We start from the raw sequence: 56,580 nt of genomic DNA, 5'->3' as shown, positions 1-56,580 counted from the left end.
CGCGAGGCCGGGCCAGGGCGAGAAGTAGTCCAGGTGGAGCGGGTAGTAGACGGCGGTGCCGTCCTGCCAGCGCGAGCCCTGGATCTTGTACCAGCCCGCGGTGGCGTAGATCAGGCACGCCTCGGCCATGATCACGACCAGGGCGCCGTTGTGCAGGATGTTGGCGACGACGTCCAGCAGGATCCGCGGCTCGTCCCAGGCCGTCCGGCGTCCGACGGCCCACCACAGGCCGAGCGCCGTCCAGGCCGTCCACAGCAGCGCCGGGATCAGCCAGCCGTTGTCGAACCGCCCGGCCAGCGTCGCCGCGCCGAGCGCCAGGCCGAGCACCGCCCACAGCAGCGGACCGACCCGGTCGGCGGGCGCCCGCTCGCCACGCGCGCGTGCCGCGGCGTCGCGGGCCGCGCGGCGGGCGTCCAGGGACCACACCTGTCCGCAGCGCGTGAACACCAGGTATATGGCCATCAGGTGCAGCACGTTGTCGCCGCCGTCGCCGACGAAGACGCTGCGGTTCTGCAGCGACAGCACGCCCAGCATGAACAGCAGGGAGGCGGTCCGGGTGCGCCAGCCGAGCAGCAGGGCCGCGGCGGCGAGGATGGCCAGCGTGTAGCAGCACTCGAACCAGAGCTGCCCGTCGGACCACAGCAGCGCGGTGAAGGCGTGATTGTCGGCGGTCAGCTCTTTGGCGAGGTTCCAGCCCCACGGTCCGGCGGGGCCGTACAGCTCCTGGCGGTGCGGGAACTCGCGCAGCAGGAACAGCAGCCAGGTCCCGGCGAAGCCGATGCGGATCACGGCGGTCTGGTACGGCCCGAGGGCCGCCTCGGTGACCCGGGCGATACCCCGTGACAGTGTCAGGGAGAGACGGTTCACCGCACACCTCCCGCGGCCTCGTCGGACGTCAGGGACCACCAGGGCAGCACGCGGTAGACGGGCTTGTCGGACACCCGCTCACGGCTCCAGGGCGGCGGCTGCACATTGGAGGTGCTGGAACGGACCTGCACGCGCTGGATCACGCCTTCCCGGCTCGTCGGATCGTCCCGGTACAGGCGCATGACCACGATGCGGCGCAGGTACTGCTCGGACAGCGAGCCGCGCATGCCCACGGGACGGTTGTCGGTGGCGTGCGTGGCGGCGAAGAAGTCCCAGGCCCGTCGCAGCTCGTTCTGCTGGGTGTGGCTGGGCACCAGGTTGCCGTCGATGGCGGCGCCGTCCTGGGCGGACAGGTCGGTCCACCCGGTGGTCCGCAGTCCGCCGTCCTTCGTCCGCACCTCGGCGCGGACCTGTACGGCGATGTTCTGCTGCAACGGGTTCGGGGCGAACAGTTTCCAGTTCTGCTCGAACTCCGGGTACACCCAGTCCTGGACCGCCTGGCCGTGCTGCTTCGTCACCGTGTTCGCGGGCGCGAGGCTGAGGAACACCATCACCAGGTGCACGCAGGCACCCACGGCGACCACCCCGAGTGCCAGCGCCGCGCCGATCTGGTAGCGCAGGGAGAGCGCGGCGACGCCGGTGCGGGGCGAGGGTGCGGTCCCGGGCGGCGGAAGCGGCTCCGGGAAGTCTTCCGGGAGACGCGTCCCGGCCGACCCGCCGGGAGCCTGCGGCCCCCGCGAGTCCTCGTCGTACGCGTCCATTCCGTCCCGTCCCCCGTTTCGGCTCCGTCGTGCGGCTGGATCGTCCAGCCCGGTCGTTCGATTCTGTCGTGCGGTTCTGTCGTACGGCTGGGCCGTACGGCCCGGTCGCCCGGCCCGGCGGTCCGGCCCGGCGGTCGGCCGAGCGGGTCAGCTCAGCGGCGCGTTGTCGGCACAGGCGCCGCACGCTGCACGAGCGCCACGTCCGGACACTCGCACGGAACGGTACTCAGCCCGAGGCACCCGGCGCAGCCCCGGGTACGGGCCGACCGCGGTGGTCCTCGCCACGCGGCCCGTCCCTCCGAGCCACGCGGGCCGTCCCTCCGAGCCACGCGGCCTCCCCCGGGAGCCCCGGCCGTCCGTTCCCGCACGCCGCGCCCGTCCACGAGACGGGCTCCAGGCACGCGGTACCGGCCGCACGAGGAGTTTTCCACAGCGGTTGACACCCCGCGGCGGCCCGGCACACCATGGATACGCACGGACCGAACGATCGGTCGGGGCCGATCGATCGAACAGCGTTCACCGCAGAGCCCGAGGTCAGGGGGACCGCATGGCCACAGCAGCCGCGCAGCGCACGGCCGGCACGGAATCGGACGGCGCACCGGACACCGTCGACACGACGGCCTACCAGCACGCCTTCGACGCGGCCGTGGCCGCCGACGAACGCATCGAACCGCGCGACTGGATGCCCGACGCCTACCGCTCGACCCTGATCCGGCAGATCGCCCAGCACGCGCACTCCGAGATCATCGGCATGCAGCCCGAGGCCAACTGGATCACCCGCGCGCCGTCCCTGCGCCGCAAGGCGATCCTCATGGCCAAGGTCCAGGACGAGGCCGGCCACGGCCTGTACCTGTACAGCGCGGCCGAGACCCTCGGCACCGGCCGCGACGAGCTGCTCGACAAGCTGCACACCGGCCGCCAGAAGTACTCCTCGATCTTCAACTACCCCACGCTCACCTGGGCCGACGTGGGCGCGATCGGCTGGCTGGTGGACGGCGCCGCGATCACCAACCAGGTCCCCCTGTGCCGCTGCTCCTACGGTCCGTACGCCCGCGCGATGGTCCGCATCTGCAAGGAGGAGTCCTTCCACCAGCGCCAGGGGTACGAGCTGCTGCTGGCCCTCGGCAAGGGCACGCCGGAGCAGCACGCCATGGCCCAGGACGCGGTGAACCGCTGGTGGTGGCCGTCGCTGATGATGTTCGGCCCGCCCGACGACGAGTCCCAGCACTCCGCGCAGTCGATGGAGTGGAAGATCAAGCGCCACTCCAACGACGAGCTGCGCCAGCGCTTCGTGGACATCTGCGTCCCCCAGGCCGAGTCCCTGGGCCTCACCCTCCCCGACCCGGACCTGCGGTGGAACGAGGAGCGGGGGCACCACGACTTCGGTCCCATCGACTGGACGGAGTTCTGGGAGGTCCTCAAGGGCAACGGCCCCTGCAACGAGCAGCGGATCACCCAGCGCAAGCGCGCCCACGACGAGGGCGCGTGGGTACGGGAAGCGGCCGCGGCCTACGCGGCCAAGCACACCGGCGGCACCGGTGAGACGGGAGCGACGCGAGCATGAGCACCACCGACTGGCCCCTGTGGGAGGTCTTCGTGCGTTCCCGGCGCGGCCTGTCCCACACCCACGCCGGCAGCCTGCACGCGCCCGACGCCGAGCTGGCCCTGCGCAACGCCCGCGACCTGTACACCCGGCGCGGCGAGGGCGTCTCCATCTGGGTCGTCCCGGCCGCCGCGATCACCGCCTCCTCGCCGGACGAGAAGGACCCCTTCTTCGAACCGGCCGCCGACAAGCCCTACCGGCACCCCACCTTCTACGAGATCCCGGAAGGGGTGAAGCACCTGTGACCGCCACCGGCCCCGCCACCGTTCCGGTGACCGCCGCGCTCGCCCTCGGCGACGACGCCCTGGTGCTCTCCCACCGCCTGGGCGAATGGGCCGGGCACGCCCCCGTCCTGGAGGAGGAGGTCGCCCTCGCCAACATCGCCCTGGACCTGCTCGGCCAGGCCCGGGTGCTGCTCTCGCTCGCCGGCGACGAGGACGAGCTGGCCTATCTGCGCGAGGAACGCGCCTTCCGCAACCTCCAGCTGGTCGAGCAGCCGAACGGCGACTTCGCGCACACCATCGCCCGCCAGCTGTACTTCTCCACCTACCAGCAGCTGCTCTACACCGAACTGGCCACCGGTGACGGCCCGTTCGCGCCGCTGGCCGCCAAAGCCGTGAAGGAGGTCGCCTACCACCGCGACCACGCCGAGCAGTGGACGCTGCGGCTCGGCGACGGCACGCGGACCAGCCACGAGCGGATGCAGCGGGCCTGCGACGCGCTGTGGCGGTTCACCGGGGAGATGTTCCAGCCGGTGGAGGGACTGGCCGGCGACCGGGCCGCGCTGGAGGCCCGTTGGCTGGAGTCCGTCACCGACGTGCTCGGCCGGGCCGCGCTGACCGTTCCGGAGGGGCCGCGCACCGGCGCCTGGGCCGCGGGAGCGGGCCGGCAGGGCCTGCACACCGAGTCGTTCGGCCGGATGCTCGCCGAGATGCAGCACCTGCACCGCAGCCACCCGGGAGCGTCATGGTGACCGCCACCGCCCTGGAGACGGAGCTGCTGGAGCTGGCCGGCGCGGTGCCCGACCCCGAGCTGCCCGTGCTCACCCTGCGGGAGCTGGGCGTGCTCCGCGCGGTGCACCTCCACGGCCCCGACGCGGTGGAGGTCGACCTGACCCCGACCTACACCGGCTGCCCGGCCATCGAGGCGATGAGTCTCGACATCGAGCGGGTGCTGCGCGCCCACGGCATGCGCGAGGTCACCGTCCGCACGGTGCTCAGTCCCGCCTGGTCCACCGACGACATCACCCCCGAAGGCCGGGACAAGCTCCGGGAGTTCGGTATAGCTCCCCCGCGCGTGCGCCACGACGCCGGCCCCGTGCCGCTGACCCTGGGCCCGACCCGCACGCACGCGACGGCCGCCGAGGTCGAACCGGTCCGCTGCCCGCACTGCGACTCGGCCGACACCGAGCTGCTGAGCCGGTTCTCCTCCACCGCGTGCAAGGCACTGCGCCGCTGCCTGGCCTGCCGTGAACCGTTCGACCACTTCAAGGAGTTGTGATGGCGCGCTTCCACCCGCTCCCGGTGGCCGCGGTCGACCGGATCACGGACGACTCCGTCGCCCTCACCCTCACCGTCCCGCCCGAGCTGCGCGAGGAGTACCGGCACGCGCCCGGCCAGCACCTCGCGGTGCGCCGCCGGGTCGACGGCACGGAGATCCGGCGCACCTACTCGATCTGCTCCACCGCTCCCGACCCGGTCGGGCCGGGCCCCGACACCCTGCGGGTCGGCGTACGGCTGGTGGAAGGCGGCGCCTTCTCCTCCTACGCGTTGAAGGAGGTCGCCGTCGGGGACGAGCTGGAGGTGATGACCCCGGCGGGCCGCTTCACACTGGAGCCGGCGCCGGGCCTGTACGCGGCGGTCGTCGGCGGCAGCGGCATCACCCCGGTGCTGTCGATCGCCGCCACGCTGCTCGCCCGGGAGCCGGCGGCCCGCTTCTGCCTGGTCCGCAGCGATCGCACGGCGGCGTCGACGATGTTCCTGGAGGAGGTCGCCGATCTGAAGGACCGCTATCCGGAGCGGCTTCAGCTGGTGACCGTGCTCTCCCGGGAGGAGCAGCAGGCGGGTCTGCCGTCGGGCCGGCTCGACCGTGAGCGGCTCACCGGGCTCCTGCCCGCGCTGCTGCCGGTGGAGCAGGTGGCGGGCTGGTTCCTGTGCGGGCCGTACGGACTGGTGGAGGGGGCGGAACGGGCGCTGCGCGAGCTGGGTGTGGGGCGGGACCGGATCCACCAGGAGATCTTCCACGTGGACGCGGGGTCGGCCCGGCCGTCCACGACCGCGGCACTCACGCACAGCACGGTCACCGCCCGGCTCGACGGCCGCGGCGGCACCTGGCCGGTGCGGGACGGCGAATCGCTGCTGGACACGGTGCTGCGCAACCGCCCCGACGCGCCCTACGCCTGCAAGGGCGGCGTGTGCGGCACCTGCCGCGCCTTCCTGGTCGCGGGCGAGGTACGCATGGACCGCAACTTCGCCCTGGAGACGGAGGAGACGGACGCCGGTTACGTCCTGGCGTGCCAGTCGCATCCGCTGACGGAGAAGGTGGAGCTGGACTTCGACCGCTGAGGACCGCGCGGAAGGAGTGTGGGCGGAAGGAGAGCGGGCGGAAGGAGTGCGGGCGGAAGGAGTGCGGGAGGGACGCGTGACGCCGGCGGCGCGCGGGCGGGGGCGACCGTTCTCGCGGGCAGCCGGAGCAGTCCGCGGCCGTTCCCTTCTCCTAGAACTTGTTCTATCTTGACGGACCGTCAGATCTGCAGAGGGCTGACCGGACCCGCCAGGAGGACAGTGCCGTGGACTTCACCTTCAGCGAGGAGCAGCGGGCGGCGGCCGAGGCGGCGCGGGGGGTGTTCGCCGGTGTCGCGCCGGACGCGGTGCCCAGTCCGGCGCTCACCCCGGGTGCCGTGGCCGAGGGCCTCGACCGGGCGTTGTGGTCCCGGCTCGCCGGCGCGGACCTGCTCGGTCTGCTGCTGGCCGAGGCGCACGACGGGGCGGGCCTGGACGCGATCGCGTTGTGCCTGGTGCTGCGCGAGGCCGGCCAGGTGCTCGCCCGGGTGCCGCTGCTGGAGCACAGCGCCGCCGCGGCTGCCGTGCAGACCTATGGCGGCCCGGAGCAGGCCGACCGGCTGCTGGCCCGGGCGGGCCGCGGTGAGCTGGTGCTGACCGTCGCGGCGCACGGGCGTACCGGTCACGACCCCGCCGAACCGGCCGTCACCGCACGGCGCGAGGGGCGGACCTGGCTGCTGGACGGGGTGCAGACGGCGGTGCCGTGGGCGTACGACGCGGACCTGATCCTCGTGCCGGCCCATGTCGAGGGCACGGCCGCCGACCGGACCGTGCTGGCGCTGCTGCCGCGCGGGGCGGACGGGCTGGTGCTCGCCGAGCAGATCTCCACCAGCGGGGAGCGACTGGCCGAGCTGCGACTGCGGTCCGTGCGGGTCGAGCCGGACGGGGTGATCGAGGCCGAGGGCGCCTGGGAGTGGCTGCACGCGCTGCTGGTGACCGGTACGTGCGCGCTGGCGCTCGGGCTGGGCGAGCGGGTGCTGCGGATGACCGCCGAGTACACCGGCACGCGGGAGCAGTTCGGGCATCCGCTCGCGACGTTCCAGGCGGTGGCCGTACAGGCCGCGGACCGCTACATCGACCTGCGCGCCATGGAGGCCACCCTCTGGCAGGCCGCCTGGCGGATCGCCTCGGGGGCATCGGGGACACTGCCCGCCTCCGGCGACGTCGCCGTGGCGAAGATCTGGGCGGCGGAGGGCGTACGACGAGTGGTGCAGACGGCGCAGCATCTGCACGGCGGGTTCGGCGCGGACACCGACTACCCGCTGCACCGCTATCACGCCTGGGCCAAGCACCTGGAACTGGCGCTCGGCCCGGCGGCGGCGTACGAGGAGAGCCTCGGCGACCTGCTGGCCGCCCATCCCCTGGGCTGACGAGGGCGGTCCCGGGGGCCGCCGCTAGAGGACGAAGCCCGGCTGGCCCCCGTCGGTGACGACCGGACGGCCGGCCGCCTGCCAGTGCTGCATGCCGCCGTCGACGTTCACCGCGTCGATGCCCTGCTGGACCAGGTACATGGTGACCTGGGCCGAGCGGCCGCCCGAGCGGCAGATGACGTGGACACGGCCGTCCTGCGGGGCGGCCTCGGTCAGCTCGCCGTAGCGGGCCACGAACTCGCTGATGGGAATGTGCAGGGCCCCGGCGGCGTGACCCGCCTGCCACTCGTCGTCCTCGCGGACGTCCAGCAGGAAGTCGCCGTCCTTGAGGTCCGCGACCTGGACCGTGGGCACACCAGCTCCGAAATTCATGGCTCCGACGCTACCCGAAGCCCGGGCGGCTCAGTCCTGCCCCAGCAGGGCGGCCAGATCCGTCTCCCGCTGGACGATGTCGGCGCGCAGCCGGGCGGCGATCTCGTCGAGCAGCCCGTCGGGGTCGTCCGGGGCGAGGCGGAGCAGGCCGGCGATCGCGCCCTCCTCCAGTTCGCGGGCGACGAGGGCGAGCAGCTCCTTGCGCTGGGAAAGCCATTCGAGGCGGGCGTACAGCTCCTCGGCGGGGCTCGGGCGGCGCTCGGGCGGGACCGGACCGGCCGCCCATTCCACGGCCAGCTCCCCGAGCAGGGCCTCGTCACCCCGGGCGTAGGCGGCGTTGACCCTGCTGAGGAACTCCTCGCGCCGCTTGCGCTCCTCTTCCTCCTGGGCCAGGTCGGGGTGGGCCTTGCGCGCCAGGTCGCGGTAGAGCCTGCGGGCCTCCTCGCTGGGCCGCACCCGCTGCGGGGGGCGTACCGCCTGGTCGGTGAGCATGGCGGCGGCCTCCGGGAACAGGCCGTCGCCGTCCATCCAGCCGCTGAGCAGTTCCTCCACGCCCGGGATCGGCAGCACGCGGGCACGGGCCTCCGTGGCCCGGCGGAGATCCTCGGGGTCGCCGGTGCGGGCGGCCTTCGCCTCGGCGATCTCCGCGTCCAGCTCCTCGATCCGGGCGTAGAGCGGGCCCAGGCGCTGTTCGTGCAGGCGGGCGAAGTTCTCGACCTCGACGCGGAACGTCTCCACGGCGATCTCGTACTCGATCAGTGCCTGCTCGGCGGCCCGTACGGCCTTTTCCAGCCGTTCCTCGGGGCGCGGCGCCTGCGACTGGTCGGCTTCCGGGGTCGTCATCCGCCCAGCGTAGCCGCTGTGCCCGGGTGGAGCCGGAGCCTGCGCTTCCGGTACCCCCCGGCAGCCGTCGTCTTCCTCACACGTCCAGCTCGGCCGCTATGCGGCCGGTGCGGACGGCCGTGAGCAGCTCGGCGTGGTCGGACTCGGTGCGGTCGGCGTAGGCGACGGCGAACTCGGCGACGGCCTCGTCCAGCTCCTCGTTCTTGCCGCAGTACCCGGCGATCAGCCGCGGGTCCGCGCCGTGGGAGTGGGCGCGGGCCAGCAGGGCGCCGGTCATACGGCCGTAGTCGTCCACCTGGTCCGTGGCGAGGGCGGCCGGGTCGACGCTGCCCTTGCGGTTGCGGAACTGACGCACCTGGTACGGGCGGCCGTCCACGGTGGTCCAGCCGAGCAGGATGTCGCTGACGACCTGCATCCGCTGCTGTCCGAGGACCACCCGGCGGCCCTCGTGCGGCACCGGCGGCGTCGCGAAGCCGACCGCGGCCAGGTGCGGGACGAGCGCGGAGGGACGCGCCTCCTTCACCTGCAGGACCAGCGGCTCCCCACGGTGGTCGAGGAGCAGGACGACGTACGACCGGGTGCCGACGCTGCCGGTGCCGACCACCCGGAACGCCACGTCGTGCACGGCGTGCCGGGCGAGCAGGGGGTGGCGGTCCTCGCCCAGCGTGTCGACGTAGGGCTCCAGGGCCGCCGCGACCGCCGCGGCCTCGGCGTCCGGGATGCGGCGCAGCACCGGCGGGGCGGCCACGAACCGGCGTCCGCCGTCCGCCACCGCCTCGGTCGACTTGGCCGCGAACCGGCCGCTGGTGTTGGACCGGGCCTTCTCGGAGACCCGCTGGAGCGTGCCGAGCAGGTCGTGGGCGTCGGTGTGGGAGACCAGTTCCTCGTCCGCGATGGCGTTCCAGGCGTCGAGGACGGGCAGCTTCGCCAGCAGCCGCATCGTGCGGCGGTAGGCACCGGCCGCGTCGCGGGCCGCCGCCCGGCAGGTGTCCTCGTCGGCGCCCGCCTCCCGGCCGGCGAGCACCAGAGAGGTCGCGAGCCGCTTCAGGTCCCACTCCCAGGGGCCGTGCACGGTCTCGTCGAAGTCGTTGAGGTCGATGACGAGATCACCGCGCGCGTCGCCGTACAGACCGAAGTTGGCCGCGTGGGCGTCCCCGCATATCTGGGTGCCGATCCCGGTCAGAGGGGTGCGCGCGAGGTCGTGCGCCATGAGTCCGGCCGAGCCGCGCAGGAAGGCGAACGGTCCGGCCGCCATCCGGCCCACCCGGATCGGGGTCAGCTCGGGGATGCGGCCGGCGTTGGACTCCACGACCGCGCTCACCGCGTCCGGGCGGCCGGCGTCCAGGTCGAGCGTGCGATGGGAGGAGCGCGGCACGCTCGTCCGCAGCGCCTTGCCCTCCTCCTTCGGCGAGCCCTGCGCGGGCCACCGGGCGAACCCGCGCACCCGGGGCAGCCGGCTCGTGCCCCGGTCCGCCGCGTCCGTCTCTCCCCCACCGGTTCCGGTCACGCGACCGCCTCCCCCGTACTGGCCGCACGCCCGTCGAACGGGCGTCGGTGCGAACATCAACTCGGAGAGACCGTACAACCGGTGGCCGAAACGCGTCAGACCCTGTGGACAACTCAGCCGCTGTGGACGACTCCGACCCCCACAAGGTCCTTTTCGGGCCGATCACGCCGCGGACGCGCCGCGCTCAAGGATCATGTCCCTGACGGCTTCCCGCGTTCAGGAGACCCCTTGAACAAAGAACTTCTGATGTGCGATGCGGAGAACTTCCGCATCGACTACGTCATCAACCCGTACATGCACACGGGCCGACAGCCGGACCGGCCTGCGGCCCTCGCCGAGCACGAGGTCATCGCCAAGACGCATGCCGCAGCCGGCCGCACCGTCAGGTTCATGAAGTCGGCACCCGAATGCCCGGACATGGTCTACACGGCCAACGGCGCCCTCGTCGCGGGCGGCCGTGCCGTCCTCGGCGCCCCGCCCGCTCCCCGCCGCCCCGAAATACCCTATTTCCGGGCCTGGTTGACCGAGCAGGGCTACGAGGTGCACGACGCGCCGTACGCCTTCAGCGGCCAGGGCGACGCCCTGGCCTGCGGACCGTTCCTGCTGGCCGGCCACGGGCAGCGCACGGACCGCCGCATGCACGCCGTCCTGTCCGACCTGCTCGGCTACGAGGTCGTGCCGCTGCGCACCGCGGACGAGCGGTGGTACGACCTGGACCTGGCGGTCGGCGTGATCGACGCGCGGACCGTGGCGTACTGCCCGCAGGCGCTGGAGCCGGAGAGCGCGGCCCGGCTGCGCGGCCTCGGTCTGGACCTGATCGAGGTGTCGCCGGAGGAGGCCGCCCTGTTCGCGCTCAACCTGGTGAGCGACGGCACCACGGTCACCATGACCACCGGCACGCCCCGCTTCGCCGCCGAGCTGCGCGCCCGTGGCCTGGAGGTCTGCGAGCTGGACACGACGGAACTGCGCAAGGGCGGCGGGGGAGTGCGCTGCACGGCCCTCACGCTCGACAACGCGGTTCCGGACGACCGGACTTGATCGACACGCCGAAGCGCGCCCGGCGGCACCGGACGACGTCGTCGGGCCGGATCGGGAGCGGGCGGTGAGAGCGTGTGGGCCGGATCACCCCGGGCCGGCCCGCGCGCGCACCACCCGCGCACCGCAGGCGGACCGCGCGCGGGCGACTCGCGGACCACGCGCGGACCGACGGACGAGTCACGCCCCCGTGTGATCCCGGTCATGCGATCCCGACAGCGGCACCACGGACCGCCGAACGGACCGTCAGCGAACCCCCCACCGAAGCCTGAGAGCTTCCTCACACCCCGTCGGAGTGAAATCACCATGGCGCGACAAACGACCAAGGGCCCATCGTTTTCACGATGGGCCCTTGGCCACTGTGTGCGCGAGGGGGGAGTTGAACCCCCACGCCCTTGCGGGCACTGGAACCTGAATCCAGCGCGTCTGCCTATTCCGCCACCCGCGCATTGGGTGTGTCTTCCGTTTCCGGCCCTTTCGGGCTGGCCCCTTCCGACATCCAGAACATTAGCACGTCGCACGGGGTGGATTCACATCGCTTCCCGTCCGCCCGCCCCGGCCCACCTCCCCCGCCCCGCCCGGGCCCCGGCCCGTCCGCCACGCGGGGCGGCGCCGGTGTCCGCACGCACCAAGCCGGTGTCCGCACGTACCAAGGAGACGCGCTTCACGTATCAACCTCGTACCGGTCCGGGCCGTCTGCCCAGGAGACGGACCGGGTCCACAGCCGGGTGCGGGACACTGGTCTTGGCCCGCCTCTACGATCCATGGCAACAGGACACGCGCCGGCCATGGCAGCAGGACACGCGCCAGGAGTTCGAAGGGGAGCCGCTGGGGGAACCGGCTGATTGGCGGGCGCGTAGATACGATCAGTGAGCAGTACCGGCAGTACCCGGCACGGCAGCGGCACACAGCAGGCAAGACGACGGCAGGGACGGAGGAGGTGCCCCATGGGAGTCCTGAAGAAGTTCGAGCAGCGTCTCGAAGGTCTGGTGAACGGCACCTTCGCCAAGGTCTTCAAGTCCGAGGTCCAGCCCGTGGAGATCGCCGGAGCGCTCCAGCGGGAGTGCGACAACAACGCCACCATCTGGAACCGCGAGCGGACTGTCGTACCCAACGACTTCATCGTGGAACTGAGCGCGCCGGACTACGAGCGCCTGAGCCCCTACTCCGGGCAGCTCGGCGACGAGCTGGCCGGCATGGTGCGCGACTACGCCAAGCAGCAGCGCTACACCTTCATGGGACCGATCAAGGTCAACCTGGAGAAGGCCGAGGACCTGGACACCGGCCTGTACCGGGTGCGCTCGCGCACCCTGGCCTCCTCCAGCAGCCAGCAGGCCCCCCAGGCCCCCGCCGGCCGCCCCGGACAGAGCACGCCCGGCGGCTACCCGCCGGCCCCCGCGGGCGCGCCCCCGATGCCGTCCGCGCCGCCGCCCGGCACCCGCCCCGGCGGGTACGGTTACCCGCAGCCGGCCACCCAGCGGCCCGCCGCGGCTCCGATGAGCGGCGCGCGCACCCGCTACTGGATCGAGATCAACGGCACCCGCCACCAGATCTCCCGCGCGACGCTCGTGCTGGGCCGCAGCACCGACGCCGACGTGCGGATCGACGACCCCGGCGTCTCCCGCCGGCACTGCGAGATCCGGACCGGAACGCCCTCGACGATCCAGGATCTCGGCTCCACCAACGGCATCGTGGTGGACGGGCAGCACACCACCCGCGCTACGCTCCGCGACGGCTCGCGGATCGTCGTGGGCAGCACCACCGTTATCTATAGGCAAGCCGAAGGGTGAAGCGGGGGCAATGTCAGAGCTGACCCTCACGGTCATGCGGCTGGGTTTCCTGGCCGTACTGTGGCTGTTCGTGATCGTGGCCGTGCAGGTCATCCGGAGCGACCTGTTCGGTACGCGTGTCACCCAGCGCGGATCGCGTAGGGAGGCCGCCCGGCCGCAGCAGCAGCCGGGCCGCCAGCAGGCGCGGCAGCAGGCCGCGCCCCCGCAGCAGCGCGGCCAGCAGGGCGGCGGCGGCCGACGGGGCCGCAACGCCCCCAGCAAGCTGGTCGTGACCGAAGGCACACTCACCGGCACCACCGTCGCGCTCCAGGGCCAGACCATCACCCTGGGCCGGGCGCACGACTCCACGATCGTGCTGGACGACGACTACGCCTCCAGCCGCCATGCCAGGATCTATCCGGACCGCGACGGCCAGTGGATCGTCGAGGACCTCGGCTCCACCAACGGCACCTACCTGGACCGGTCCCGGCTGACGACCCCCACACCGATCCCGCTGGGCGCGCCGATCCGCATCGGCAAGACCGCAATCGAGCTGCGGAAGTAGTACGACAATGAGCGAGCGGAGCGAGCACGCAGCGGCAGGCCGCCACCCGGTCTCCGGCGCGCTCCCAACCGGAGGGTGGGCAGTGTGGCTCGACACGACCGGCTGTACCCGGAGCCGACGGGCGAGGTGCGCATGAGTCTGTCACTGCGCTTTGCCGCCGGATCGCACAAAGGCATGATCCGGGAGGGCAACGAGGACTCCGGTTACGCCGGTCCGCGCCTGCTCGCCATCGCCGACGGCATGGGCGGCCAGGCGGCCGGCGAGGTCGCCTCCTCCGAAGTGATCTCCACCCTGGTCACGCTCGACGACGACGTGCCCGGCTCCGACATCCTCACCTCGCTCGGCACCGCCGTGCAGCGCGCCAACGACCAGCTGCGCGCCATGGTCGAGGAGGACCCCCAGCTCGAAGGCATGGGCACCACCCTCACCGCCCTGCTGTGGACCGGCCAGCGCCTCGGCCTCGTGCACGTCGGCGACTCCCGCGCCTATCTGCTCCGTGACGGGGTCCTCACCCAGATCACCCAGGACCACACCTGGGTGCAGCGGCTGGTGGACGAGGGCCGGATCACCGAGGAAGAGGCCACCACCCACCCGCAGCGCTCCCTGCTGATGCGCGCCCTCGGCAGCGGCGACCACGTCGAACCCGACCTGTCGATCCGCGAGGTCCGGGCCGGCGACCGCTATCTGATCTGCTCCGACGGCCTGTCCGGCGTCGTCTCCCACCAGACGATGGAGGAGACCCTCGCCAGCTACCAGGGCCCGCAGGAGACCGTGCAGGAGCTGATCCAGCTCGCGCTGCGCGGCGGCGGCCCCGACAACATCACCGTGATCGTCGCCGACGTGCTCGACCTGGACACCGGGGACACCCTCGCCGGGCAGCTCTCCGACCAGCCGGTCGTGGTCGGCGCCGTCGCCGAGAACCAGAACCACCTGAACGACAACGGCATCATGCAGACGCCGGCCGGCCGCGCCTCCCACCTGGGCCGCCAGGGACACGGCGGCGGCGAGTTCGGCCCGCCCGGTTCCGGCGACACCGCCGGCTACGCCCCGGCCGGCGGCTTCGGCGACTACGCCGACGAGGACTTCACCAAGCCGCGCAAGCAGCGCAGATGGCTGAAGACCTCGCTCTACGGCGCCCTCGCCCTCGCCGTGGTCGGCGGCGGACTGTACGGCGGCTACCGCTGGACGCAGACGCAGTACTACGTCGGCACCCAGGGCGAGCACGTCGCGCTGTACCGCGGCATCAGCCAGGACCTGGCCTGGGTGTCGCTGTCGAAGGTGGAGAAGGACCACCCGGAGATCGAACTCAAGTACCTGCCGCCGTACCAGCAGAAGCAGGTGAAGGCCACGATCGCGGAGGGCGGACTGGGCGCCGCCCAGGCGAAGGTCCAGGAGCTGTCGGTGCAGGCCTCCGCCTGCCGCAAGCAGGTCGAGCGCGAGGCCGCCGCCGAGGCCGCGCGGAAGAACGCCAAGAACGGCAAGGGCAAGACCGGCGGTACCGACAGCACCACCAACGGCACCGGCGGCGCCGACAGCACGAACGGCACCGGTGGCACCGGCGGCACCACGGGTACCGTCACGCACACGGCCTTCACCACCACTTCCGCCGTCACGCAGGCCTCCCTCGTCACGAAGGCCTCCCCGACCCCGAACCCGTCGGCCTCGAAGACGTCCCCCTCGACGTCCCCTTCGAAGTCGCCGTCCACGACCCCGTCCGCGACCCCCAGCCCCGGCCCCACTCTCTCGGAGGATGAGCAGAAGGTCGTCTCGCTGTGCGGTAAGCAGTAGGCAAGCCGTGAGAGGCCCCGTCACACGATGAGCAGTACTACGAATTCGCCGACGCATCACACGTCCACGATCGGCGCCATCGGAGCACCGAGCCGCCGCAACACCGAGCTGGCCCTGCTGGTCTTCGCCGTGGCCATCCCGGTGTTCGCCTACGCGAACGTGGGCCTGGCCATCAGCGACCAGGTACCCACCGGGCTGCTGAGCTACGGCCTCGGTCTCGCCCTGCTGGCCGGCGTGGCCCACCTCGCCGTGCGGAAGTTCGCGCCCTACGCCGACCCGCTGCTGCTGCCGCTGGCCACCCTGCTCAACGGGCTCGGCCTGGTCGTGATCTGGCGGCTGGACCAGTCCAAGCTGCTGCAGTCGCTGAGAGGCTTCTCCCCGGCCGCCCCCCGGCAGCTGCTGTACACCGCGCTGGCCATCGCCGTGTTCGCCGTCGTGCTGATCTTCCTGAAGGACCACCGGGTCCTCCAGCGCTACACCTACATCTCGATGTTCGGCGCGCTGGTCCTGCTGATCCTGCCGCTGGTGCCGGGCCTCGGGGCCAATATCTACGGCGCCAAGATCTGGATCCGGATCCCCGGACTGGGCTCCCTCCAGCCCGGTGAGTTCGCGAAGATCGTCCTCGCGGTCTTCTTCGCCGGCTACCTGATGGTAAAGCGCGACGCCCTGGCCCTCGCCAGCCGCCGCTTCATGGGCCTCTACCTGCCGCGTGGCCGCGACCTCGGCCCCATCCTGGTCGTCTGGGCGATCTCGATCCTCATCCTGGTCTTCGAGACCGACCTCGGCACCTCCCTGCTGTTCTTCGGCATGTTCGTGATCATGCTGTACGTCGCCACCGAGCGGACCAGCTGGATCGTCTTCGGTCTGCTGATGTCCGCGGTCGGCGCCGTCGGCGTGGCGAGCTTCGAGCCGCACATCCAGACCCGTGTCCAGGCCTGGCTCAACCCGATGCGCGAGTACGAGCTGAGCCGCCAGGTCACCCACGACGGCATCCTCCACTCCGACCAGCTGCAGCAGTCGCTGTGGGCGTTCGGCTCCGGCGGCACCCTCGGCACCGGCTGGGGCCAGGGCCACTCGGACCTGATCAAGTTCGCCGCCAACTCCGACTTCGTCCTCGCCACCTTCGGCGAGGAACTGGGCCTCGCCGGCGTCATGGCGATCCTGCTGATCTACGGCCTGATCGTGGAGCGCGGCGTGCGCACCGCCCTCGCCGCCCGGGACCCGTTCGGCAAGCTGCTCGCCGTCGGCCTCTCCGGCGCCTTCGCCCTCCAGGTCTTCGTGGTGGCCGGCGGTGTCATGGGGCTCATTCCGCTGACCGGTATGACCATGCCGTTCCTGGCCTCCGGTGGTTCCTCCGTGCTGGCCAACTGGGCGCTGATCGCCATCCTCATCCGCATCAGCGACACCGCCCGCCGCCCGGCGCCCACCCCCGCCGCCAACCCCGACGCCGAGATGACCCAGGTGGTCCGCCCGTCATGAACAAGCCCCTGCGCCGGATCGCGCTCTTCTGCGGCCTTCTCATGCTGACCCTGCTGATCCGCGACAACTGGCTCCAGTACGTCAGGGCCGACGGACTCAAGGACGATCCGAAGAACCGCCGCGTCACCATCGCCCGCTACGCCACCCCGCGCGGCGACATCATCGTGGACGGCAACCCCATCACCGGGTCCGCCGAGAACGGCAAGACCGGTCTGAACGACCTGAAGTACAAGCGGACGTACAAGAACGGCCCCATGTGGGCGCCGGTGACCGGATATGCCTCGCAGGCCTTCGGCGCCACCCAGCTGGAGTCCCTCGAGGACGGCATCCTCACCGGCAACGACGACAAGCTGTTCTTCCGCAAGACCCTGGACATGATCACCGGCAAGGAGCAGCAGGGCGGCAACGTCGTCACCACGCTCAACGCCGCCGCGCAGAAGGCCGCCTACGACGGTCTGAAGGGGCAGGGCGGCAAGGGCGCGGTCGTCGCCCTCGAACCCTCCACCGGCAAGATCCTGGCGCTCGCCTCCTACCCGTCGTACGACCCCTCGTCCTTCGCGGGGAATTCGAACGACGACGCCGCGGCCTGGAAGAAGCTCCAGAAGAAGTACAACCCCAACGACCCGATGCTGAACCGGGCGCTGCGCGAGACCTACCCGCCGGGCTCCACGTTCAAGGTGGTCACGGCCGCCGCGGCGCTGGAGAACGGCAAGTACACCTCGGCCGACGAGAAGACCGACTCGCCGCTGCCGTGGACCATGCCGGGCACCACGACCCAGCTGAAGAACGAGGGCAACATCCCGTGCAAGGACGCGCCCATGCGCGTCGCCCTGCAGTACTCCTGCAACACGGTCTTCGGCAAGATCGGCTCCGACCTCGGCAACGACAAGATGCTGGCCGAGGCCAAGAAGTTCGGCTTCGACTCCGAGCAGTTCACCCCGGTCCGCGCCACCGCCTCGGTGTTCTCCGACGACATGAACCAGTCGCAGACCGCGCTGTCCTCCATCGGCCAGTACAACACCGCCGCCACCCCGCTGCAGATGGCCATGGTGGCGTCGGCGGTCGCCAACGACGGCAAGCTGATGAAGCCGTACATGGTCGACGAACTGGAGTCCTCCAACCTGGACCCGGTCGCCAAGACGCAGCCGGAGGAGCTGAGCCGGCCGCTGTCGCCGAAGAACGCGCAGATCCTGCAGGACATGATGAAGACGGTGGTCGAAGAGGGCACCGGTAAGAACGCGCGGATCAGCGGCGTCACCGTCGGCGGCAAGACCGGTACCGCCCAGCACGGTGTCGAGAACAGCGAGAACCCCTACGCCTGGTTCATCTCCTACGCCAAGCAGAGCGACGGCAGCTCGCCGGTCGCCGTGGCCGTGGTGATCGAGGACGAGGGCGCCAACCGCGACGACATCTCCGGTGGCGGTCTGGCCGCGCCGATCGCGAGGAGCGTCATGAAGGCGGTCATCGACTCCAAGAAGTGACCGCCGCCGGGCCACCGGAAGTGACGCCGCTCACAGCTCCTTCACATCGTTGCACGTTGCGGTACCGGTCCTGTATCGGGTTGCGGGCTTGGCCAGGTCACACAGAGCGAGCCGGGTACGGTAGGCCCGGACGGCAGCCTCCGGCCGTGCACGCAGATGCGCGGCCGGGACCGACGGAGAGGGCTGGTAGGTAGCTATGGAAGAGCCGCGTCGCCTCGGCGGCCGGTACGAGCTGGGCCAGGTGCTCGGCCGCGGTGGCATGGCGGAGGTCTACCTCGCCCATGACACCCGGCTCGGCCGCACCGTGGCGGTGAAGACGCTGCGCGCGGATCTCGCGCGTGACCCGTCCTTCCAGGCCCGGTTCCGCCGGGAGGCCCAGTCGGCCGCCTCGCTCAACCATCCCGCGATCGTCGCGGTCTACGACACGGGCGAGGACTACATCGACGGGGTCTCCATCCCGTACATCGTGATGGAGTACGTCGACGGATCCACGCTCCGCGAACTGCTGCACTCCGGCCGCAAGCTGCTGCCCGAGCGCGCGATGGAAATGACCATCGGCATCCTCCAGGGCCTGGAGTACGCGCACCGCAACGGCATCGTCCACCGCGACATCAAGCCGGCCAACGTCATGCTGACCCGCAACGGCCAGGTCAAGGTGATGGACTTCGGCATCGCCCGCGCCATGGGCGACGCCGGCATGACCATGACGCAGACGGCCGCGGTCATCGGCACGGCCCAGTACCTCTCGCCGGAACAGGCGAAGGGCGAGCAGGTCGACGCCCGGTCGGACCTCTATTCGACGGGTTGCCTGCTGTACGAGCTGCTGACGGTACGGCCGCCCTTCGTGGGCGACTCCCCGGTGGCCGTGGCCTACCAGCACGTCCGTGAGGAGCCCCAGGCCCCCTCGGTCTTCGACCCCGAGATCACGCCCGAGATGGACGCCATCGTCCTCAAGGCGCTGGTCAAGGACCCCGACTACCGCTACCAGTCGGCCGACGAGATGCGCGCCGACATCGAGGCGTGCCTGGACGGCCAGCCGGTCGCGGCCACGGCCGCACTGGGCGCGGTGGGCTACGGCGGCTACCCCGACGACCAGCCGACGACCGCGATGCGCTCGGACGCGGGCGCGGGAGCGACCACCATGCTCCCGCCGATGAACCCCGACGAGGGCGGCTACGGCTACGACGACCGCCCCGACCGCCGGCGCCAGCAGAAGAAGTCCAACACCTCCACGATCCTTCTGGTGGTCGCGGGTCTGCTGGTCCTGGTCGGCGCGATCCTGATCGGCATGTACGCGTTCGGCCCGAAGGACAAGGACCAGTCCTTCAAGGTGCCGAACTTCGTCGGTCACACCTACGCCGAGGCCCAGAAGATGGCGGAGAACCGCGATCTGACGCTGGCCGACCCGACCCGCAAGGAGTGCGCGAACCAGCCGAAGGGCAACGTCTGCTCCCAGGACCCCCCGCAGGGCACGGACGTCAACAAGGGCGACACGGTCACCCTGGTGGTCTCCAAGGGCGCACCGAAGGTCGCGGTGCCCAGTGTGCTCGGCCAGAGCTTCACCGACGCCAAGGCGACGCTGGAGGGCGACAAGTACCAGTTCAACGTCGAGAAGCAGGAAAAGGTCTCGACGGAGGAGCCGGGCACGGTCCTGGAACAGGACCCGAGCCTCGGCAAGGAAGTCGAGAAGGGCACCACGATCACCCTCACGGTCGCCAAGGCCGAGGAGAAGATCACCGTCCCCGACGTCACCGGCAAGTCCTGTGACGAGGCGAAGGCCGAACTGCAGGCCAAGGGCCTGGTGCCGTCCTGCAGCGACACCCCGGTCACCGACCCCGCCCAGGACGGCAAGGTGCAGAGCACCAACCCGCCGGCGGGCCAGCAGGTCGTCAAGAACACGACCGTGGCGATCAACGTCGGCAAGGCGCAGCAGCAGCAGAAGACGCAGGTACCGGACGTCCGTGGCCGCACGGTCGCCGTGGCTCGGCAGATCCTGAACGCCGCGGGCTTCACGAACATCCAGTTCGCCCAGGGCAGCGACAGCAACGACAACGCCCTCGTCGCCGACCAGGACCCGAAGCAGAACCAGCAGGTCGACGACCCGGCCGCCACCACGATCACCCTGACGACCGTGGGCTTCGGAAACAACAACAACGGCGGCAACAACAACGGCGGCACCAACTTCTTCGGTGGCGCCAACGGCTGACGCACGTCCGCACGCACGAAGGGGCCCCTGCCGGAAGCGTCCGGCAGGGGCCCGTTCCGTTGTGCGCACGACGAACCGCAGGGGCAGAACGTGATCGACGACGGCGTGTCACGACGGCCGCACCCTCGCCGCCCCCGCGACTCCCGGCCTTCGCCATGCCGGAGGAGCCCTGTCAGTCGCGCAGTTCCTTCGGCGGCGTCCGCTCGCTGTCGACCTTCTCCACGCGGACCAGTTCGCCCCACACCACGTAGCGGTAGCGGGAGGTGTAGACGGGCGTGCAGGTCGTCAGGGTGATGTAGTGGCCGGGCTTCTCCTTGCCGGACTCCTCGGGGACCGACGACAACACCTTGACGTCGTACTTCGAGGTCTCGGGGAGGATCGAGAAGACCTTGTAGACGTACCAGTCGTCCCGCGTCTCGAAGACGATCGGGTCGCCCTCCTCCAGCTTGTCGATGTTGTGGAACTTCGCGCCGTGCCCGTCCCGGTGAGCGGCCAGGGTGAAGTTTCCGTCCTTGCCGCCTATGGGCAGGGTGGCCTTGACCGGCTCCGTGTAGTAGCCGGCCACGCCGTCGTTGAGGACGTCCGTGCCCGTGCCCTTCTCGACCAGCACCTCGCCGTTGTCCATCGCCGGCACGTGCAGGAACCCGATGCCGTCCTTGGTGTCGAGCGCCCCCGGACCCGAGTCGCCCTTCTGCGCCCAGTGCTCGCGCACCTTGTCGCCCTGCCGGTCCGCCTTGCGGTCCGCTATCACGTTCGTCCACCACAGCGAGTAGACGACGAACAGGCCGAGCAACACACCCACCGTGATGAGGAGTTCCCCGAAGACGCTGACCGCCAGCGCGACCCGCCCGGGGCGCCGGCGGCCCGAAGCCGGATCCGGTTCGGAGACGTCCGTGGTCTCTTCGGTCTCGTCGGCGGTCGCTGCCACAGTCCCTCTGCCCTTACTCGATGAGCCCTACTCGATGAGCGCGTCCGGCTTGCCCTTGCTGCGCGGGCGTTCCTGGACCATCTTGCCCCAGACGATCAGCCGGTACTTGCTGGTGAACTCCGGCGTACAGGTGGTCAGGGTGATGTAACGGCCGGGCTCCGTGAACCCGGAGCCCGGCGGGACGGGGTCCAGCACGCTCGTGTTGGACGGCGGGGTCACCGGAAGCGTCGAGGTCACCTTGTACACGAAGTACGTGTCCTGCGTCTCGACCACGACCGCGTCACCGGGCTTGAGCGTGTTGATGTACCGGAACGGCTCACCATGGGTGTTGCGGTGCGCCGCGAGACCGAAGTTGCCGGTCCTGGAACCGGGCATCGCCGTCTTCAGCGGAGCCTCGCCGTAATGCCCGACCATGCCCTTGTCGAGCACCTTCTTGTTGCTGACGCCCTCCGCGATGGGCGCCACCACGTCCAGCTTGGGGATGTGCAGTATGGCGAAGCCCTGCCCCGGCTCGAAGACACCCGGGCTGCGCTTGCCGCTGGCCCAGTCGTTCTGCAGCTGGTGCGCCTCGCTGCCGGCCTGCGCGTGCGCCCGGACGTTGGTCCACCACAGCTGGTAGGTGACGAACAGCAGCATCAGCACGCCCGTGGTGATGAACACCTCGCCGATCGCCCGGCTCACGAGGGTCGCCGGGCTCGGCTTGCGCAGCCGGGCCTGCCGCCGGGCCTCCACCCGGGTCAGGGGCCGCTGCGGGTCCCGCGGAGCCGCCGGCGCCACCGCCTCCCGGGCGGCACCGCTGTGTCGCCCCCCACCACGCCGCTTGGCGGCCTTTCTCCGGGCCGCACGGCCGCCCGGGGTGACTCCGGTGGCCGGAGGTGCCGACGGGGCCCCAGAAGCGCGCAGAGGCGCTCCCCGTCGGCCGTGCCCCGCCGGGCCCGGGATCCGCAGCGCCATCGTCTCGTCGTCCACGGGAGGCATCGGCGCCGTGAGGGCCTCCTCGGTCAGCCGAGGCATCGGAGCCGTCGGCGGGTCCTGGCGGCGTCCCGCGTACGGCCGCGCACCGCCGGAGGGCTCGTACGGTCTCTCGCCGCCGTACAAGTCCTCGCGCTCGGGGCGCAGCGCGGTCACGCCGTGGCCCTGCCCACCACCGGGGCCAGCCCCGCCGACCTCGCCACGGCACCCTGGTCGCCGCACTCAGCCAGCCAGTTGGCCAGCATCCGGTGCCCGTGCTCGGTCAGCACCGACTCGGGGTGGAACTGCACCCCTTCGACCGGAAGTTCCCGGTGGCGCAGCCCCATGATGATGCCGTCGTGCGTGCGGGCGGTCACCTCCAGCTCGGCCGGGACCGTGGCCGGCTCGGCGGCCAGCGAGTGGTAGCGGGTCGCCGTGAAGGGCGAGGGCAGCCCCGCGAAGACGCCTTTGCCCTCGTGCTCGACCGGCGAGGTCTTGCCGTGCAGCAGCTCCGGCGCCCGGTCGACCACACCGCCGTACGCGACCTGCATCGACTGCATGCCGAGGCAGACACCGAAGACCGGGACCCCGGTGGCCGCGCAGTGGCGGACCATGTCCACGCACACGCCCGCCTGCTCCGGCGTGCCGGGGCCGGGCGAGAGCAGGACGCCGTCGAAGCCGTCCTGGGCGTGCGAGGTCGACACCTCGTCGTTGCGCAGCACCTCGCACTCGGCGCCCAGCTGGTACAGGTACTGAACGAGGTTGAAGACGAAGCTGTCGTAGTTGTCGACGACGAGAATCCGTGCACTCACTGGTTGTCCACCGTCACATCGTTGAAGGGCAGCAGCGGCTCGGCCCACGGGAAGACGTACTGGAAGAGCACGTAGACCACGGCCAGGACCAGTACGAGCGAGACGAGCGCCTTCACCCACGCGTTCCCCGGCAGATGCCGCCAGATCCAGCCGTACATGCCGTCCCCTGCCGTCCCTTCCGTATCCGCTACGGCACCAGACACACGCCGTACGTCACCAGACTAGCGGCGCAGCGCCCCCGGTTCGCCTGCCTCCACAGGCTGTGTGGAATCCAGATGCGCCCAGACGATCAGCCGGTGACTGTGTCCCCATTCGGGATCGCACGTGGTCAGCGTCAGATACCGGCCCGGGCGCGTGTACCCGGAGGTACGGGGCACAGGGTCGATCACCTCAACATCGGTCGGCACGGTTTTGTAGGGTCCTTGGTCGATCCGATACGTGAACCAGGTCGTGCCGTCGGTCAGCACCACCGCGTCGCCCCGCCGCAGCCGGGGGAAGTCCTTGAACGGATCGCCGTACGTCCGCCGGTGCCCGGCGACCGCGAAATTGCCCTTCCCGCCGAGCCGGGCGGTCCCCCGATAGTGGGCGAGTCCTTTGGCCAGCACGTCCCGTCCGGTGCCCTCCAGCACCGGTTTGTTCCACGTGGCACCGAGCCGCGGGATGTACATGATCGCGAAGGGCCTGCCGGAGCGGTACGGCTCCGGCTCCGGAGCGGTCGCCGACCGCCCGCCCGGCGCGCCGTCCTGCCGCACGCTCCCCCGCGACCACTGCCGGTGCAGCTGGTCGATCTGGTCGCTCATCGCGCCGTCGGCCCGCACACCCGTCCAGAACAGCACGTAGACGACGAAGAGCACGATCAGGGTGCCGAGGGTGAGGCACAGTTCGCTGACGGACCTGACGATCACGCGCACCGGCGGCTCCCGGACGGACGTCTACACCACTGGCTGCTACTCCACTGGCTGCTACTCCACTGGCTTCGCGTAGTGCAGATCCACTGTGCCGGAGTAGCCGGGAAGAGTCACCGTCCCGTCGTCGGTGACTTTCCAGCCGAGGCCGTAGACGTTGACGTAGACCATGTACGTCTGGATCGCCTTGCTGTCGGCCAGCGCCTGCTTCAGCCGGTCCGGGTCGCCGACCGCCGTGATCTTGTACGGCGGTGAGTAGACACGGCCCTGGAGGATCAGGGTGTTGCCGACGCAGCGCACCGCGCTGGTGGAGATCAGCCGCTGGTCCATGACCTTGATGCCCTGGGCGCCGCCCTGCCACAGCGCGTTCACCACGGCCTGCAGGTCCTGCTGGTGGATGACCAGGTAGTCGGGCTGCGGCTCGGGATAGCCGGGGAGCTTGGCGGTGGCGTTGGGCGGCGCGTCGTTCAGGGTGACGGTGACGGCCTTGCCGGTCAGCTTCCGGGTGCCCGCCCGCTTCTCCAGCCCGCCGAGCTTCTCGTCCTCGGCCTTGGTGCTGCCGTCGTCGCTCTCGGCGAGCGACTCCACGCCGTCGCGCAGGGTCGCGTTGGACTCGTCCAGCTCCTTGTTCTTGCGGCTGCGCTGCTGGATCAGGTCGGACAGCTTCAGCAGCGAGCCGTCCTGGCGGATGTCGGTGCCCTTGGCCGTGTCGAAGCTGGTGAAGAAGATCAGCCCGGCGAGGGCGAAGACGGCCGCGGTGAGCATCCGCACGGGCCGCACACGCAGCCTGCGGTCGGGACCGGAGCCCGTTGCTCCCGTCCCGGGTGAGTCGGCAGAATTGCTCAACGTACCCTTATCTCCTTCTGCGCCACGGAAGCACTACGCTAACGGACGCCCGGGGGAGCACACAGAGTCGTCATGTTGGCCCCTTGTACGCTGCCCCGAGCCCGACCCAGTTACCTGCGCGGCCACGCAGCGCATCGACAGGAGAGACCCTCGTGCCGAAGTCACGTATCCGCAAGAAGGCCGACTACACGCCGCCCACGGCGAAGCAGGCACAGGCCATCAAGCTCACCAACCGGGCCTGGGTCGCGCCGGTGATGCTGGCGATGTTCCTGATCGGCCTGGCCTGGATCGTCGTCTTCTACGTGACCGACGGCTCGCTGCCGATCGACAGCCTGGACAACTGGAACATCGTGGTCGGCTTCGGCTTCATCGCCGCCGGCTTCGGTGTCTCCACCCAGTGGAAGTGACGGTGGCCCCGACCGGGCGGACATAGCTCTGCCCAGGGCTATCCACTGAGTTATCCACAGCACTTTTCCACATGGGGAAAAGAACGACGATCTGTGGATAACCCATCGGGTGTTGACGCCGGTGTGACTGGCCCACTAGCCCTCAGACACCCGTTCGCCCCCTGTCTGACCTGCGGAAACACATCCGTGCGACAGGGGGCACAGCTGTGCCCGCACCGTATGCACAAGATCCGGCACACGCTGTGGACAACGGTTCGGTATCAGGTGAGCTGAGCGGTTCTCACCAGCACGAGAGCCACGGTCAGCAGGAGCACGACGGCGCTGGTGCCGTACTGCACGAGCGCCCGCCTCTCGCGCGGGGCGTGCACCATGGCGTACCCGCTGATCACACCGGCGACGAGTCCGCCGATGTGCGCCTGCCAGGAGATGTTGCTGAACCCGAAGGTGAAGATCAGGTTGATCACCAGCAGCGCGATGACCGGCCGCATGTCGTAGTTCAGCCGGCGCATCAGGACGGCCGTCGCGCCGAAGAGCCCGAAGATCGCGCCGGACGCGCCGAGCGAGGCGGAGGTCGGGGAGGCGAGCAGGTAGGTCAGCGCGCCGCCGGCCAGCCCGGAGACGAAGTAGACCACCAGGTAGCGGAGCCGGCCGAGGGCCGCTTCGAGCGGGCCGCCGACCCACCACAGGCTCAGCATGTTGAAGCCGATGTGCCAGTACTCCTGGTGCGAGAACATCGAGGTCACGAAGCGGTACCACTCGCCGCCGGCGACGCCCGACGTCGGTGCGAACGGCTTCGGGGGCCAGGCGCCGTAGAGCACCAGGTCGTCCAGGAGCGAGCTGTCGGCCTGGATGGCGATGAACACCGCCAGGTTGATCCCGATCAGGATCTTGGTGAGCAGGCGGGGATCGGCCGTGACCGTGCCCCCGGCGATCGTGCGCGGCCGGGACGCGCCCGGTGCCGGTCCCGTGCCGGAACCGCCGCGGACGCAGTCCGGGCACTGGAAGCCGACCGAGGCGCTGACCATGCACTCGGGGCAGATGGGCCGTTCACAGCGGGTGCAGCGCACGCCGGTCTCGCGGTCCGGGTGCCGGTAGCACACGGGCACGCTGCGGGCGGCGTCCTGCGCGCTCCCTGCGGCCTGGTCCATCAGATCCCCTTGCTCGTCGTGTACCTGCCTGACGGCACTATCCTGCCCCGCTCATCCTTACGGACGAGCGGGGGGTTTGGTTCCCTTCGGGGTTTTCCGGCGGTCCCCTCCGGATTCTCCGGCATCGGCGGGCTCAGCCCTCGCGGGTCTCGACGACCACCGTCTCGAGGACGACGTCGACGAGCGGGCGGTCGTTGCGTCCGGTCGGCACGCTCGCGATGGCGTCCACGACCTTCCGGCCGGCCGGGCAGGCGACCTCGCCGAAGATCGTGCGCTTGCCGTTCAGCCAGGTGCTCGGGGTGACGGTGATGAAGAACTGCGAGCCGTTGGTGCCGGGGCCGGCGTTGGCCATGGCCATCAGATAGGGGGTGTCGAAGGCCAGGTCCGGGTGGCATTCGTCCTCGAAGCCGTAGCCGGGGCCGCCGAGGCCGTTGCCCAGGGGGTCACCGGCCTGGATCATGAAGCCGCCGATGACGGCGTGGAAGACCGTGCCGTCGTAGAGCGGGTCGCTGGTTCTCTCACCGGTGCGGGGGTGGGTCCACTCGCGTTCGCCGCGGGCCAGCTCGACGAAGTTTCTGACCGTGACGGGAGCGTGGCGCGGGAAGAGCCGGACCTCGATGTCGCCGAGGGTGGTCTTCAGGGTGGCATACAGGTGCTCGGCCACGATCCGCCTTCCGTTGTCGTCCGCCGCGACACCTCGATCCTTCCACGCTCCGGCCTGCGCGTCTGCGGGCGGCCGGGACTTCTGTCGGGCGAGGGGGCGCACCCCGGCGATTCGTGGCAGTGTCGACGGCAGGCCCCTGTTGCCCGTGAGGAAGCCGAAGGGGGCGATCGGCACCCGTATGCCCGCCCGCGCATGCCGCAACGGCTACCGGCAGGCATGATCCGTAAAAGGGTGGAAAGTCGAAATACCGTACGCCACCGAGGAGGAGGAACCCGTGACCCGCATCGACAGCGTGCGCGCCGCGACCGGCTCGGCGAAGGGCAGCGTGCTGCACGCCGCGGAAGTGGTGGCGCCCTACGCCGACACGGCCAAGGAGCGTGCCGCGTACTACGCGCATGAGGCACGCGTACGGCTGGCGCCCGTGGTGTCGCAGGCCGCGGAGCAGGCCCGCGAACAGTACGACGCCCGGCTCGCCCCGCGCCTGGAACAGGCTCGCGCACATGTGCCACCGAAAGTGGACCTGGCCGCACACGAGGCCGCGGTCCGCACCCGTAAGGCGGCCCGGCAGGCCGCCGACTATTCGCGTCCGAAGATCGAGTACGCCGTGGCCGCGACCGCTCCGGTTCGTGACGAGGCGGCCGCGCGCGGTGCCGCCGCGGGCGCCGCGACGCTTGCCGCGCTGCGCGGCCAGGTGTCGGCCAAGGAGATCCGCCGGCTGGCCCGGCGCCATGAGCGGCGGTCCCGGGCGGGTCGTGCCGTGAAGGGACTGGCGCTGCTGGGTCTCCTGGCGGGTGGTGCCTTCGCCGCCTGGAAGTGGTGGGACAAGCAGGCCAATCCCGACTGGCTGGTCGAGCCGCCCGCGGCGACCGAGGTACCCGATGCGACACGGCTGACGTCCGTGGACGGCACCGGCGCGTCGGGGCTGGACCCCGAGGTGCAGGCCAAGCAGGCCGAGGAGGACGCGGCGGACCGCGACGACACCCCCTGACCCGTCTCTGCCCGGCTCACTCGCGCGAGCCCCCTCCTGTCGCCCTGTCCGGGCGGGGGAGGGGGCTCGTCGGGCGCTTGGGCAAAGCCCCGGCCAGCCGGGGGAATTTACTGGCCGGGGCAGCTGGTGGGAGCGGGCGCGGCTGGGCGGCCCGCTCCGGACGCCGGTCGGACTTCTCTCCGCTCGGGGGCGCCTAGGCGGGAGGGAATGTGCCTGTGGTGAGGAAGTGGCAGGTGAGGGTCCTGTCGTCGACCCATCGGGTCGGACCGTGGTCGGGTCCGTAGACCGGCTGGGGGTCGGGTGCCTGTTCGCGGGGCCGGGCGTCGTAGTCGGCGAGCCACCTGCGTACGTCCGCGCCCGAGGTGTCCCAGGTGCCGCCCAGGGCGACCGCGTCCTCCAGCGCGCGCTGGATGCCCGATGCCTCCAGCGGGCGAGCCGCCTGCCCGGTGTCGCCCACCAGTGCGACCCTGCCGCCTACTCGGTCGGGGGTCGTGCCGGGGCCGTGGACGCTCCATGCCCGCCAGTGCTCGCCCATCGTGAGGACGTTGCGGGCGGCGTACCCGATCTCGGGGAAGGCCGCGAGCACCTGTTCCAGGCCGACGCGGGTGCCGGGGAGGTCCTCGCCGGTGTGCCGGTGGCGGGTGGCGGAGAGGCTCAGGTAGTCGTGGTCGGGCAGGGGGTAGTGCGACAGGTGCCATCCCGCTCCGACCCAGCAGGTGGCGGCACCGTCCTGCCACCGGCTCGCCACCATCTCCATGGGGATGACGGTGCGGTAGACGGCATGGCGTTCCCGGAGGGCGGCGTCGGCCCCGGGTGCGTCCTGGAGGGCGACGGAGCGGGCGCCGCCGGTGAGGATCAGCGCGTCGCCTGTGACGCTGCGTCCGTCGGAGAGGGTGGCGACCACGGATTCGCCGTGCTCTGTGTAGCCGTCCACGCGGCTGTCGGGGCAGAGCTGGACGGAATCCAGTTCCCGGCAGGCTTCGAGCAGTGGTTCGTACACGTCCAGCCGGTGGGCGGTCGCGTAGGCGGAGCAGGGCGGTGCCGGGCAGGCGGGTAACGGCATCGCGGTGACCAGTTCTCCGGTCACGCCGTCCATCATGCGGAACTCGTTGATCGTCAGTGATCGTTCGCGGACGGCGGGTCCGACTCCGAGCCGGTCGAGGAGCTGGAAGGCTTGCGGCGCCAGCCGGACTCCCGTCCCGCTCCCGGTGAAGACCGGTCGCTGCTCCAGTACGAGGACGTGGTGTCCTCGTTCTCCCAGAGCAACCGCTGTGGCCAGCCCGCTGATGCCACCGCCGGCAACCAGAATCCGCATGGCTCGATGATGGTTCTCGGGGGGTGCTGCGGGCGATGCGGTCAGGGTGCTTGTGTCAGACCCCCGCGGGGAGGTGACACAAATCGAAGAAGGATGTTTGATCAACGCACAGTCCGTTTTCTGACTTTTGCACCCGAATGATCCATGCGCTCCATGGAGGCCATGCACTGGCTCCACGGGCGAACGCGGGCTCTGGCCGCCGCGACCACCTGAGCGACGTGCGCGGCGGCCGCCAGGGTCATGTGCCGATGCCAGCCCTCGGAGCTGCGCCCCTCGTAGTCGAGGGTCCCCACATGGGAAGCGGAACTGACCAGATCCTGCTGCACGCGCTCGGTGCACTTGGCGAGCCGCAGCACCACTCCCAGCGGTGTCGCGGTGAGGTTGGTGAGCCAGCACTGGACCGGCTGCGCCTGTGTGCCCTCCCACTGCCCCAGGAGCAGCAGGGAGTGGCCGGCCCATCGCACGCGGACGCCGGCGACCAGGCTCCTGTGCATGATGCCCGTCGCCGGGTCCGTCCACTCCACGGGGCGCCGGAGCATGCGGTTCAGCTGCAGCAGACGGGCGGCGGGGAACATCCTTCCCGACCGCTCGTCCGTGACCGGCGAGATGGCGGGCACGGCGGACAGCAGGGGCGCGCTCGCGCGCATGTACTGGTCGAAGACCGGACGCAGGTCGACCCCCGGGATGTCCAGGACGACCGGGCGGGGCCCGATGGTGCTCTGGTCGAACCCGAGTGTCGCCGACAGGATGCACTCGGCGGCCTGTTCCCTGGAAGGGAGCAGTTTCCATTGCACGGGCACCGTGACGTCGTTGGCCACACCCCACACCCCGATGGCCTGCCGGCCCTTCCTCGGGATGGGCAGTGAGCGCACCACCCAGGCGCCGAAGCGCAGTTCGTTGTCGGCGTAGCGCTGGAGCGCCCTGCTGACCGGCTGCCAGTCCCAGGTGGAGGAGGCGATGAAGTGGTGCAGGCTCTGTGCCAGTTCGGGGCCACCGACCTGGGAGGCGATGTTGCGGACCGACTTGCGGCCCTCCACCGCGATCAGTCCGCGCACGTACTGGGCCCCCTTGATCCGTTGATCGCTGCGGGGCAGCGGGGCGAAGACCACGTCGGACAACTCGTCCAGGACACTGCTGTTCTTCGGTCCCGACGGCACGGGCGGTCGTGGCCTGTCCGGCCTGCCGGGCCGTACGGCATGTGGAACACGGCGCATGTGAAATCCCCCCAATGCTGGCTTCGTTGTTCCGGATGTGGCGCGCGCGGGCGCCGTCGAAGAGCCTGTGCCTGGCCGAGGAGAGGAAAAGGGCCGCTGTGGAGAGCGCCGGGAGCCCCCGACCGGCCTCAGACTTCGCTCAGGGTGACGACGTCGGTGAAGATCTCTTCGCCGTGCTGCCGGGCGGTGACCAGGATCCGTCGTCGGCCGGCGACGCTGCCGGGGAGGGGACGGGCGTCGATCCAGCACGGCGCGTCGAGTTCCGCGTAGCGGATGAACGTGGTGTCCATGCCGGTGACCACGGTGGCGCGAGGGTGCGCGGTGGCCTGTGCGGCCTGGCGTGCCGCCTCCAGCAGCAGCATGCCGGGGATGTGGTCGACCGGGTGGTCGAAGAGGATGGGATGCGAGGTGTCCGCCCGCAGCTGCCACCGGTGGTCGCCTTCGGCGGCGGAGAGCACGACGTCCTCGCCGCGGTCCTTGCCCACCAGGTGCGCGGGGACGGGGGGCGGTGCGGGGAGGGCGCGGGCGTTGGCGCTGCGGATGTCGGCATAGGCGCCCCGGAGGCGGGTGTATATGGCGCGGTCCTGGACCGTGAAGTAGGTCCGGACCTCCGCCAGTTGGCAGCCCTCGCGCCAGGCCGTGGCCGAGAGGACCATCGCCGCCGCCCGTTCCTTGCGGTACCTGACGTCGCTGCAGCTGATGCGCAGTTCGACGTCGGCCGGCCGCCCTTCGGCGCGCAGCAGGCCGGGGTCGAGGTCCCAGCGGAAGTTCTGCCAGAGCAGCTGATGGCCGAACGGCACGTTGTACGCGGCGTGCGAGAGCAGGGGCAGCGTCTGGCGGACGGTCTCGCTCAGCAGCAGCGGGTCGTGCAGCCCGTGGCGGGTGGCGTAGAAGTCGTGGGTCCGCGGCCAGGTGGCGTTCACGGTGTAGGTGTCGGGCGCGGTCCGGCACCAACTGGTGAGCAGAACCTCTGCCGGGTTCGCCTTGTGGGTGTGGGCCTGAGGTACCGGCGTGCACGGCACGGCTGCCTCATCGTGGGCAAACTGAAGCGACGGCAAGGCAGTTCCCCCTACTGACTGGCTCTTTGTCGAGCTGACACTGGTGCTTCAAAGTGCAACATGCATAACATAGCGATAATTATTTTTGTTTGTCGAGAGGGGCAAAGTGCAGGTGGATCGGACCGCACGACCCATGCAGCAGCGGGCGGTGCGCACGCGGGAAGTGCTCCTCAGGGCTGCGGCGGAGGTGTTCGACGAGGTCGGCTACACCCGGGCGAGCATCACCAAGATCATCGACCGGGCCGGGCTGACCGCCGGCGCCGTGTACTTCCACTTCAAGTCCAAGGAGGGGCTCGCCCGTGCCGTGATCCACGAGCAGGCGGCGGATCTCCAGTTCCCGCAGGGGGAGGCGGGGCTCCAGCGACTGGTCGACATGACCGGCTACCTGGCGGTGGAGATGCAGCAGAACACGCTGCTGCGCGCCGGGGTCCGGCTCGCGGTCGAGCAGAACGAGGCCGACCTGCAGAAGTACGCGATCTACGAGTGGTGGGCCGAGCGCTTCCGTGAGGAACTCGTCGCCGCGCGGCACAAGGGGCAGCTGCTCCCGTCGGTGGACGAGACCTCGTTCGCCTCGCTGCTGGTGGCCGCGTACACCGGTACGCAGATCATGTCGCAGCTCTCCACCGAGCGGGCCGATCTGCCGGGCCGGATCTCCGGCATGTGGCGCTGCCTGCTGCCCGCGCTCGCTCCCGGCGAGATCATCGACCAGATCACGATTCCCGCCGCGACGGAGGCCATGGCGTGAGCGGGCTGCGGGTCGTCCTGACCGGCGCGACCGGCTTCATCGGTTCGCGGGTCCTGCACGGGCTGCTGGACGCGCGGCCGGCGGACCGGCCGGCCGAGGTGCGGGCGCTGGTGCGGGCGGATCCGCCCCGGCCGCCCGCCGATCCCCGGCTGTCCTGGGTCCCCGCCGACCTGACCCGTCCGGCATCGCTGCACGGCGTCTGCGAGGGTGCGGACGTCGTGATCCACCTCGCCTCACGGATCACGGGCGACGAGGACGCGTGCGCGGCGGTGAACGTCCGGGGCACCGCCGCACTGGTCGAGGAGGCCCGGCGCGCCGGTGCGGGCAGGATCCTCCAGCTGTCCACCGCCGCGGTCTACGGCCCCGGACCGCACCGCGGGATCACCGTGGACGAGGTGGCCCCGGCGCCGGTGTCCCCGGCCAGCCGTACCCGGCTGCGGGGGGAGCGGGCCACGGTGGACGCGGGGGGCACCGTGCTCCGGCCGGGACTCGTGACCGGGACCGGCGACCGCTGGGTCGTGCCGGCCCTGGCCCGGCTGCTGGAGCAGCTGCCCGCCGCGTGGAACGGCGGCCGGGGGCTGCTGTCCCTGGTGGACGTGGACGACCTGGCCCGGTTGATCGTCCGGCTGGCGACCATGCCCGACCAGCCGACCGGCGGGGTGTTCCACGCCAGTCACCCCGCTCCGGTCTCCAATCGGGACCTGATGACGGCCCTCGGCGATCTCGGAGTGCTGCCCGCGGTCACGGCGGACTGGTCCTGGGAGACCTGTGTGCGGCAGCTGCGGCAGTCGCCGGGGGGTGTGAGCGAGCGACAGTTCGAGTTGCTGGCGGGCGACCACTGGTACCTCAGCGACGACATCTGGCAGATCGCCGGGTGCGTTCCGGGGCCGGGTCCGCTGGCCCGGCTGTCGGCCGCCGCGCCGTGGTACCAGGCCCATCTCGCCGAGCGGCGCGGAGCGGTCCGCGCCTGACGGCCGCGTGGTGGCTTCTCCTCGGGGGGCGGTTCGGCGCAGCCGGGGTGCGGTGGCGCCGAACCGGCCGAGGGCCCCACGCCGAAAGGCGCCCGTACCCTCGCGGGTACGGGCGCCTTTTCGCCGGTCTGCCGCTCACCGGGTCCGCGACGGGCGACCGCCCGCTTCGGACCCGGGTGGTTACGGCGTCTTCTGGGTGAGCGCGGCGTCGGCGGGGCTCGCGTCGAGCGGGGGAAGCTCCGTGGACTCGCGGCGGCCGTGGGCCCACATCACCAGCGACAGGGCGAGGGCGATCGCGGTGGCGAGGGCCGCGGTCAGCGTGACGTCCCGTACCCCGAAGCCGAGGTCGATGGTGGTGCCGCCGAGCCATGCGCCGAGCCCGTTGCCCAGGTTGAACGCGGAGACGTTGGCCGAGAGCGCGAGGGCCGGCGCGGCGGAGGCCACCGAGAGGATCCGGGCCTGGAGCGCCGGGATGATGGAGAAGCCGGCGGCGCCGAACACGAAGAGCGCGACGGCCGCGGGGATCTGGTGCGGGCTGGCGATCCAGAAGACGAGCAACGCGGCCAGGAGGGCGGCCTGGGCGCGCAGCACCCCGCGCATGACGTTGGCGTCCGCGGCCTTTCCGCCCAGGATGTTGCCCAGCACCGAGCCGATGCCGAAGACGATGAGCAGGATGCCCACCATGGCGGCCGGGAAGTGGCCGACGTCGCGCAGCAGGGGCGCCAGGTAGGTCGACGTGGTGAAGACCGCTCCCTGGGCGAGCACGGTGATCAGCATGGAGAGCTGGAGGCTGCCCTTGCGGAACACCTTCATCTGTTCGCGCAGTGAGGCACCGTCCTCGGCTGACCCGTCGCTCTCTGTGGACAGTGTGCTCGGCACGAACTTGAAGATGAGCAGATTGCACACCAGGGCGAAGACGGTGATGTAGACGAAGGTGGAGCGCCATCCGAACTGCTGGCCGATGAACGTGCCGATGGGCGAGCCGAGCACGTTGGCGAAGTTGAAGCCCAGCGCGATCTTCGCCATGGCGGTCGCCTGTTTGTCCGGTGGGGACATGAGGGCGGCGACGTGCCAGGCCACGGCGGCGAAGGTGCCGTGGCTGAGCGAGGTGAAGATGCGCGCGCCCATCAGCGTCCCGTAGTTGGGAGCCAGCGCCGCGATGACGTTACCGACGATGAAGACGCCCATCAGGCTGAGCAGCAGCACCTTGCGGGACCACTTGGTGGTCAGCAGGGTGACGATCGGACCACCAATGGTCACCCCGAGTGCATAGCCGGTGACCAGCAAGCCGGCCATCGGGATGGACACGTCCAGATCGGCCGACATCTCGGGCAGGATGCCCGCGATGACGACCTCGGCTGTGCCCACGCAGAAGACCCCGAGCATCAGGGCCAGGAGGGGCAGTGGCATGGCGACCCGAGCCTTTCGTAGCAAGCCTGGCAATGCAGATGCATGTGTTTGCATACAGATGATGGGCGAACGTGAGGGTGTAGTCAACTGTCGCAAGGAGTTACGCTGGGCGACGGTGACGAATGGGTAATCGGAACGCTTGAAAGAACTCGATGAGGGGCCGCGTCAATGGAGACTTGGGGACCGGGGAGCGGGCGGGACGAGATTGCCCTCTGGCGGCAGCTCACACGCCTGATGGAGCAGGTCAACGCGACCGCGGGCAGGCGACTGACCCGCAGTCACGGGGTCTCCATGAACGAACTGCTGGTCCTGCTCTCCCTGACCGAGCAGCGGGACGGCACCCTGCGGATGTCGGACCTGGTCAAGACGCTGGGAGCCAACCAGCCGGCCGTCAGCCGGACGGTCGCCCGGCTCGAGGACGCCGAGTGGGTCGTGCGCCGCAGCGCCCTCGACGACAAGCGGGGCGTGGACGTGCAGATCACCGAGGCGGGCCGGCAGCTGGCCAAGGCGGCCCAGCAGACCCTGCGCAAGGCCCTGGCCGAGGCGCTCGACGCGGCGGCGCTCAACGACTCCACGGCCTCGCTCGTCGCCCGCCTGCGCTACACCCCGGCGGTCCCGATGGACTGACCGTCCCCGGCGTTCCCCGATGCGGCCCCGGCCGCGGGCTCCAGCCCGCGGCCGGGGCCGCGTCTTTGGTGCACAGGGTGTCCCCTCGGCCAAGAAATATGCATCTGTATGCATCTACTGTGACCGTGGTCACGTTGCGATGTATGCATATGACGCACTAGCGTTCGATCTTGACGGGCGGACCGGTCGACTGGTTTCTCCTCCTCCGGCCCTCACGGACCGCGCGCTGTCCGCGGTCCCCCGTCCGCGTTGCTCCGGCCACTCCGGAACGACATCCGGGTGGCTCCCCGGCCACGACGATGCCGCGCACTCGCAGTGACTCGAAGACGCTCATGGAGGTCTTGCCATGTCTGGTACGGAAATATCCCGCCCTGCCGGCCTGAATCCGCTCACTGATCTCCCCAAGCCGCCCGGACTGCACTGGAACGTCCGGGCCAAACAGCCCGTCGCCTACAGCGTCAGCATGGTCCGCGGACTGCTGGACCCCGAGAACCCCACCCTCGCCCGCGCCTGCGGCGGCGGCCAGGGACGACCGTTCCGCTGCCTCCTGGTGATCGACGCCGTGGTCGACACCCTGTACCGGGACCGGTTCGAGGAGTACTTCGAGCGCTGGCAGATCGATGCCACCTGGCAGATCGTCCAGGGCGACGAGGACTCCAAATACCTCGAACAGGCCGTGCGCGTCACCGAGGCCATGTCGCGCATGGGGATCCTGCGCCGGGCCGAGAAGGTGGTCGCCGTCGGCGGCGGTGTCGTGCTGGACATCGTCGGCTTCGCCGCGAGCATGTACCGCCGCGGCGTGCCCTACGTGCGCGTCCCCACGACACTCGTCGGCCAGATCGACGCGGGCATCGGAGTGAAGACCGGCATCAACTACGGACACCACAAGAACCGCCTGGGGTCCTACTTCGCGCCGGAACTCGCCCTGATCGACCCCGAGTTCCTGCGCACCATCGATCCCCGGCACGTCGCCAACGGCATCGCCGAGATCATCAAGATGGCGCTGGTCAAGGACGCCGCTCTCTTCGACCTCCTGGAGGCGACGGTCGGCTCCATCACCCCCGACACCCTGGCCGGCTGCGGTTCGGCGGTCAGCGAGGTCCTCTCCCGGGCGATCTCCGGCATGCTCGACGAGCTGGAGCCCAACCTGTGGGAGCAGGTACTGGAGAGGTCCGTCGACTACGGCCACACCTTCAGCCCGTCCCTCGAACTGCGCGCCGACCCGCCGCTGCTGCACGGCGAGGCCGTCGCCGTCGACATGGCGATCTGCCTCGCGCTCGCCCATCTGCGCGGGCACCTGTCCAGGAACGACACGGACCGGGCGCTGAAGCTGCTCCAGGGTTTCCAGCTCCCCATCGCGCACCCCATCTTCACGCGGGAGCTGCTCGAAGAGGCCCTCGCCGACGCGGTCAAGCACCGCGACGGACTCCAGCGCGTCCCCCTCACCCGGGGCATCGGTTCGGTCGTCTTCGCCAACGACCTCACCGCCGAAGAGCTGGGCCGGGCGCTGGAGTTCGTCGCCTCCTGGTCGGCGAGCACGGACAGTGAGCTCGTGGGCGCGGCGGTATGACCACCGCCATCACCGTCTTCGACGTCGGCGGAACCCACATCCGCCAGGCGTGGTGGCTGCGCGGGGGAGAGCTACGCACGCGGACCTCACGCCCGTCGCCGAGTTTCAAGCGCTTCCCCGAAGCCACGGTCGCCGAACTCCAGGACATGATGGTCCGGGACCTGTGCGACGCGGTGCCCGAGACGCCGGGCCCCGTGGTCGGCATCTCCTTCGGGGCGGCGCTCGACCACCGCTCCGGGATCGTCTACGCGTCGGCGCCGCTGTGGGGCGAGCACACCGAGCCGTTCGACCTGCGGGCGGCGCTGGCGTCCCGGCGCCAGGACGTCCGGTGGCACATCGTCAACGACGTCACGGCCGCACTCCTGCACGCCGCCGCGGCCACCGGCCGCAGCGGACACCGCAAGGTCCTGCTGGCCACCGTCAGCTCGGGCATCGCCTGCCGCGTCATCGACCAGCGGCAGGGCCGGATCGCGGTGGACGGCTGCGGGCTCCAGGGCGAGATCGGCCATCTGCCGGCCGTCGCCGAGCTGGCCGGACGCCCGGTGGAGCTGGACTGCGACTGCGGCACGACGGGGCACCTGGCGGCGTACGCCTCCGGCCCCGGCATCGCACGGATGGCCACGGTCCTCGAACAGCGGGAGCCGGCCCGCTGGACGGCGTCCCGGCTCGGCTCGCTGACCGCCGAGGGCGTCGGCTTCGAGGCGTCGTTGCGCCGCGCGCTGGACGAGCGGGACGAACTGGCGCTCGAACTGCTCGACGCGGTGACCGCTCCCGTCGCCGCCGTCCTGCGCACCGCGCTGTGCCTGGACCCGGAGATCGACGAGGCGGTGCTGACCGGCGGCGTCGTACACGGCCTCGGCCACCACTACCGACGCGCCCTGATGGGACACCTCACCCGGCAAGGGCTGTACCTGACCAGCGAACGCACTCCCGAATGGCTGGAGCGGCGCATCACCGTCACGGGTCCCGGGGAGGCCGACAGCCTGGCGGGCGCGGGGATCGCGGCATGTGCCGGAGTACCGGCATGAGCGCGACCGAGCACCTCCCGCACCACCGGGCACTCGTACGGGAGGCGGGCAGGGTACGGCTGCGCCAGTGCCCGACCCCGTACCCCGCTCCCGGTGAGCTGCTGGTCGCCACCGAGGTGGCGGGTCTGTGCGGGACCGACCTCCAGATGCTGCGCGGGCTGCGCGACGACCCGGCTCCGGTCATCGGCCACGAGGGCATCGCCCGGGTGGTGGCGGCCGGGGCGGGCGTCCCGGACTCGCTGCGGCCGGGCACCCCGGTCGTGGTCAACCCGACGCACGCCTCGGACCCGTCCTTCCTGCTCGGGCACAACGTCGACGGTCTCTTGCAGGAACGCACCCGCATCCCCGCGACAGCCGTACGGGACGGCCTCGTCGTACCGCTGGAGCAGTCGCCCGGCGACGTGCTCGGCACCCTGATCGAGCCCCTGGCGGCCGTCCGGTACGCCTGCGCCGTGCTCGCACCGGCACGCCCCCGCACCCTGGTGGTGTACGGCGACGGGACGATCGGGCAGCTCGCCGTCCGCGCCGCCCGCCGCTGGCTCGGCGACGGCGTACGCGTGCTCCTGGTCCACCACACGCGTGACGGACGGGAGTGGAGCGCCCGGCACCGGGTGCCCGGCACCGAGCTGCTGCTGAGCGGGGAGCAGGACGCACTGCCCCCGCTGGGCACGGAACCGGTGGCCGCGCTGCTCGCCACGCCGCGGGACGGCACGCTGGACGCACTCGGATCCGCGCTGCGCCTCGACAGCCGCGACCTGACCGTCGACATGTTCGGCGGTCTCCCGCCGGGCGCCACCAGCCCCCTGCTGCCCGGGGTCGACCTGGCCGCCGTCCGGGCCGCCAACTGCGCCGGCCGTCCGGTGCCGCCCGCCCTCACCCAGGTGAGCACGGCGCGGGGCCGGCGCGTACGGCTGACGGGCCACCGCGGTGTGGCCAACGACCATCTCATCGAGGCGGCCGCCGAGCTGCGCCGGGATCCGGCGCTGTACCGCGACCTGGTGACCCACGTCGTGGAACTGCCGGAAGCCGCCCGGATCATGAACGACCTGTCGGTCGGCCGCGGTCGCACCGTCGCCGGGAACCGGCTCGTCAAACTCGCCGTGCGGATCGCTCCGGCACCGCCTTCTCCCAGGGAGACCCCGTGACAGCACAAGCTCAGAGCTGCCGCCGCGCGCTGGTGGTCGGCGGGTCCACGGGCATCGGCCGCGGCGTCGCGGACGCCTGGGCCGACGCGGGACTCGATGTCATGGTGCTCAGCCGCTCCGCTCCGACCGGTGCCGGCGCCGAACGGCTCCGCTGGGTGGCGACCGACCTCACGGACGCCGACCGGGTCGCCGAGAACCTGGCCCTCGCCGCCGCCGAGCCCCTGCACGCCGTCTGCTATTCGGCGGTTCACTACGGTGACCGGCGAACCCTCTTCAGGGACTGCAGCGAGACGGAGTGGCGGCGCCAGGTCGACGTCAATCTGCACGGTCTCTGGCTGACCCTCGCCCGGACCCTCCCGGCCCTGCGCCGCACCGAGGCACCCGGGGTGTTCCTGGGGGTGTCGTCCGAAGTCGTCTACAACGCGGGCCCCGGCCGTTCCGGGTACGCCGCCTCGAAGGCCGCCGCCTCGGCCCTGCTCGACTCCATCGCGCAGGAGGAGAGCGCCGAAGCGATCGACGCGGAGGCGGTACGCGTCGTCCAGGCCCTCCCGGCCGGCATGGTCGACACCCCCGGGATCCGGCGCCGGCGCCCCGAGGGGTTCGACTACAGCACCTACATGCGGCCGGCCAGTTTCGGCCCGCTGGCGCGGGAACTTGCGGCGACCGCCGGAGCCGGGCTGCACGGCGCCCACCTCGTGGTCGACGGCACCGGTGAGTGGCACCCGGTGAGCGAGAGGATGCCCGTGTCCCAGAGCCGCACGCTCACGGCGAGGGCGGGGTCATGACCCGGCCCCCGCGCGTGGGGCTGGCCGGCTGGCGGCTGCCGGGGGATCACTTCGACGCCGTCGAGCTGGCCCGCGGGGCGGGCGCCGAGGGGCTCCAGCTCGACCTCGGCGGCCCGGGCCGGGGTCCGTGGCTCGACGCGGCCGGAACCGTGGACCGGCTCCGGGAGGACTCCGCCCGGCACGGGGTGCGGCTCCTGGGCGTCGCGGGCAACACGCTCAACGACATCGGACTCCACGCCCCGGCGGGCGGCGCGGACGCCCTGCGCGTCCGCCGCGTCCTGATCCGCGTGCTCGACACCGCCCTGGCCCTGGGCACGCCGCTGGCGTTCGTGCCGAGCTTCCGCCGCAGCGCCATCGAGGACACCCAGGATCTGCGGCGGACCGCGACCGTGCTCGCCTGGGCGGCCCAGGAGGCGGACGCGCGCGGACTGTTGTTGGCCAGCGAGAACGGACTGCGACCGCAGCACGCGCGGGCCCTGGCGGAGGAAGTGGCGGCGCCGTCCTTCCGGCTGCTGCTGGACACGTACAACCCGCGTGCGGCCGGTGTCGACGTCCTGGCCCTGATCGAGGCGACCCACGAGTGGATCGCGCCGCAGGTCCATCTCAAGGACGGCACGAACGGCGTCGTGACCGAGGAACCGCTCGGAGACGGGGACGGCAGGGTCTGGGAGGCGCTCGCCGCCCTCCGGGCGACGGACTGCGCCCTCGACGCGCTGATCCTCGAGAACGACTACCGCGACGGCGACACGCGACGCCTTTCCCTTGATGTCGAACGCGTACGCGCCCATGCCGCCCGCATGGACGCGGCGGGCGCCCGAACTAGGAGTTGAATTGTCAGCCCTTCCGTCCACGTACGAGACGACCACACTGATGGACGGCGTGGCAAGCCTCGGCGCGCACGCCTTCCCGCGGGACGCGCTCGGCGACGACACCGTCGTGATCAAGCCCGACTACATCGGGATCTGCCGGGCCGACACCAAGGAGATACTCGGCTCGCGCGATGTCATGGAAGACCGCGGCCCGTTGTTCGGCCACGAACTCGTCGGCACCGTCGCCTTCTCCGGAACCCGCACCGGATTCCGGGAAGGCGATCTGGTCACCCTCAACCCCAACATCACCCCGGCACGCACCACCGGATTCGCCGAATACATTCTCGTGCACGGCGCGAAGGAAGAGCTGGACCAAGCCGTCGTACGGGTCCCGGAGCCGGACATCCGGGACGACATCTGGATGCCCGAGCCGTTCGCCTGCATCGTCCACGCGCTCGGGAAGCTGCTGGAACTCGCGGATCTGCGTTCACTGCGGGGCAAGCGGGTGGGCATCATCGGCGCCGGCTGCGCGGGACTCATGTTCGCCATGTACGCCAGGCACCTGGGCGCCTCGGTCTCGGTGTTCAACCGTGGCGAGATGCGGCGCGCGTTCGCGCGGGAGCAGGGGATCCTCGCCGAGGGCGAGATATTTCCGCTCACCGCGGCGGGGGACCACCACGACGAGTTCGACATCGTGATCGCCGCATCCACCATCGCCAGCACCGAGATCCTCGAAGTGGCCGCCGGCCTGGCGAACGACGGAGCGGTCCTCCTCGTCTACGGCGGCACCCGCAAGGGGGACACCTTCCCCGTCGGTGGGGCGGATGTCGACACCATTCGCCGGCAGGAACGCATCGAGTCCGTGGAGTACGCGGGGAAGCGGCTCCGCGTCTCGGGTGCCTACGGCTGCTTCAAGGAGGACTATGAGCGCGGCTTCAGGCTGCACGCGGAACACCCGGACGAATTCCCCCTCGAAAGGCTGACGTCCAGGCGGATCGACCTCGGTGATTTCCCGCAGCTCGTGATGAATGTCGCCGCGGGCAAGGAAGACTATCCCGGGAAAGTACTCATAGAGATCGCCGACCACGGCTGATCCCGCTGGTCCCGTTGACCCCCCGGGACGGAGACCGCCGGACACCCCTCACCCCCGCGGGACGGGCATCGACGCCTTCACCCGCCGGCGGCGCGGACCCGCGCGCCGGGTGCGGCCCCCCGTACGCACCCGGCGCGCGCACCACGGCGCGCACCACGGACACCAGGCCCCCTCCGCACAGCGGCTCGCCCTGATCGGCAAGCGGGCGCAAAAACACCCCCCTGACCGCGTTTCCGCAGGTCAGGGGGGTGTGATCTCGTGGAGCCTAGGGGAGTCGAACCCCTGACATCCGCCATGCAAAGACGGCGCTCTACCAACTGAGCTAAGGCCCCGAGACGGCGCGCCCGACCGGAGGAATCCCGTTCCGGCGGGTGCCGCAGACCAGAGTACCGGGTCACCCCCCGTATCCCGCAAAAAGATTGGGGGTCCCCGCGGATGACCACTCTCCGTAAGATGCTCGACGTGGTTCGCTACAGCGAACCGCGGTTTTCAGGGGAAGCGATGGGGAGACGCAATGGACGCCGCACAGCAGGAAGCCACCGCCAGAGCGCGGGAGCTGCAGCGGAACTGGTACGGGGAGCCGTTGGGGGCGCTCTTCCGTAAGCTCATCGACGATCTCGGGCTGAACCAGGCCCGTCTCGCGGCGGTCCTGGGCCTGTCCGCTCCGATGCTCTCGCAGCTGATGAGCGGCCAGCGCGCGAAGATCGGCAATCCGGCGGTGGTCCAGCGGGTGCAGCTGCTTCAGGAACTGTCCTCCCAGGTCGCGGACGGCAGCGTCAGCGCCGCCGAGGCGACCGAGCGCATGGACGAGATCAAGAAGTCGCAAGGGGGCTCCGTGCTCAGCAACACCACCCAGACGACCAACAGTTCGGGTGCGCCCACGGTCAAGCGCGTGGTCCGCGAGATCCAGTCGCTGCTGCGCTCGGTGGCCGCCGCGGGCGACATCATCGACGCCGCGGACACCCTCGCCCCGAGCCACCCCGAACTCGCGGAGTTCCTCCGGGTCTACGGCGCCGGCCGCACCTCCGACGCCGTCACGCACTACCAGTCCCACCAGAACTGACCCCACGGGCCCGGTTCGAGTCCTCGGGGTTCGGGGGGTTCCGGGTTCATCCGGGTCCGGGTTCCTGGGGGCGTATCGCTCTTCTCGTGGGTAGGAAGGGGAGCGAGGGAACCGAGGGGACCCAGGGAACCGGGCGGCCCCAGGGGCCGAGGGAACCAAGGGAACGGGGCGGACCGAGGGGACCGGAAGACCGAGGGACCGGAAGACCGAGGGACCGGAAGACCGAGGGACCGAGGGAATCAAGGGAGTCAGGCGAGCCAGGGGGAGCAGGGGCCGCGGGGGCGCGGAGGCTTCGTCGGGCCACGGGAGGAGCGGCGGCTGCCATGGGTGAGGTCTTCGCCGGCCGGTACGAGCTGGCCGACCCGATCGGACGCGGTGGTGTGGGAGCCGTGTGGCGTGCCTGGGACCATCGCCGACGGCGTTACGTGGCCGCCAAGGTCCTCCAGCAGCGCGACGCCCACTCCCTCCTCCGCTTCGTGCGGGAGCAGGGCCTGCGCATCGACCACCCGCACGTCCTCGCCCCGGCCAGCTGGGCCGCCGACGACGACAAGGTGCTGTTCACCATGGACCTGGTCGCCGGCGGCTCGCTGGTCCACCTGGTCGGTGACTACGGCCCCCTCCCCCCGGGCTTCGTGTGCACCCTGCTCGACCAGTTGCTGTCCGGGCTCGCCGCCGTCCACGCGGAAGGCGTCGTCCACCGGGACATCAAGCCCGCCAATGTGCTCCTGGAGGCCACCGGCACCGGCCGGCCGCGGCTCAGGCTGTCCGACTTCGGCATCGCGATGCGGCTCGGGGAACCCCGGCTGACGGAGACCAACCTCGTCGTGGGCACGCCCGGCTATCTCGCGCCCGAGCAGATGCTGGGCGCCGAACCCGACTTCCCGGCCGACCTGTTCGCCGTCGGCCTGGTCGCCCTGTATCTCCTGGAGGGCGCCAAACCCGACACCAAGGCGCTCGTGCAGTACTTCCTGGAACACGGGACGCCCGGCCCGCCCAAGGGCATTCCGGAACCGCTCTGGCAGGTCGTCGCCTCGCTGCTCCAGCCCGATCCCGGGGACCGCTTCCGCACCGCCACGGGGGCGCGCAAGGCGCTCGCCGCCGCCACGGAACTCCTGCCGGAGCCCGGCCCCGACGACGAACTCATCGAGATCTTCGACCAACTCGGCCCGCTGCCACCGGGCTTCGGCCCCGACGGCCCCCGCCCGAAGGCGTCCGGAGTGGCCTCGCAACCAGGCTCGGAACCGGACTCGGAAGCAGCCTCGGAAGCGGCCTCCGGCAGAAGGTCCGAGCGGGTTCCGGACGGGGCACGGGAACGGGTCCGGGACGGCGCTCCGGTACAGCGTGGAAACGGCACACGGGAGCCGGTCCCGGGCGCGGCAGCGCAGCCGGTTCCCGGCCGGGCCCCGACGCCGGGCTCCGGAGGGACCGGAGAGAACGGAAAGGCAGGAGGGGCAGGAGGGGCAGGAGGGGCAGAAGAGGCAGCAGAGGCCGGAGAGAACGCGGAGTTCGGAGAGCCCGGGAAGATCGAGGAAGCCAGAGAGTTCGGAGGGGCCCGGGAGTTCGGCGCTCCGGGTCCCGGAGAGGTGGGTCCGGGAGCAGTCCCCGGAGGAGCCACAGGCACCCCCTCGGCAGCCGCACCGGGCTGGGGGGCGTACCCGAGTCCCCCCACCGGCACCGGCTCCATGTCGGACACCGGGAGCTTCCGGCTGCCGCCTCCCCAGCAGCCCGAGCCCCCGGCCCCGCGCCCCCACCCGGACCCGAGCCCCTACCCAGACCCGAGCCCCTACACGGACCCGAACCCGCACCGGGCCCCCAGTCCCCTCCCGACCCCGAACCCGGCCCCCGCCCCGACGCCGCACCTGCTGCCGGCCCAGCTGCCGGACCTGCCCCGGGACACCACCACCACCGCCGCGTACACCGCCCGCGATCCCCAGGCCCCGCACCTCGCCCCGCACACGCCCCCCGCCGCGTACGCCGTCCCCACCGTGCACCCACCCCGCACCGCCCACCCGGTGCACGCCCCCGCGGCTGCCGAGACTCCCGCCTCGCCCGCCCGCCGTGCCCGCGGCCACCGGGCGCGCCGCGCACCCCGCCGCCCCGGGCCCCCGGCCAGGGCCGCGATCCCGATCCTGCTCCTGGCGCTCGTCTGCTACGCCGTGGGTTTCTGGGCACTGACCCGCATCTGAGCACGAGCCGAGCCTGCGCCGAGACCTGCCACCGGCCCCGGTCGCCCTCCCCCCGCGCCCCACCCCGCACGCGGACCCGACCCCCTACACCCGCACCCCACCCCGCACGCGGCCCCGGCGGGACGCCGCCGTCCATCCGGCGAGGAGCAGGAGCAGGGCGGTGCCCGAGCCGATGCCGGCGACGGCGACCAGCTTCATCGTCCGGTCGTCGCCGCCCCCGCCGGCCCCGGTCACCGCGGCCGCCCGGTCCTGCGGGGTGACCGTGAAGACGTCGTCCGGCGTGGGACGGCCGGCGTACCCGGGCCCGGCGTGGGCCCGTCCGTCCACCCGGACCCGCAGGGTCACCTCGAACGGCCCCCGCCCGAAGATCCCGGCCAGCTGCGAGCTGAGGTGCAGGACCAGGTAGTAGTCACCGGCGAACCGGACCGAGGTCACTGCGGCGGTGGGGGCGTACCGGTTGGCGTACTCCACCGGCGGGAGCGGCGCGAGGGCGGCGGACTTCGCGGTGCCGGTGTAGCCGAGCGAGGCGTCGTCGACGGAGCCGCGGACCGGGTTGTAGAGGGAGAGGTTCAGGGCGCCGCCGACATAGCCTCGGCCCGGGGCGCCGTCCAGGTCGGCGGAGGCGTGCAGCTGCCGGCCCCAGTCCAGCGGGACCTTGTAGAACCGGGTCTCGCCGGGTACCAGAGCGGTCCGCCAGACGCCCTGGCCCAGCGGGCGGGCCGTGGCGAAACCCGTCCCGCCGGAGCGCTCACGGGACCGGCCGGCCAGGGGCTCGGGGGTGGCCGAGTCCCAGGCCCGCGGCGCGGTCGTCGGGCCGGTCCGTGCCGGGCGGGGCTCCGTGGCGGGCGCGATCTCCAGGTCCCAGCGCGCCGCCGAGGCCACCGCGCCGGTGCCCTCGGCGTCGAGGCGTTCGACGAGCAGGTAGTACGTGCCCGCGCCCTGGCACAGCGTCTTGCCCGCTTCACGCAGGCCCAGGGCCGTGACCGGGCGCGGGCTGTGCCCGGCGCCGAACCGGGCGGAGGCGTAGGCGCAGGCTGTTCCGTTCGCGTCCCGGACCGACACGCGGATGCCGTCCGTGGCAAAGACCGTGGCGTCCGCCGGCGGTACGGCGGTGACCGGGACGTACGCCGTGTCGGCGGCGGCGAGGCGCAGGCGGTAGTAGAGCTTGCCGTCGCGCGGGAGGGAGCTGCGGTAGGTGTGGCCGGGGTCCAGCGGCGCGGCGTCCGCGGTGCCCCGCGTGCCGGCGACGGTGCGGGCGCCGGGAGTGAAGCCGTACGCGCCGGGCGACGCGGCGGCGGCCGGGGCGCCGGCCGCCGGCGCGAGGGAGGCGCAGAGTCCCAGCAGCACGATCACGGCGCACCGGGCGGCTACGGCCCGCCACCAGTCCCACGCCGCCGTATCCGCTCGCCCCCGCACGCGCCACCACCCCCAGTCGTCGGACAGCCGTACCGGACCGCAGGCCCCATCCTGCCCCGACCAGCGCTGCGCCATCCGGGCAATACGCACGGCCGTCCGAAACGCCCGGCAACATCCGGCCCGGCCCGCCCGCCCGCGTACCGCACCCCGCGGCACCCCGCAACACGAGGCGGACGCGAGGCCGGCGGGCAACACAAAACCCCGGCCGCGACGGCGGCCGGGGTCTGTTCAGGAATCAGATCGGGTATCGGGACTCACGAACCCGTGGGCACGGAGTCAGTCGCCTCCGTCCACAGATCCTGCTCGGCGCGATCCGCCTGGATCTGGCGGTACACGAGGAGCCCGCCGATGGCGGCCAGTGCGACCAGGAGCAGCTTCTTCACCGCGCGACCTCGTCTTTCCTTGACGTAGGGGACCTCTGGCGCCCGACTATACACACCGACCGATATCGATCGGTGACCTGCGTCGGGGCCCAACTCCCGCCCCCGACAGCGCAATAACCCAGGCCGGAAGCGGTTCCGGCCGGAGGGTGACGGCGCCCCTACACACCGTTGCTTTGCTCCCCCTTCGCTCCCCCTGACCGTGATTGGGGGGTTTTCGAAGCCTTTGCACCCATCCGAGTGGTGTTCATCGGAACATCCACGCGCCACGGGCGTCGGTCCACCACTTCGCGATCCCCATACACATCATGAACAAAGTACGCAAATCGCCCAACCCGAAAGTGAGGGGCCATGACCGGGAACAAGGTCATGAAGCTGTGGACCGCCATCGTCACCGCCTTCCTCGCGCTGTGCACGGCGCTCGGATTCGTCGCCGCCGGCACCGCGACCGCCGCCACGGCCGAACCGCGCACCGAGAGCCCGAGCGCCGGCACCGTGGAGCGCACGAACCCGGCGATCCCGGCGATGAGTCACTGGGCCTGGTCCCATGGCAGAGCACTGCCCCCCACGATGAAGCAGCGGATCCGGGCCGAGGCCCACGGAAAGTCCCCGAGCTGCCGGCACCGCCCCCACACCGAGACCGAGCAGCAGACACCGGCACTGGAACAGACGCAGGAACAGACGCAAGCTCAGCCCCGGGAACAGACGCAGCCGGACACCACCGCGGCCGACCGGCACCTCTCCGCCCCTCTCACCTGCTGATCCCTCTCTTCCCGCAGTACCGCAACGTCTCGACAACACGGCGACTTGCGTACGCACCAGTCGAAACGGAAAGACCCCCGGCCGGGTTCGGCCGGGGGTCTCGCGCTTTTCCGGGATGCGTCATCCTCGTACGGCAACGACCCGCACCGCACGGAAAGGTGGTGAGCGCTGCCGTGAGCCGGCGCGTCACCGTAGTCACCGCTGTCCACGGCCCCTCCGCCCGGTTCCTGCCGGACGCGTACGCCTCCCTGTGCGCACAGCGGCTGCCCGCAGGCTGGGAATGGGACTGGGTCGTCCAGGAGGACGGCACGACGGACGAGGTCCGCCCCCACGTCCCGGACGACGCACGCGTGACCTTCCGCCAGGGCCGGCCCGGCGGGCCCGGCGTCGCCCGGACGATCGCGCTGGCACACGCCGAGGGCGCCTACATCAAGGTGCTGGACGCCGACGACCGGCTCACGCCGGGGGCGCTCGCCCGCGACCTGGCCGTCCTGGAGGCGGACCCCACCGTCGGCTGGACGACGTCCCGCGTCCTGGACCTGCTGCCCGACGGCTCCACGGTCGGCTTCCCCGACGATCCCGACGACGGCCCGATCGCCCGCGGTGCCGTCCTCGACCACTGGAAGCGGAACGACTTCCGCGCCCCGGTCCACCCGGCGAGCCTGTGCGTACGGCGCGAGCTGCTCGTCGCCCTGGGCGGCTGGATGGCGCTGCCGGCCTCCGAGGACACCGGCCTGCTGCTGGCGCTGAACGCGGTGAGCCGCGGCTGGTTCTCGGCGGAGGCCGGTCTGCTGTACCGCAAGTGGGAAGGGCAGGTCACGGGCCAGGCGGCGCACGTCGACCCCGCCGAACGCGCCGCCCGCACGGCGGTCGCGGAGGCCCGGGCCCACGCACTCGCCGGCTTCGCCTGGACCTATCCGTCACCCCCCGGCCGCGCCTCCTAGTCCTCCCGCTCCGCGAAGGCGACGGCCTGCGAGGGGCACTTCTCCACGGCCTCCCGGATCGCCTCCCTGACCTGCGGATCCCCTGCGGCCTCCGGCCAGCCGGGGCGTACGACGCCGTATCCGTCCTCGAACGCGAACACGGCCGGCACCCGGTGGGCGCACTCGGCCGAGCCGTAGCACCGGGAGCGGTCGACGGAGACCTTCATGCGTCCTCCAGCCGTCAGCGGTGACCTCCAGGACGTCCCTGCCCGGCGATTCACCCGCCCAACCGGCCGTACGGCGACAGGCGTCACCGGCCGCCGCCCGCCACCGAGAGCCAGTGGGCCACCCGGCGGACCGTCGGCTCGTCCAGCCGGTCGGCCAGGATCCGTACGGCGTCGCCGTCCTCGGCGTCCAGGTCGTACAGGCCCGCCTTGCTCAGACCGGCCATCAGCACCTGGTGCCGGCGGTCCGTCATGCGCTCCGTGAGCCGGGCGGGCTCCGGGGAACCGGGCGCGGGCCGCTCCGGCGCGGGGGCGGGGGCCTTGGCGGACGGGGTGTCGAACAGCCGCCAGGTGCCGTCCCCGGGCCCCCAGAGTGCGAGCGTCACCTCGTCTCCGCGCGCCCGCACGGTCCGGGTCATGTCTCCCAGGGCGTACAGCACCGGGGCGCGGTACGGGGACTCGGCTCCCACCGTCCAGGTCTCCCGCGCGGGCTCGTAGAACATCGCGACCCAGCGGGGCTCACCGGGCGGTCGCGGGCACCGGGGACGCTGCTTCTCCTCCGCCATGACACTCACCCCTTCGGAACGGCCGACGCCACGACCGTAACTGACGCGGCGTCAGATTCCCAGACCGCGCACCCCCTCGCCACCCGCCACCCCGCTCCACCCGCCTCGACAACCCACCGCCCCGCTCCGCACGCCTCAACGACCCGTCACCCCCGCTCCGCACGCCTCGACGGCCCGCCCCCGCCACGGAACCCCCGCGCCGCTGTGGTCTCTTCGCGCCCGGCGTGGCACCCTGCCCGCGCCCGGTCCGTAGGGGCCGGGCGCACGGTGTCGTCCCGGGAGAGGGAGGCCGGAGGATGAGCGGACGGGAAGCGGCGGCGACCGGATCGGACCCGCGGACGGGGGAGGCGGACCCGCGGGCGGTGCACGCGGGCTCGCGGACCGGGGAGGCGGACCCGCGGGCGGAAGAGCTGCGGCGGGTGCACGGCGCCCGTGCCCACAGCGCCTACGACCGCGCGGTGGCCGCGTGCCGGTACGCCGGTGTGGGACAGGACGCGGCCGAGGTCGTGCCGAAGGACTCCGTGAGCAGGGCCGCCAACGCGCTACGACTGTCGGCCGGCTCGCTCGCCGCCCTGGCCGACAGCGCTCCGGATCCGGCGGCGGACGCCCGCTGCGCCCGCAACGCCGCCGCCACCGCCGCCCTGGCGGCACAGCTGGCCGCGGCCCGGGACGGCGGCCCTGCCGCGGCCGAGGCCCTGCGCGCGGCACTGTCGGCGTCCCGGACGGCCGCCGTCGCGGCCGGAGGTCTCGCGCAGGGGCGGGACGCCGCGCTGAACGGCGCGGCCGAGGAGGCCGAGCGGCGGGCCGTCGCCACGGCCCGCGAGGCGGGCTGGCCGGCCTGAGAGCTTGCGATTTCCCGCCCGCCCGGCACCGGTCCCTCCCCTCGTGGGGACCGGTGCCGAACGGTGCGGGGCCGTCGACCCGTGCCCTGTCGGCGCTGCGGCACGGGTCGAAGAACGGGGCGGGTTGTCCGGCGTGCGCGGACTCACCCGCCGGGCGCGGAACAGGTTGACCGACTTTGACCGAGAACGTTCGTCGCCATGGGCTGTCTCTCCGAGTACCGAGCCGGTGGCCTGTTCGGACGGTATGTGACGGGTCCGCTACCGGGTTCGGATCCTGCCATCTGTCGCCCCCCACGAGGAGGTTCCGGTCTCCGGTCCCACCCTTATCCGCAGGTCAGCCGTATAGGGTGAGTTTTCCGGTCCGGACGTTCGCACGCGGGGGAAAGTAAGGGGTGGGACCTTGAGTTCCGACTCAGGGGCACGCACAGCCTTCGCCGAGCGCCTCGCGCTGCTGTACAAGGAGGCTGGAAATCCTCCCCTGAAGAGCGTCGCCGAGGCGGTCGTACGGCTGCAGCGGGTCGACGAGCGAGGCCGTCCCGTACGGGTGTCCGCGCAGCGGATCAGTGACTGGCGCCGCGCCAAGAACGTACCGGCCCAGTTCGCCGCCCTCGCGGCGGTCCTGCAGATCCTGATCCCCGAGGCCCGCCGTCTGCGTCCCGCTCCGGTCTCCGCCGGGCTGTACGACCTCGCCCACTGGCAGCGGCTGTGGGAGCTGGCGCTGACCGGCCCGGCCGGCGACCGGCCCGCACCGCCCGCGGAGGAGAACCGGCGGCCACCGGCCCAGGCCCCGCCCGTCGCCGGCGGTGTGTGCCCGTACCGGGGGCTGGCCCCGTACCGGCGGGAGGACGCCCGGTGGTTCTTCGGCCGGGAACGGAGCACGAACGCCCTCGTCACCCAACTCCGCGCGGCCGAGCGGTCGGGCGGGCTGGTCATGCTGGTCGGGGCGTCGGGCGCGGGCAAGTCGTCGCTGCTGAACGCCGGCCTGGTCCCCGCGATCCGCGGCGGTGCCCTGGACGCCGGCGACAGCCGGCCCGGCCCCAGCGCCCCGGGCGCGACGGCCTCCGGCCCCCCGGCGCCGTCACAACGCGGCGAGCCCCCCGCCTCCTCCCCGCCCTCCCCTTCCCCCACTCCCTCTGCGCCCTCGGCGCCCTCGGCGCCCTCCCCCTTCTCCACGCCCCCCGCCCCCGCCGCCTCCCCCGCTCCCCCCGAGTCCCCCGGCCCTCCCTCGCCCCCGCCGCCCCCCGATCCCCCCGGTCCCGTCCTGCAGCTCGTCCCGGGTACCGATCCGCTGGGCGAACTGGTCCGCCGGATTCCGGAGCTGACCGCCGTCGCCGCCGACGCGCGCAGGGCCGAGCAGGAGGCGTCCGAGAACCCCGCGCTGCCGGGCAGTGAGGCCCCGCACCTCGCCCGGGCCGCACGCAAGGCCGTCGCCGCCTGGGCGGACCGCGCGACCGCCCCGGACGCCCGGCCGGTCCTGATCGTGGACCAGTTCGAGGAGACCTTCACCCTCTGCGCCGACGAGGCGGACCGGCGTACCTTCATCCAGCTCCTGCACGCCGCCTGCACCCCGCCCGCCGGCGACGCCGGCCCCGCGCCGGCCCGGGTGGTCCTCGGCATCCGCGCCGACTTCTACGAGCAGTGCCTCGGCTACCCGGAGCTGGCCGACGCCCTCCAGCACCGCCACATGGTGCTCGGCCCGCTGACCAGCACCGAGCTGCGCGAGGCGGTGACCGGCCCGGCCAAGGCGGTGGGGCTGGAACTGGAGCCGGGGCTCGCCGAGCTGATCGTCCGCGAGGTCAGCGCCGACGGCCCCCGCGGCGCACACGACGCGGGCGTGCTCCCGCTGCTGTCCCATGCCCTGCTGGCCACCTGGCAGCGCCGGAAGGCCGGAAAGCTGACGCTGGCCGGCTATCGCTCGGCGGGCGGGATCCAGGGCGCGGTGGCGGCGACCGCCGAGCGCGCCTGGTCCGGTCTGGACCCCGCGGCCCGTACCGCCGCCCGGCTGCTCCTGCTGCGACTGGTCCGGCTGGGCGAGGACACCCAGGCCACGCGCCGGCGCGGCACCCGGCGGCAGCTCGCGCAGGAGTCGGCGGACCCGGGCAAGACGGAGGAGTCGCTGGAGGCCCTGGTGCGGGCCCGGCTGGTGACGCTGGACGCGGACACCGTGGAGATCACCCACGAGGCGCTGCTGCACGCCTGGCCGCGGCTGCGGCACTGGATCGACGAGGGCCGGGGCGACCACCTGCTGCGCCAGCGGCTGGAGGAGGACGGCCGGTCCTGGGAGGACTCGGACCGGGACAGCTCACTGCTGTACCGGGGGTCGCGGCTGGAGCAGGCGCGCGCCTGGGCCCGGTCGGCCGGGGACACCTATCTGACGCGCAGCGCGGTCGAGTTCCTCGCCGCCTCGGTCCGGCTGCGCAAGCGCACGGTGCTGCTGAGCCGGGCCGCGGTGGCGGCCCTGGTCGTGCTGGCCGTCCTCGCCGCCGGTACCGCGGTGATCGCCTGGAAGCAGCGCGACGACGCCGTGTTCGAGCAGGTGCTCGCCGAGGCCGACCGGGTCCAGCACACCGATCCGTCGCTGGCCGCCCAGCTCGACCTGGTCGCGCACCACCTGCGCCCCGGCGACGAGGGCACGTACAGCCGCCTGATCTCGATCGTGAACGCGCCGCTGGCCACCCCGTTGTCCGGCCACACCGGTGCCGTGTACCTCACCTCGTTCAGCCCGGACGGCAAGACCCTGGCCACGGCCAGCTACGACCGCACGGTCCGGCTGTGGGACGTGAGCGACCCGGAGCGCCCCGCCCCGCTCGGCACCCCCCTCACCGGCCACACCAGCTGGGTGAGCAGCGCCGTCTTCAGCCCGGACGGCAGAACACTGGCCAGCGCCGGCGACGACGGCACGGTCCGGCTGTGGGACGTCACCGACCCGGCGCACGCCGTACCGCTCGGCAAGCCGCTCAGCGGCCACCGGGGCACGATCTACCTGGTCGCCTTCAGTCCCGACGGGCACACGCTGGCCACGGCCGGCGAGGACCACACCGTGCGGCTGTGGGACGTGCGGGACCCGCGCCGGCCCACCGCGTCGGCCACGTTGCGCGGGCACGCCGCGGCCGTGCGCAGCGTGGCGTTCAGCCCCGACGGGCGCACCCTCGCGGCGGGCGGCGACGACGAGTCGATCCTGCTGTGGAACACGGCCGACCCGCGCCGGCCCGAGCCGTACCCCGCACCGCTGAAGGGGCATACCGACCTCGTGCACTCGGTGGCGTTCAGCCCCGACGGGCACACCCTGGCCAGCGGCGGCGCCGACGACACCGTCCGGTTGTGGAACGTCACCGACCCGGCCCGCCCGTCCTCGCTGGGCTCCCCGCTGACCGGGCACACCGGGCCGGTCTGGTCGGTGGCCTTCAGCCCGGACGGCACCCGGCTGGCCGCAGCGAGCGCGGACAGCACGGCGAGCCTGTGGAACGTGCGCGACCCGGCCTCCCCCTCCCAGGTGGGCGAGCCGCTCGCGGGCAGCAGCGGGGAGATGTACGCCCTGGGGTTCAGCCCCGACGGGCGGACCCTGGCCACCGGCAGCGGCGACAGCAAGGTACGGCTGTGGTCGCTGCCGACCTCGGACATCGTCGGCCGCACCGGCGCGTTCCGGCCGGACGGCCGGATGCTGGCCACGGCGGCCCGGGACGGCAGGCTCCGGCTGTGGAACGTGACCCGGCCCGGCCGGCCCGTGCCGGTGGGAAAGCCGTTCATGCAGGCGGACGGCGGCCATCGGGCACCGCTGTTCTCCCCCGACGGCCGCACCCTGGCCGTCCTCACCGACAACCAGTCGGTGTACCTGTGGGACGTCGGCGATCCGTCCCACCCCGTCGCCGCCGGGTCACCCCTGCACCTGCGGACGCGCTTCGTGGGGCCCGACACGCTCGCCTTCAGCCCGGACGGCCGCACGCTGGTCACCGCCCACGACGACCGCACCCTCCAGCTGTGGAACATCACCCGCCCCGCCCACCCGAAACCGCTCGGCAAGCCGATCACCGGCCACCGGGGCTACATCAACGCGGTCGCCTTCAGTCCCGACGGGCACACCCTGGCCAGCGGCGGCGCGGACAGCGCCATCCGGCTCTGGGACGTCACCGACCCGGCCCACCCCACCGGGCTGAGCCGGCTCACGGAGCACTCCGGGCCGGTCAACGCGCTCGCCTTCAGCCCGGACGGCCACACGCTGGCCAGCGGCAGCGACGACGACACGGTCCGGCTGTGGGGCGTCGCCGACCCCGCCACGGCGACCGCCCTGGGGACACCGCTCGTCGGCCACACCGAGGCGGTCAAGTCACTGACGTTCAGCCCGGACGGGCGTGTTCTGGCCAGCGGCGGCAACGACAACACGGTCCGGCTGTGGAACGTCGGCCACCCCTCCTCGGCGACGCCCATCGGCCAGTCGATGAGCCCCAACGCCAAGTCGGGCACGTTCCTGTCCTTCAGCCCGCAGAGCCGCGTCCTCGGTGTCTCCAGCGGCACCGACACGGTCCGCCTGTGGAGTCTGGACGCGCACACGGCGATCCGGCACATCTGCTCCGTCACCCGGGGTGTGCTCACCCCGCAGCGGTGGCACGAGTATCTGCCCCGCCTCTCCTACGACCCTCCGTGCGGTCGATGATCGGCCAACCTGCCTGATTCCCCGCGGACTTGGTCCCACGGAATCGACAACCTTGTTACCCTTGGCCATAGCCCGATCGCTGGTGCATCCCCCGTCGCCAGCGGTCGGGCCTTTCCGTTGCCCCGCAGCCGCCCCGCAGCCGCCTCTCGGCTGCTCCCGGGGGGCTGCTCGGCCACCGCTCGGCTGCCGCTCAGGCGGCCAGGGCGTGACCCGGGTGCAGGACGACCTTGGTGTATCCCTCGATCCGCTTGTCGAACTTCTCGTAGGCCGCCGGCGCGTCCTCCAGCGGCAGTTCGTGGGAGACCACGAAGCTGGGCTTGGCCCGCCCGGCGATGATCATGTCGCGCAACTGGCGGTTGTACCGCTTGACGTTGCACTGACCGGTGCCCATCTGCTGGCCCTTCTCGAACATCCTGCCGATGGAGACCAGCAGCTGGCCGTGCTTGGCGTGCTCGTCGGGTCCGCCGGGGTCCGAGGGCACGTACAGCCCCGGCACACCGAGCATGCCGGTCGGCCGGACCGTCTCCACCAGGGTGTTCAGGACGACGGCCGGTTCCTCGTGGCTGGCGTCGTGCGCCTGGGCCTGGTAGCCGACGGCGTCCACTCCCTTGTCGGTGCCTTCTCCGTTCGTCTGCTCCTTGATCTGCTCGGCCGGGTCGCCCTGGGTGAAGTCGATGGGGATCACCCCGATCTCCTCGGCCTTGGCGAGCCGCTCGGGCACCCGGTCCACCGAGAACACCTTCGCCGCGCCGCGCAGCATGGCGGAGTAGGCGGCCATCAGGCCCACGGGGCCCGCGCCGAAGACGGCCACGCTCTCGCCGGGCGACACCTGGGCCAGCTCACAGCCGTGGTAGCCGGTCGGGAAGATGTCGGCGAGGAGCACGAAGTCGGTCTCGAACTCGTTGCCCGCCGGCAGCTTCAGACAGTTGAAGTCGGCGAACGGCACCCGGAGCAGTTCCGCCTGACCGCCCTTGTACGGGCCCATGGCCACGTAGCCGTAGGCGCCGCCGGCGAAGCCCGGATTGACCGTCAGGCAGAAGCCGGTCTTCCCGGCGAGGCAGTTCTTGCAGAACCCGCAGGCCACGTTGAACGGCATCACCACACGGTCGCCCACGGACAGGGAGGTCACACCGTCGCCGACCTCCTCGATCACGCCGAGGTTCTCGTGCCCGAAGACGATGCCGGCCTCGGCTGCCGTACGGCCCTCGTACATATGCAGATCGGAGCCGCATATCGCGGTCGACGTCACCCGTACCAGCACATCGTTCGGATGCTGGATCCGCGGGTCGTCGACGTCCCGCACCGTGACGCTGAACGGCTTCTCATAGACGACGGCTTTCACCTCAGCCACCTCCGCATCGAGTGCCGGACGACGGCGGCGAGAGAACCGTGGCCGGGGGGCGCACGCTCGCTGCACCGCCGGTACTTCCAGGGAACGCCCGCCGGTCGACGATGTCAAAAGACGTCCGGCGGCGGTCCGTCGACCGCCGGGGGCCGCTCACCGGACCCCGGCTCCGGGCCCGGGCACCCGCGTCATAACCCCCGCTCAGGGCCTCGGCAACTCCGCGGCGACACCGTGCCCGGCGCGACCGGTGATCGAAGTGCGGCCGGTGGCACACGCCTCGACCATGACGCTGAAGGGCGGAGCGCGGGGCTGGCTGCGGCAGCCGGGCACTCCGCCGAGTCATGCGTCGAGGAAAGAGGAAACCATGACGGCAACGACGGAGACTCCCACTCGCGAAAAGGCCGGCACAGGCCAGGAAGAGTCCGGCGAGGAATCCGCCATCGGCCCGCTCCTGCTGGCGGCGATGCTGTCCCGGCGCGAGGAGCGCGGCGAGGAACCGATCATCGAACACCCCCTCCTGCTCGCCGCCCTCGCGCGCGGCCGCGAGGAGGGGGGCGAGGAGTCGATCATCGAGCACCCCCTTCTCCTGGCCGCGC

The 56,580-nt window shown here is 71.8% G+C and carries 53 protein-coding genes and 2 tRNA genes (1 of these 55 running past the window's edge); 31 read left to right on the top strand and 24 right to left on the bottom strand.

Features of this window, described 5'->3' with window-relative positions; all coding sequences use genetic code 11:
- Together ACZ7KF_RS15860 and ACZ7KF_RS15855 are read right to left on the bottom strand one after the other, a co-directional pair.
- Positions 1-867: the 5' portion of an HTTM domain-containing protein gene (locus tag ACZ7KF_RS15860; RefSeq protein ID WP_471074069.1), read on the bottom strand. The gene continues 345 nt to the left of window position 1, outside the view; 867 of the gene's 1,212 nt are visible here — the first part of the coding sequence; the start codon lies at positions 865-867; its stop codon lies beyond the left edge, outside the window.
- Entirely contained in the window at positions 864-1,628 is a 765-nt protein-coding gene (locus tag ACZ7KF_RS15855) for a DUF5819 family protein (protein ID WP_471074066.1), read from the bottom strand. The genes ACZ7KF_RS15860 and ACZ7KF_RS15855 overlap by 4 nt, the downstream gene beginning before the upstream one ends.
- Before the next feature lie 547 nt (positions 1,629-2,175).
- Between ACZ7KF_RS15855 and paaA the strand changes: the two genes are divergently transcribed.
- The 6 genes from paaA (at position 2,176) to ACZ7KF_RS15825 (ending at position 7,162) form a co-directional block, all read left to right on the top strand.
- Positions 2,176-3,192: a 1,2-phenylacetyl-CoA epoxidase subunit PaaA gene (gene paaA, locus ACZ7KF_RS15850; RefSeq protein ID WP_471074064.1), complete on the top strand. Its 1,017-nt coding sequence runs from the start codon at positions 2,176-2,178 to the stop codon at positions 3,190-3,192.
- Positions 3,189-3,476, top strand: coding sequence for a 1,2-phenylacetyl-CoA epoxidase subunit PaaB (paaB, locus tag ACZ7KF_RS15845; protein WP_014673816.1), 288 nt, complete (start codon positions 3,189-3,191; stop codon positions 3,474-3,476). The genes paaA and paaB overlap by 4 nt, the downstream gene beginning before the upstream one ends.
- A gap of 26 nt (positions 3,477-3,502) precedes the next feature.
- Positions 3,503-4,204 (top strand): 1,2-phenylacetyl-CoA epoxidase subunit PaaC, encoded by a 702-nt coding sequence (gene paaC, locus ACZ7KF_RS15840; RefSeq protein ID WP_471074511.1) that lies wholly within the window; start codon positions 3,503-3,505, stop codon positions 4,202-4,204.
- Entirely contained in the window at positions 4,198-4,731 is a 534-nt protein-coding gene (paaD, locus tag ACZ7KF_RS15835) for a 1,2-phenylacetyl-CoA epoxidase subunit PaaD (RefSeq protein WP_471074062.1), read from the top strand. The genes paaC and paaD overlap by 7 nt, the downstream gene beginning before the upstream one ends.
- Positions 4,731-5,795: a 2Fe-2S iron-sulfur cluster-binding protein gene (locus ACZ7KF_RS15830; RefSeq protein ID WP_471074059.1), complete on the top strand. Its 1,065-nt coding sequence runs from the start codon at positions 4,731-4,733 to the stop codon at positions 5,793-5,795. The genes paaD and ACZ7KF_RS15830 overlap by 1 nt, the downstream gene beginning before the upstream one ends.
- A gap of 224 nt (positions 5,796-6,019) precedes the next feature.
- On the top strand, positions 6,020-7,162 hold the full coding sequence (locus tag ACZ7KF_RS15825) for an acyl-CoA dehydrogenase family protein (protein ID WP_471074056.1): 1,143 nt from the start codon (positions 6,020-6,022) through the stop codon (positions 7,160-7,162).
- 24 nt (positions 7,163-7,186) lie between these two features.
- Here the strand turns inward: ACZ7KF_RS15825 and ACZ7KF_RS15820 are convergent, their stop codons facing one another.
- The 3 genes from ACZ7KF_RS15820 to ACZ7KF_RS15810 form a co-directional block, all read right to left on the bottom strand.
- On the bottom strand, positions 7,187-7,516 hold the full coding sequence (locus ACZ7KF_RS15820) for a rhodanese-like domain-containing protein (protein WP_471074508.1): 330 nt from the start codon (positions 7,514-7,516) through the stop codon (positions 7,187-7,189).
- A gap of 48 nt (positions 7,517-7,564) precedes the next feature.
- Positions 7,565-8,377 carry a hypothetical protein gene (locus tag ACZ7KF_RS15815; protein ID WP_471074053.1) on the bottom strand — a complete coding sequence of 271 codons (813 nt, stop codon included), beginning with the start codon at positions 8,375-8,377 and terminating at the stop codon, positions 7,565-7,567.
- A 76-nt stretch (positions 8,378-8,453) separates the two neighbouring features.
- Complete coding sequence (locus ACZ7KF_RS15810) at positions 8,454-9,884, bottom strand: DUF2252 domain-containing protein (RefSeq protein ID WP_471074050.1); 1,431 nt, start codon at positions 9,882-9,884, stop codon at positions 8,454-8,456.
- A 228-nt stretch (positions 9,885-10,112) separates the two neighbouring features.
- Between ACZ7KF_RS15810 and ACZ7KF_RS15805 the strand changes: the two genes are divergently transcribed.
- Positions 10,113-10,922, top strand: a complete 810-nt coding sequence (locus tag ACZ7KF_RS15805) for a dimethylarginine dimethylaminohydrolase family protein (RefSeq protein WP_471074046.1) — start codon at positions 10,113-10,115, stop codon at positions 10,920-10,922.
- Between the two features lie 361 nt (positions 10,923-11,283).
- Here ACZ7KF_RS15805 and ACZ7KF_RS15800 read toward each other — a convergent pair.
- Positions 11,284-11,367, bottom strand: a tRNA-Leu gene (locus ACZ7KF_RS15800).
- A gap of 499 nt (positions 11,368-11,866) precedes the next feature.
- Here ACZ7KF_RS15800 and ACZ7KF_RS15795 point away from each other — a divergent pair.
- From ACZ7KF_RS15795 to pknB, 6 genes are all read left to right on the top strand, one after another.
- A complete protein-coding gene (locus ACZ7KF_RS15795) occupies positions 11,867-12,709 on the top strand; it encodes an FhaA domain-containing protein (protein WP_471074043.1) in 843 nt (280 codons plus the stop codon).
- Positions 12,710-12,719: 10 nt separating this feature from the next.
- Entirely contained in the window at positions 12,720-13,253 is a 534-nt protein-coding gene (locus ACZ7KF_RS15790) for an FHA domain-containing protein FhaB/FipA (RefSeq protein WP_471074040.1), read from the top strand.
- 132 nt (positions 13,254-13,385) lie between these two features.
- A complete protein-coding gene (locus tag ACZ7KF_RS15785; RefSeq protein WP_471074505.1) occupies positions 13,386-15,041 on the top strand; it encodes a Stp1/IreP family PP2C-type Ser/Thr phosphatase in 1,656 nt (551 codons plus the stop codon).
- A gap of 27 nt (positions 15,042-15,068) precedes the next feature.
- Entirely contained in the window at positions 15,069-16,520 is a 1,452-nt protein-coding gene (locus ACZ7KF_RS15780) for an FtsW/RodA/SpoVE family cell cycle protein (RefSeq protein ID WP_471074037.1), read from the top strand.
- Entirely contained in the window at positions 16,517-18,001 is a 1,485-nt protein-coding gene (locus ACZ7KF_RS15775) for a peptidoglycan D,D-transpeptidase FtsI family protein (protein WP_471074035.1), read from the top strand. The genes ACZ7KF_RS15780 and ACZ7KF_RS15775 overlap by 4 nt, the downstream gene beginning before the upstream one ends.
- Before the next feature lie 196 nt (positions 18,002-18,197).
- Positions 18,198-20,207: a Stk1 family PASTA domain-containing Ser/Thr kinase gene (pknB, locus tag ACZ7KF_RS15770; RefSeq protein WP_471074032.1), complete on the top strand. Its 2,010-nt coding sequence runs from the start codon at positions 18,198-18,200 to the stop codon at positions 20,205-20,207.
- Between the two features lie 172 nt (positions 20,208-20,379).
- Here the strand turns inward: pknB and ACZ7KF_RS15765 are convergent, their stop codons facing one another.
- From ACZ7KF_RS15765 to ACZ7KF_RS15740, 6 genes are all read right to left on the bottom strand, one after another.
- Complete coding sequence (locus ACZ7KF_RS15765) at positions 20,380-21,135, bottom strand: class E sortase (protein WP_471074029.1); 756 nt, start codon at positions 21,133-21,135, stop codon at positions 20,380-20,382.
- Positions 21,136-21,162: 27 nt separating this feature from the next.
- Positions 21,163-22,263, bottom strand: a complete 1,101-nt coding sequence (locus ACZ7KF_RS15760; RefSeq protein WP_471074026.1) for a class E sortase — start codon at positions 22,261-22,263, stop codon at positions 21,163-21,165.
- Entirely contained in the window at positions 22,260-22,898 is a 639-nt protein-coding gene (locus ACZ7KF_RS15755; RefSeq protein WP_225824279.1) for an aminodeoxychorismate/anthranilate synthase component II, read from the bottom strand. Before ACZ7KF_RS15755 ends, ACZ7KF_RS15760 begins: the two co-directional genes overlap by 4 nt.
- Positions 22,895-23,056, bottom strand: a complete 162-nt coding sequence (locus ACZ7KF_RS15750; RefSeq protein WP_190016099.1) for a hypothetical protein — start codon at positions 23,054-23,056, stop codon at positions 22,895-22,897. Before ACZ7KF_RS15750 ends, ACZ7KF_RS15755 begins: the two co-directional genes overlap by 4 nt.
- Positions 23,057-23,119: 63 nt before the next feature.
- On the bottom strand, positions 23,120-23,809 hold the full coding sequence (locus ACZ7KF_RS15745) for a class E sortase (RefSeq protein WP_471074023.1): 690 nt from the start codon (positions 23,807-23,809) through the stop codon (positions 23,120-23,122).
- A 51-nt stretch (positions 23,810-23,860) separates the two neighbouring features.
- Positions 23,861-24,649, bottom strand: coding sequence for a DUF881 domain-containing protein (locus ACZ7KF_RS15740; protein ID WP_471074019.1), 789 nt, complete (start codon positions 24,647-24,649; stop codon positions 23,861-23,863).
- A gap of 152 nt (positions 24,650-24,801) precedes the next feature.
- On the opposite strand from ACZ7KF_RS15740, the gene crgA reads away from it, so the two are divergent.
- On the top strand, positions 24,802-25,056 hold the full coding sequence (crgA, locus tag ACZ7KF_RS15735; protein ID WP_471074016.1) for a cell division protein CrgA: 255 nt from the start codon (positions 24,802-24,804) through the stop codon (positions 25,054-25,056).
- A gap of 260 nt (positions 25,057-25,316) precedes the next feature.
- On the opposite strand, the gene ACZ7KF_RS15730 is transcribed toward crgA, so the two are convergent.
- Positions 25,317-26,204, bottom strand: coding sequence for a rhomboid family intramembrane serine protease (locus ACZ7KF_RS15730; protein WP_471074013.1), 888 nt, complete (start codon positions 26,202-26,204; stop codon positions 25,317-25,319).
- 133 nt (positions 26,205-26,337) lie between these two features.
- Positions 26,338-26,868 carry a peptidylprolyl isomerase gene (locus tag ACZ7KF_RS15725; RefSeq protein ID WP_471074010.1) on the bottom strand — a complete coding sequence of 177 codons (531 nt, stop codon included), beginning with the start codon at positions 26,866-26,868 and terminating at the stop codon, positions 26,338-26,340.
- Positions 26,869-27,142: 274 nt separating this feature from the next.
- On the opposite strand from ACZ7KF_RS15725, the gene ACZ7KF_RS15720 reads away from it, so the two are divergent.
- The gene (locus ACZ7KF_RS15720) at positions 27,143-27,856 is read left to right on the top strand and encodes a DUF5324 family protein (RefSeq protein ID WP_471074007.1); all 714 of its coding nucleotides are present in this window, start codon (positions 27,143-27,145) and stop codon (positions 27,854-27,856) included.
- Positions 27,857-28,049: 193 nt separating this feature from the next.
- On the opposite strand, the gene ACZ7KF_RS15715 is transcribed toward ACZ7KF_RS15720, so the two are convergent.
- The 3 genes from ACZ7KF_RS15715 to ACZ7KF_RS15705 form a co-directional block, all read right to left on the bottom strand.
- Positions 28,050-29,171, bottom strand: coding sequence for an FAD-dependent monooxygenase (locus ACZ7KF_RS15715; protein ID WP_471074004.1), 1,122 nt, complete (start codon positions 29,169-29,171; stop codon positions 28,050-28,052).
- Between the two features lie 101 nt (positions 29,172-29,272).
- Complete coding sequence (locus ACZ7KF_RS15710; protein WP_471074001.1) at positions 29,273-30,385, bottom strand: transposase; 1,113 nt, start codon at positions 30,383-30,385, stop codon at positions 29,273-29,275.
- Positions 30,386-30,513: 128 nt separating this feature from the next.
- Complete coding sequence (locus ACZ7KF_RS15705; RefSeq protein ID WP_471073998.1) at positions 30,514-31,407, bottom strand: ScbA/BarX family gamma-butyrolactone biosynthesis protein; 894 nt, start codon at positions 31,405-31,407, stop codon at positions 30,514-30,516.
- 169 nt (positions 31,408-31,576) lie between these two features.
- On the opposite strand from ACZ7KF_RS15705, the gene ACZ7KF_RS15700 reads away from it, so the two are divergent.
- On the top strand, positions 31,577-32,188 hold the full coding sequence (locus ACZ7KF_RS15700; protein WP_471073996.1) for a ScbR family autoregulator-binding transcription factor: 612 nt from the start codon (positions 31,577-31,579) through the stop codon (positions 32,186-32,188).
- Positions 32,185-33,159: an NAD-dependent epimerase/dehydratase family protein gene (locus ACZ7KF_RS15695; RefSeq protein WP_471073992.1), complete on the top strand. Its 975-nt coding sequence runs from the start codon at positions 32,185-32,187 to the stop codon at positions 33,157-33,159. The genes ACZ7KF_RS15700 and ACZ7KF_RS15695 overlap by 4 nt, the downstream gene beginning before the upstream one ends.
- A 180-nt stretch (positions 33,160-33,339) precedes the next feature.
- On the opposite strand, the gene ACZ7KF_RS15690 is transcribed toward ACZ7KF_RS15695, so the two are convergent.
- The gene (locus ACZ7KF_RS15690; protein ID WP_471073989.1) at positions 33,340-34,569 is read right to left on the bottom strand and encodes an MFS transporter; all 1,230 of its coding nucleotides are present in this window, start codon (positions 34,567-34,569) and stop codon (positions 33,340-33,342) included.
- A gap of 168 nt (positions 34,570-34,737) precedes the next feature.
- Here ACZ7KF_RS15690 and ACZ7KF_RS15685 point away from each other — a divergent pair, with 168 nt between their 5' ends.
- The 7 genes from ACZ7KF_RS15685 (at position 34,738) to ACZ7KF_RS15655 (ending at position 41,626) form a co-directional block, all read left to right on the top strand.
- A complete protein-coding gene (locus ACZ7KF_RS15685) occupies positions 34,738-35,196 on the top strand; it encodes a MarR family winged helix-turn-helix transcriptional regulator (RefSeq protein WP_471073986.1) in 459 nt (152 codons plus the stop codon).
- A 346-nt stretch (positions 35,197-35,542) separates the two neighbouring features.
- Positions 35,543-36,766 carry a sedoheptulose 7-phosphate cyclase gene (locus tag ACZ7KF_RS15680; RefSeq protein ID WP_471073983.1) on the top strand — a complete coding sequence of 408 codons (1,224 nt, stop codon included), beginning with the start codon at positions 35,543-35,545 and terminating at the stop codon, positions 36,764-36,766.
- Positions 36,763-37,794, top strand: coding sequence for an ROK family protein (locus ACZ7KF_RS15675; protein ID WP_471073980.1), 1,032 nt, complete (start codon positions 36,763-36,765; stop codon positions 37,792-37,794). Before ACZ7KF_RS15680 ends, ACZ7KF_RS15675 begins: the two co-directional genes overlap by 4 nt.
- Positions 37,791-38,939 carry an alcohol dehydrogenase catalytic domain-containing protein gene (locus tag ACZ7KF_RS15670; RefSeq protein ID WP_471073977.1) on the top strand — a complete coding sequence of 383 codons (1,149 nt, stop codon included), beginning with the start codon at positions 37,791-37,793 and terminating at the stop codon, positions 38,937-38,939. Before ACZ7KF_RS15675 ends, ACZ7KF_RS15670 begins: the two co-directional genes overlap by 4 nt.
- Positions 38,936-39,724 carry an SDR family NAD(P)-dependent oxidoreductase gene (locus ACZ7KF_RS15665; RefSeq protein WP_471073974.1) on the top strand — a complete coding sequence of 263 codons (789 nt, stop codon included), beginning with the start codon at positions 38,936-38,938 and terminating at the stop codon, positions 39,722-39,724. Before ACZ7KF_RS15670 ends, ACZ7KF_RS15665 begins: the two co-directional genes overlap by 4 nt.
- On the top strand, positions 39,721-40,554 hold the full coding sequence (locus ACZ7KF_RS15660) for a sugar phosphate isomerase/epimerase family protein (protein ID WP_471073971.1): 834 nt from the start codon (positions 39,721-39,723) through the stop codon (positions 40,552-40,554). Before ACZ7KF_RS15665 ends, ACZ7KF_RS15660 begins: the two co-directional genes overlap by 4 nt.
- Before the next feature lies 1 nt (position 40,555).
- Positions 40,556-41,626 carry an alcohol dehydrogenase catalytic domain-containing protein gene (locus tag ACZ7KF_RS15655; RefSeq protein WP_471073968.1) on the top strand — a complete coding sequence of 357 codons (1,071 nt, stop codon included), beginning with the start codon at positions 40,556-40,558 and terminating at the stop codon, positions 41,624-41,626.
- A gap of 259 nt (positions 41,627-41,885) precedes the next feature.
- Here the strand turns inward: ACZ7KF_RS15655 and ACZ7KF_RS15650 are convergent.
- Positions 41,886-41,958 (bottom strand) — tRNA-Ala (locus ACZ7KF_RS15650).
- A gap of 182 nt (positions 41,959-42,140) precedes the next feature.
- Here ACZ7KF_RS15650 and ACZ7KF_RS15645 point away from each other — a divergent pair.
- Both ACZ7KF_RS15645 and ACZ7KF_RS15640 read left to right on the top strand, forming a co-directional pair.
- Positions 42,141-42,689, top strand: coding sequence for a helix-turn-helix domain-containing protein (locus tag ACZ7KF_RS15645; RefSeq protein WP_471073965.1), 549 nt, complete (start codon positions 42,141-42,143; stop codon positions 42,687-42,689).
- Positions 42,690-43,012: 323 nt separating this feature from the next.
- Positions 43,013-44,875: a serine/threonine-protein kinase gene (locus tag ACZ7KF_RS15640; protein WP_471073962.1), complete on the top strand. Its 1,863-nt coding sequence runs from the start codon at positions 43,013-43,015 to the stop codon at positions 44,873-44,875.
- An 84-nt stretch (positions 44,876-44,959) separates the two neighbouring features.
- On the opposite strand, the gene ACZ7KF_RS15635 is transcribed toward ACZ7KF_RS15640, so the two are convergent.
- A complete protein-coding gene (locus ACZ7KF_RS15635; RefSeq protein ID WP_471073959.1) occupies positions 44,960-46,291 on the bottom strand; it encodes a hypothetical protein in 1,332 nt (443 codons plus the stop codon).
- Between the two features lie 254 nt (positions 46,292-46,545).
- Positions 46,546-46,674: a DLW-39 family protein gene (locus ACZ7KF_RS15630; protein ID WP_003999697.1), complete on the bottom strand. Its 129-nt coding sequence runs from the start codon at positions 46,672-46,674 to the stop codon at positions 46,546-46,548.
- A 348-nt stretch (positions 46,675-47,022) separates the two neighbouring features.
- Here ACZ7KF_RS15630 and ACZ7KF_RS15625 point away from each other — a divergent pair, with 348 nt between their 5' ends.
- Entirely contained in the window at positions 47,023-47,433 is a 411-nt protein-coding gene (locus tag ACZ7KF_RS15625) for a DUF6344 domain-containing protein (RefSeq protein WP_471073956.1), read from the top strand.
- A 161-nt stretch (positions 47,434-47,594) separates the two neighbouring features.
- Positions 47,595-48,377 carry a glycosyltransferase family 2 protein gene (locus tag ACZ7KF_RS15620; RefSeq protein ID WP_471073954.1) on the top strand — a complete coding sequence of 261 codons (783 nt, stop codon included), beginning with the start codon at positions 47,595-47,597 and terminating at the stop codon, positions 48,375-48,377.
- On the opposite strand, the gene ACZ7KF_RS15615 is transcribed toward ACZ7KF_RS15620, so the two are convergent.
- Positions 48,374-48,583, bottom strand: coding sequence for a ferredoxin (locus tag ACZ7KF_RS15615; protein WP_471073951.1), 210 nt, complete (start codon positions 48,581-48,583; stop codon positions 48,374-48,376). The two genes, ACZ7KF_RS15620 and ACZ7KF_RS15615, sit on opposite strands and share 4 nt — an antisense overlap.
- Positions 48,584-48,666: 83 nt before the next feature.
- Complete coding sequence (locus ACZ7KF_RS15610) at positions 48,667-49,146, bottom strand: hypothetical protein (protein ID WP_471073948.1); 480 nt, start codon at positions 49,144-49,146, stop codon at positions 48,667-48,669.
- Between the two features lie 296 nt (positions 49,147-49,442).
- Between ACZ7KF_RS15610 and ACZ7KF_RS15605 the strand changes: the two genes are divergently transcribed.
- Both ACZ7KF_RS15605 and ACZ7KF_RS15600 read left to right on the top strand, forming a co-directional pair.
- On the top strand, positions 49,443-49,988 hold the full coding sequence (locus ACZ7KF_RS15605) for a hypothetical protein (RefSeq protein WP_471073946.1): 546 nt from the start codon (positions 49,443-49,445) through the stop codon (positions 49,986-49,988).
- A 400-nt stretch (positions 49,989-50,388) separates the two neighbouring features.
- Positions 50,389-54,639 (top strand): WD40 repeat domain-containing protein, encoded by a 4,251-nt coding sequence (locus ACZ7KF_RS15600; RefSeq protein ID WP_471073943.1) that lies wholly within the window; start codon positions 50,389-50,391, stop codon positions 54,637-54,639.
- Positions 54,640-54,829: 190 nt separating this feature from the next.
- On the opposite strand, the gene ACZ7KF_RS15595 is transcribed toward ACZ7KF_RS15600, so the two are convergent.
- Positions 54,830-55,981, bottom strand: a complete 1,152-nt coding sequence (locus tag ACZ7KF_RS15595) for a glutathione-independent formaldehyde dehydrogenase (protein WP_471074502.1) — start codon at positions 55,979-55,981, stop codon at positions 54,830-54,832.
- A 367-nt stretch (positions 55,982-56,348) separates the two neighbouring features.
- Between ACZ7KF_RS15595 and ACZ7KF_RS15590 the strand changes: the two genes are divergently transcribed.
- Positions 56,349-56,580: hypothetical protein (locus ACZ7KF_RS15590; protein WP_471073940.1), on the top strand; the 232-nt coding region annotated here is incomplete at its 3' end.

The organism is Streptomyces sp. NPDC038200 (genome assembly GCF_055600785.1).
Note: the sequence above shows the minus strand (reverse complement) of the source record. Positions and strands in the feature narration are given on the sequence as shown.

Excerpts from the sequence above, each read along its gene's own strand:
- ACZ7KF_RS15855 (WP_471074066.1), bottom strand. The coding sequence starts at position 1,628 with ATGGACGCGTACGACGAGGACTCGCGGGGGCCGCAGGCTCCCGGCGGG.
- paaA (WP_471074064.1), top strand. The coding sequence starts at position 2,176 with ATGGCCACAGCAGCCGCGCAGCGCACGGCCGGCACGGAATCGGACGGC.
- paaB (WP_014673816.1), top strand. The coding sequence starts at position 3,189 with ATGAGCACCACCGACTGGCCCCTGTGGGAGGTCTTCGTGCGTTCCCGG.
- paaD (WP_471074062.1), top strand. The coding sequence starts at position 4,198 with ATGGTGACCGCCACCGCCCTGGAGACGGAGCTGCTGGAGCTGGCCGGC.
- ACZ7KF_RS15830 (WP_471074059.1), top strand. The coding sequence starts at position 4,731 with ATGGCGCGCTTCCACCCGCTCCCGGTGGCCGCGGTCGACCGGATCACG.
- ACZ7KF_RS15815 (WP_471074053.1), bottom strand. The coding sequence starts at position 8,377 with ATGACGACCCCGGAAGCCGACCAGTCGCAGGCGCCGCGCCCCGAGGAA.
- ACZ7KF_RS15795 (WP_471074043.1), top strand. The coding sequence starts at position 11,867 with ATGGGAGTCCTGAAGAAGTTCGAGCAGCGTCTCGAAGGTCTGGTGAAC.
- ACZ7KF_RS15790 (WP_471074040.1), top strand. The coding sequence starts at position 12,720 with ATGTCAGAGCTGACCCTCACGGTCATGCGGCTGGGTTTCCTGGCCGTA.
- ACZ7KF_RS15785 (WP_471074505.1), top strand. The coding sequence starts at position 13,386 with ATGAGTCTGTCACTGCGCTTTGCCGCCGGATCGCACAAAGGCATGATC.
- ACZ7KF_RS15780 (WP_471074037.1), top strand. The coding sequence starts at position 15,069 with ATGAGCAGTACTACGAATTCGCCGACGCATCACACGTCCACGATCGGC.
- ACZ7KF_RS15775 (WP_471074035.1), top strand. The coding sequence starts at position 16,517 with ATGAACAAGCCCCTGCGCCGGATCGCGCTCTTCTGCGGCCTTCTCATG.
- pknB (WP_471074032.1), top strand. The coding sequence starts at position 18,198 with ATGGAAGAGCCGCGTCGCCTCGGCGGCCGGTACGAGCTGGGCCAGGTG.
- ACZ7KF_RS15750 (WP_190016099.1), bottom strand. The coding sequence starts at position 23,056 with ATGTACGGCTGGATCTGGCGGCATCTGCCGGGGAACGCGTGGGTGAAG.
- ACZ7KF_RS15730 (WP_471074013.1), bottom strand. The coding sequence starts at position 26,204 with ATGGACCAGGCCGCAGGGAGCGCGCAGGACGCCGCCCGCAGCGTGCCC.
- ACZ7KF_RS15715 (WP_471074004.1), bottom strand. The coding sequence starts at position 29,171 with ATGCGGATTCTGGTTGCCGGCGGTGGCATCAGCGGGCTGGCCACAGCG.
- ACZ7KF_RS15710 (WP_471074001.1), bottom strand. The coding sequence starts at position 30,385 with ATGCGCCGTGTTCCACATGCCGTACGGCCCGGCAGGCCGGACAGGCCA.
- ACZ7KF_RS15700 (WP_471073996.1), top strand. The coding sequence starts at position 31,577 with ATGCAGCAGCGGGCGGTGCGCACGCGGGAAGTGCTCCTCAGGGCTGCG.
- ACZ7KF_RS15690 (WP_471073989.1), bottom strand. The coding sequence starts at position 34,569 with ATGCCACTGCCCCTCCTGGCCCTGATGCTCGGGGTCTTCTGCGTGGGC.
- ACZ7KF_RS15685 (WP_471073986.1), top strand. The coding sequence starts at position 34,738 with ATGGAGACTTGGGGACCGGGGAGCGGGCGGGACGAGATTGCCCTCTGG.
- ACZ7KF_RS15680 (WP_471073983.1), top strand. The coding sequence starts at position 35,543 with ATGTCTGGTACGGAAATATCCCGCCCTGCCGGCCTGAATCCGCTCACT.
- ACZ7KF_RS15675 (WP_471073980.1), top strand. The coding sequence starts at position 36,763 with ATGACCACCGCCATCACCGTCTTCGACGTCGGCGGAACCCACATCCGC.
- ACZ7KF_RS15670 (WP_471073977.1), top strand. The coding sequence starts at position 37,791 with ATGAGCGCGACCGAGCACCTCCCGCACCACCGGGCACTCGTACGGGAG.
- ACZ7KF_RS15660 (WP_471073971.1), top strand. The coding sequence starts at position 39,721 with ATGACCCGGCCCCCGCGCGTGGGGCTGGCCGGCTGGCGGCTGCCGGGG.
- ACZ7KF_RS15645 (WP_471073965.1), top strand. The coding sequence starts at position 42,141 with ATGGACGCCGCACAGCAGGAAGCCACCGCCAGAGCGCGGGAGCTGCAG.
- ACZ7KF_RS15640 (WP_471073962.1), top strand. The coding sequence starts at position 43,013 with ATGGGTGAGGTCTTCGCCGGCCGGTACGAGCTGGCCGACCCGATCGGA.
- ACZ7KF_RS15625 (WP_471073956.1), top strand. The coding sequence starts at position 47,023 with ATGACCGGGAACAAGGTCATGAAGCTGTGGACCGCCATCGTCACCGCC.
- ACZ7KF_RS15615 (WP_471073951.1), bottom strand. The coding sequence starts at position 48,583 with ATGAAGGTCTCCGTCGACCGCTCCCGGTGCTACGGCTCGGCCGAGTGC.
- ACZ7KF_RS15610 (WP_471073948.1), bottom strand. The coding sequence starts at position 49,146 with ATGGCGGAGGAGAAGCAGCGTCCCCGGTGCCCGCGACCGCCCGGTGAG.
- ACZ7KF_RS15605 (WP_471073946.1), top strand. The coding sequence starts at position 49,443 with ATGAGCGGACGGGAAGCGGCGGCGACCGGATCGGACCCGCGGACGGGG.